Origin of the sequence: Mesorhizobium sp. M1C.F.Ca.ET.210.01.1.1 (assembly GCF_004791585.1) — a bacterium.
GTDB lineage: Bacteria > Pseudomonadota > Alphaproteobacteria > Rhizobiales > Rhizobiaceae > Mesorhizobium.
Genome location: NZ_SRUU01000009.1, coordinates 1 through 57,671, shown reverse-complemented (window position 1 = coordinate 57,671; position 57,671 = coordinate 1). Strand labels below are relative to the sequence as shown.

47 protein-coding genes and 1 pseudogene (1 of these 48 running past the window's edge) are annotated in these 57,671 nt (G+C 64.5%); 29 read left to right on the top strand and 19 right to left on the bottom strand.

What is annotated here, in order from left to right; translation table 11 throughout:
* The 3 genes from EN853_RS12340 to EN853_RS33910 all read right to left on the bottom strand — a co-directional run.
* Positions 1-195, bottom strand: partial view of a VOC family protein gene (locus tag EN853_RS12340; protein WP_127860156.1) — the 5' portion only. Its footprint begins 177 nt before the window's first position; the window shows 195 of its 372 coding nt (coding positions 1-195); its start codon is at positions 193-195; the stop codon falls past the left edge of the window.
* Between the two features lie 82 nt (positions 196-277).
* The gene (locus EN853_RS12335) at positions 278-4,069 is read right to left on the bottom strand and encodes a vitamin B12-dependent ribonucleotide reductase (RefSeq protein WP_127860157.1); all 3,792 of its coding nucleotides are present in this window, start codon (positions 4,067-4,069) and stop codon (positions 278-280) included.
* A gap of 17 nt (positions 4,070-4,086) precedes the next feature.
* Positions 4,087-4,227 carry a hypothetical protein gene (locus EN853_RS33910; RefSeq protein WP_167524453.1) on the bottom strand — a complete coding sequence of 47 codons (141 nt, stop codon included), beginning with the start codon at positions 4,225-4,227 and terminating at the stop codon, positions 4,087-4,089.
* Positions 4,228-4,870: 643 nt separating this feature from the next.
* Between EN853_RS33910 and EN853_RS12330 the strand changes: the two genes are divergently transcribed.
* The 8 genes from EN853_RS12330 to EN853_RS12295 all read left to right on the top strand — a co-directional run bounded on the left by EN853_RS12330 (position 4,871) and on the right by EN853_RS12295 (position 13,914).
* On the top strand, positions 4,871-6,409 hold the full coding sequence (locus tag EN853_RS12330) for an ABC transporter substrate-binding protein (protein WP_127860158.1): 1,539 nt from the start codon (positions 4,871-4,873) through the stop codon (positions 6,407-6,409).
* Between the two features lie 110 nt (positions 6,410-6,519).
* On the top strand, positions 6,520-7,461 hold the full coding sequence (locus EN853_RS12325) for an ABC transporter permease (protein ID WP_127860159.1): 942 nt from the start codon (positions 6,520-6,522) through the stop codon (positions 7,459-7,461).
* Entirely contained in the window at positions 7,461-8,324 is an 864-nt protein-coding gene (locus tag EN853_RS12320) for an ABC transporter permease (RefSeq protein WP_127860160.1), read from the top strand. Before EN853_RS12325 ends, EN853_RS12320 begins: the two co-directional genes overlap by 1 nt.
* Positions 8,324-9,544: an amidohydrolase/deacetylase family metallohydrolase gene (locus tag EN853_RS12315; RefSeq protein WP_127860161.1), complete on the top strand. Its 1,221-nt coding sequence runs from the start codon at positions 8,324-8,326 to the stop codon at positions 9,542-9,544. The genes EN853_RS12320 and EN853_RS12315 overlap by 1 nt, the downstream gene beginning before the upstream one ends.
* The gene (locus tag EN853_RS12310) at positions 9,541-10,560 is read left to right on the top strand and encodes an ABC transporter ATP-binding protein (protein ID WP_127860162.1); all 1,020 of its coding nucleotides are present in this window, start codon (positions 9,541-9,543) and stop codon (positions 10,558-10,560) included. Before EN853_RS12315 ends, EN853_RS12310 begins: the two co-directional genes overlap by 4 nt.
* Positions 10,557-11,582 carry an ABC transporter ATP-binding protein gene (locus tag EN853_RS12305; RefSeq protein ID WP_127860163.1) on the top strand — a complete coding sequence of 342 codons (1,026 nt, stop codon included), beginning with the start codon at positions 10,557-10,559 and terminating at the stop codon, positions 11,580-11,582. The genes EN853_RS12310 and EN853_RS12305 overlap by 4 nt, the downstream gene beginning before the upstream one ends.
* A 27-nt stretch (positions 11,583-11,609) precedes the next feature.
* Positions 11,610-12,431 carry an IclR family transcriptional regulator gene (locus tag EN853_RS12300; RefSeq protein WP_127860164.1) on the top strand — a complete coding sequence of 274 codons (822 nt, stop codon included), beginning with the start codon at positions 11,610-11,612 and terminating at the stop codon, positions 12,429-12,431.
* 109 nt (positions 12,432-12,540) lie between these two features.
* Positions 12,541-13,914: a glutamate--tRNA ligase gene (locus tag EN853_RS12295; RefSeq protein WP_127860165.1), complete on the top strand. Its 1,374-nt coding sequence runs from the start codon at positions 12,541-12,543 to the stop codon at positions 13,912-13,914.
* Here the strand turns inward: EN853_RS12295 and EN853_RS12290 are convergent.
* The 4 genes from EN853_RS12290 to EN853_RS12275 form a co-directional block, all read right to left on the bottom strand.
* Positions 13,832-15,037, bottom strand: a complete 1,206-nt coding sequence (locus EN853_RS12290; RefSeq protein WP_127860166.1) for a DUF2865 domain-containing protein — start codon at positions 15,035-15,037, stop codon at positions 13,832-13,834. The two genes, EN853_RS12295 and EN853_RS12290, sit on opposite strands and share 83 nt — an antisense overlap.
* A gap of 49 nt (positions 15,038-15,086) precedes the next feature.
* Positions 15,087-15,497 carry an MAPEG family protein gene (locus EN853_RS12285; protein ID WP_127860167.1) on the bottom strand — a complete coding sequence of 137 codons (411 nt, stop codon included), beginning with the start codon at positions 15,495-15,497 and terminating at the stop codon, positions 15,087-15,089.
* Positions 15,498-15,592: 95 nt separating this feature from the next.
* Positions 15,593-17,917: an NADP-dependent malic enzyme gene (locus EN853_RS12280; RefSeq protein WP_127860168.1), complete on the bottom strand. Its 2,325-nt coding sequence runs from the start codon at positions 17,915-17,917 to the stop codon at positions 15,593-15,595.
* Positions 17,918-18,078: 161 nt separating this feature from the next.
* Positions 18,079-18,858, bottom strand: coding sequence for an SDR family oxidoreductase (locus EN853_RS12275; protein ID WP_127860169.1), 780 nt, complete (start codon positions 18,856-18,858; stop codon positions 18,079-18,081).
* Positions 18,859-18,975: 117 nt separating this feature from the next.
* Between EN853_RS12275 and EN853_RS12270 the strand changes: the two genes are divergently transcribed.
* Together EN853_RS12270 and EN853_RS12265 are read left to right on the top strand one after the other, a co-directional pair.
* Positions 18,976-19,806, top strand: coding sequence for a UDP-2,3-diacylglucosamine diphosphatase (locus EN853_RS12270; protein ID WP_127860170.1), 831 nt, complete (start codon positions 18,976-18,978; stop codon positions 19,804-19,806).
* A gap of 132 nt (positions 19,807-19,938) precedes the next feature.
* The gene (locus EN853_RS12265; protein WP_127860171.1) at positions 19,939-21,153 is read left to right on the top strand and encodes an MFS transporter; all 1,215 of its coding nucleotides are present in this window, start codon (positions 19,939-19,941) and stop codon (positions 21,151-21,153) included.
* Here the strand turns inward: EN853_RS12265 and dgcA are convergent.
* Positions 21,124-22,107 carry an N-acetyl-D-Glu racemase DgcA gene (dgcA, locus tag EN853_RS12260; protein WP_127860172.1) on the bottom strand — a complete coding sequence of 328 codons (984 nt, stop codon included), beginning with the start codon at positions 22,105-22,107 and terminating at the stop codon, positions 21,124-21,126. The two genes, EN853_RS12265 and dgcA, sit on opposite strands and share 30 nt — an antisense overlap.
* Positions 22,108-22,184: 77 nt before the next feature.
* Between dgcA and EN853_RS12255 the strand changes: the two genes are divergently transcribed.
* The 4 genes from EN853_RS12255 to EN853_RS12240 all read left to right on the top strand — a co-directional run bounded on the left by EN853_RS12255 (position 22,185) and on the right by EN853_RS12240 (position 26,261).
* Entirely contained in the window at positions 22,185-23,372 is a 1,188-nt protein-coding gene (locus tag EN853_RS12255) for an ABC transporter permease (RefSeq protein ID WP_127860173.1), read from the top strand.
* A 1-nt stretch (position 23,373) separates the two neighbouring features.
* A complete protein-coding gene (locus EN853_RS12250; RefSeq protein ID WP_127860174.1) occupies positions 23,374-24,192 on the top strand; it encodes an ABC transporter ATP-binding protein in 819 nt (272 codons plus the stop codon).
* 14 nt (positions 24,193-24,206) lie between these two features.
* Positions 24,207-25,580 carry an MlaD family protein gene (locus EN853_RS12245; RefSeq protein WP_127860175.1) on the top strand — a complete coding sequence of 458 codons (1,374 nt, stop codon included), beginning with the start codon at positions 24,207-24,209 and terminating at the stop codon, positions 25,578-25,580.
* 81 nt (positions 25,581-25,661) lie between these two features.
* Complete coding sequence (locus EN853_RS12240) at positions 25,662-26,261, top strand: ABC-type transport auxiliary lipoprotein family protein (protein ID WP_127860176.1); 600 nt, start codon at positions 25,662-25,664, stop codon at positions 26,259-26,261.
* An 82-nt stretch (positions 26,262-26,343) separates the two neighbouring features.
* On the opposite strand, the gene EN853_RS12235 is transcribed toward EN853_RS12240, so the two are convergent.
* Entirely contained in the window at positions 26,344-32,451 is a 6,108-nt protein-coding gene (locus EN853_RS12235; protein ID WP_127860177.1) for a kinesin, read from the bottom strand.
* A 289-nt stretch (positions 32,452-32,740) separates the two neighbouring features.
* Here EN853_RS12235 and EN853_RS12230 point away from each other — a divergent pair, with 289 nt between their 5' ends.
* The 3 genes from EN853_RS12230 (at position 32,741) to EN853_RS12220 (ending at position 34,721) form a co-directional block, all read left to right on the top strand.
* The gene (locus EN853_RS12230; protein WP_127860178.1) at positions 32,741-33,109 is read left to right on the top strand and encodes an Hpt domain-containing protein; all 369 of its coding nucleotides are present in this window, start codon (positions 32,741-32,743) and stop codon (positions 33,107-33,109) included.
* A 163-nt stretch (positions 33,110-33,272) separates the two neighbouring features.
* Entirely contained in the window at positions 33,273-33,593 is a 321-nt protein-coding gene (locus EN853_RS12225) for a 2Fe-2S iron-sulfur cluster-binding protein (protein WP_126100524.1), read from the top strand.
* Positions 33,594-33,689: 96 nt separating this feature from the next.
* Positions 33,690-34,721: an NAD(P)/FAD-dependent oxidoreductase gene (locus EN853_RS12220; RefSeq protein ID WP_127860179.1), complete on the top strand. Its 1,032-nt coding sequence runs from the start codon at positions 33,690-33,692 to the stop codon at positions 34,719-34,721.
* Between the two features lie 5 nt (positions 34,722-34,726).
* On the opposite strand, the gene EN853_RS12215 is transcribed toward EN853_RS12220, so the two are convergent.
* Together EN853_RS12215 and EN853_RS12210 are read right to left on the bottom strand one after the other, a co-directional pair.
* The gene (locus EN853_RS12215; RefSeq protein WP_127860180.1) at positions 34,727-36,214 is read right to left on the bottom strand and encodes an MDR family MFS transporter; all 1,488 of its coding nucleotides are present in this window, start codon (positions 36,212-36,214) and stop codon (positions 34,727-34,729) included.
* A gap of 219 nt (positions 36,215-36,433) precedes the next feature.
* Positions 36,434-37,054 (bottom strand): DUF922 domain-containing protein, encoded by a 621-nt coding sequence (locus tag EN853_RS12210; protein ID WP_127860181.1) that lies wholly within the window; start codon positions 37,052-37,054, stop codon positions 36,434-36,436.
* Between the two features lie 84 nt (positions 37,055-37,138).
* On the opposite strand from EN853_RS12210, the gene folP reads away from it, so the two are divergent.
* The 3 genes from folP to folK are packed head-to-tail and all read left to right on the top strand — an operon-like array spanning position 37,139 to position 38,851.
* Positions 37,139-37,993, top strand: coding sequence for a dihydropteroate synthase (gene folP / locus EN853_RS12205; protein ID WP_127860182.1), 855 nt, complete (start codon positions 37,139-37,141; stop codon positions 37,991-37,993).
* 2 nt (positions 37,994-37,995) lie between these two features.
* Complete coding sequence (folB, locus tag EN853_RS12200; protein WP_126089067.1) at positions 37,996-38,355, top strand: dihydroneopterin aldolase; 360 nt, start codon at positions 37,996-37,998, stop codon at positions 38,353-38,355.
* Positions 38,339-38,851: a 2-amino-4-hydroxy-6-hydroxymethyldihydropteridine diphosphokinase gene (gene folK / locus EN853_RS12195; protein ID WP_127860183.1), complete on the top strand. Its 513-nt coding sequence runs from the start codon at positions 38,339-38,341 to the stop codon at positions 38,849-38,851. Before folB ends, folK begins: the two co-directional genes overlap by 17 nt.
* Positions 38,852-38,863: 12 nt before the next feature.
* On the opposite strand, the gene EN853_RS12190 is transcribed toward folK, so the two are convergent.
* Positions 38,864-39,412, bottom strand: a complete 549-nt coding sequence (locus tag EN853_RS12190) for a DUF924 family protein (protein WP_127860184.1) — start codon at positions 39,410-39,412, stop codon at positions 38,864-38,866.
* Between the two features lie 9 nt (positions 39,413-39,421).
* On the bottom strand, positions 39,422-41,257 hold the full coding sequence (locus EN853_RS12185; RefSeq protein WP_127860185.1) for a monovalent cation:proton antiporter-2 (CPA2) family protein: 1,836 nt from the start codon (positions 41,255-41,257) through the stop codon (positions 39,422-39,424).
* A 251-nt stretch (positions 41,258-41,508) separates the two neighbouring features.
* Between EN853_RS12185 and EN853_RS12180 the strand changes: the two genes are divergently transcribed.
* Positions 41,509-41,775, top strand: coding sequence for a hypothetical protein (locus EN853_RS12180; protein ID WP_127860186.1), 267 nt, complete (start codon positions 41,509-41,511; stop codon positions 41,773-41,775).
* A 72-nt stretch (positions 41,776-41,847) separates the two neighbouring features.
* On the opposite strand, the gene EN853_RS12175 is transcribed toward EN853_RS12180, so the two are convergent.
* From EN853_RS12175 to EN853_RS12160, 4 genes are all read right to left on the bottom strand, one after another.
* Entirely contained in the window at positions 41,848-42,402 is a 555-nt protein-coding gene (locus EN853_RS12175; protein WP_127860187.1) for a hypothetical protein, read from the bottom strand.
* 98 nt (positions 42,403-42,500) lie between these two features.
* Positions 42,501-43,595 carry a YcjF family protein gene (locus EN853_RS12170; protein ID WP_127860188.1) on the bottom strand — a complete coding sequence of 365 codons (1,095 nt, stop codon included), beginning with the start codon at positions 43,593-43,595 and terminating at the stop codon, positions 42,501-42,503.
* The gene (locus tag EN853_RS12165) at positions 43,592-45,061 is read right to left on the bottom strand and encodes a YcjX family protein (protein ID WP_127860189.1); all 1,470 of its coding nucleotides are present in this window, start codon (positions 45,059-45,061) and stop codon (positions 43,592-43,594) included. The genes EN853_RS12170 and EN853_RS12165 overlap by 4 nt, the downstream gene beginning before the upstream one ends.
* 63 nt (positions 45,062-45,124) lie before the next feature.
* Positions 45,125-45,628, bottom strand: coding sequence for a histidine phosphatase family protein (locus tag EN853_RS12160; RefSeq protein ID WP_127860190.1), 504 nt, complete (start codon positions 45,626-45,628; stop codon positions 45,125-45,127).
* A 254-nt stretch (positions 45,629-45,882) separates the two neighbouring features.
* Between EN853_RS12160 and dksA the strand changes: the two genes are divergently transcribed.
* A complete protein-coding gene (dksA, locus tag EN853_RS12155) occupies positions 45,883-46,299 on the top strand; it encodes an RNA polymerase-binding protein DksA (RefSeq protein WP_126093785.1) in 417 nt (138 codons plus the stop codon).
* Between the two features lie 85 nt (positions 46,300-46,384).
* Here dksA and EN853_RS12150 read toward each other — a convergent pair whose 3' ends face one another.
* On the bottom strand, positions 46,385-47,110 hold the full coding sequence (locus EN853_RS12150) for a flagellar biosynthetic protein FliO (RefSeq protein ID WP_127860191.1): 726 nt from the start codon (positions 47,108-47,110) through the stop codon (positions 46,385-46,387).
* Positions 47,111-47,322: 212 nt separating this feature from the next.
* Here EN853_RS12150 and EN853_RS12145 point away from each other — a divergent pair, with 212 nt between their 5' ends.
* A complete protein-coding gene (locus tag EN853_RS12145) occupies positions 47,323-49,905 on the top strand; it encodes an ATP-binding protein (protein WP_127860192.1) in 2,583 nt (860 codons plus the stop codon).
* Positions 49,906-49,981: 76 nt separating this feature from the next.
* Positions 49,982-50,689, top strand: a complete 708-nt coding sequence (locus tag EN853_RS12140) for a DeoD-type purine-nucleoside phosphorylase (RefSeq protein ID WP_127860193.1) — start codon at positions 49,982-49,984, stop codon at positions 50,687-50,689.
* A gap of 263 nt (positions 50,690-50,952) precedes the next feature.
* On the opposite strand, the gene EN853_RS12135 is transcribed toward EN853_RS12140, so the two are convergent.
* Positions 50,953-51,339, bottom strand: a complete 387-nt coding sequence (locus EN853_RS12135) for a hypothetical protein (protein ID WP_127860194.1) — start codon at positions 51,337-51,339, stop codon at positions 50,953-50,955.
* A 307-nt stretch (positions 51,340-51,646) separates the two neighbouring features.
* Between EN853_RS12135 and urtA the strand changes: the two genes are divergently transcribed.
* The 5 genes and pseudogenes from urtA (at position 51,647) to urtE (ending at position 57,428) form a co-directional block, all read left to right on the top strand.
* Entirely contained in the window at positions 51,647-52,957 is a 1,311-nt protein-coding gene (urtA, locus tag EN853_RS12130) for an urea ABC transporter substrate-binding protein (protein WP_127860195.1), read from the top strand.
* A 115-nt stretch (positions 52,958-53,072) separates the two neighbouring features.
* Entirely contained in the window at positions 53,073-54,689 is a 1,617-nt protein-coding gene (gene urtB / locus EN853_RS12125; protein WP_127860196.1) for an urea ABC transporter permease subunit UrtB, read from the top strand.
* Positions 54,686-55,744 (top strand): annotated as a pseudogene (urtC, locus tag EN853_RS12120) (urea ABC transporter permease subunit UrtC); the annotation flags it as partial. The gene urtB and the pseudogene urtC, both read left to right, overlap by 4 nt.
* 171 nt (positions 55,745-55,915) lie before the next feature.
* Complete coding sequence (urtD, locus tag EN853_RS12115; RefSeq protein ID WP_127860198.1) at positions 55,916-56,662, top strand: urea ABC transporter ATP-binding protein UrtD; 747 nt, start codon at positions 55,916-55,918, stop codon at positions 56,660-56,662.
* Positions 56,663-56,732: 70 nt separating this feature from the next.
* Complete coding sequence (gene urtE, locus EN853_RS12110) at positions 56,733-57,428, top strand: urea ABC transporter ATP-binding subunit UrtE (RefSeq protein ID WP_127860199.1); 696 nt, start codon at positions 56,733-56,735, stop codon at positions 57,426-57,428.
* Positions 57,429-57,671 lie beyond the last annotated feature (243 nt).

The window sequence follows — 57,671 nt, the reverse complement described above, 5'->3', positions numbered from 1 at the left end:
GACATGCAGATGGGTGAGCGGCGGCTTCTCGCCCGTGCTCTGAATCTCGAACAGGCAACCATTGCCGACATCGAAGGCCCAGAACACGCCCTCCTTGCCGAAGGAGAGGCTGTAGCCAAAAGGCGAGAAAGCCTTTTCGTAGAAGAACTTGCTCTTCTCGAGGTCGCTCACTTCAATGGTGATGTGGTCGATCATTTTCGGACTCGCCGGTGATCCAAACAAATCGGCCCGATCTTGCGACCGGGCCGATTTGTTGCGTTTTAGTGGCTCAGATTTCTCAGCTGCAGCCGCTGGTCGCACCACACGTATCACACTTCTCGCAGGTGCCGTTCCGCACCATGGTGAAGTTGTGGCACTCGGAGCATTCGTTGCCGGTGTAGCCCTGGAGCAGCGACTGCTGGCGGCGGGTGGCCGCGAGCTTCTTCGCTTCGGCCGCTTCGTTGGCTGCAGCGTCGGTGAAGAGCGCTTCGGCGCCGCCGGCGGCCTCGGCTTCCTGTTCCACCATCTCCTCGGCAAGTTCCCTGGCGCGTTCCTCATAGTCTCGCTTGTAGGCGATCGCCTCGTCGCTTGCCGGCTTCAGCGCCAGCACGTTGGAGCCGGCGAAGGCGGTGGGCGCGGCGCGGGCAGGGGTCGTCGTCGGGGCGGAGCCGCCAAGCCCCTTCGGTTCGCCGCCGATGCCCGACACCAGCTTCACCGGCGAGGCGCCGCGATAGAGGCCCTTGGAGAAGGGCGTCGCCTTGCCTTCGGTGATGCCGCGGCCAAGTGCCGTCTTGTCGAAGTCCGACTGGTCGACATGGGCGAGGTCGTGGCGGCCGAGATAGGAGACGGCCAACTCGCGGAACACGTAGTCGAGGATCGACGTCGCGTTCTTGATCGCGTCGTTGCCCTGCACCATGCCGGCGGGCTCGAACTTGGTGAAGGTGAAGGCCTCGACATATTCGTCGAGCGGCACGCCATATTGCAGGCCGAGCGAGATGGCGATGGCGAAGTTGTTCATCATCGCGCGGAAGGCGGCGCCTTCCTTGTGCATGTCGATGAAGATCTCGCCCAGGCGGCCGTCGTCGAACTCGCCGGTCCTGAGATACACCTTGTGGCCGCCGACGACGGCCTTCTGCGTGTAGCCCTTGCGGCGGTTAGGCAGCTTCTCGCGGTCGCGATAGAGACGCTCCACCACGCGCTCGACGATCTTCTCCGTCACCTGCACGGCGCGCTGGGCGGCGGGGGCGGCGATCAACTGCTCGACCGCTTCGTCCTCATCCTCGTCGTCATCGGCGAGCAGCGAGGCATTGAGCGGCTGCGACAGCTTCGAGCCGTCGCGATAGAGCGCGTTGGCCTTCAGCGCCAGCTTCCAGGACAGCATGTAGGCGTTCTTGGCGTCCTCGACCGTCGCCTCGTTCGGCATGTTGATGGTCTTGGAGATGGCGCCCGAGATGAAAGGCTGCGCCGCAGCCATCATCAGGATGTGGCTCTGGATCGACAGCGAGCGCTTGCCGATCTTGCCGCAGGGGCTGGCGCAGTCGAACACCGCGAGGTGCTCGGCTTTGAGGAACGGCGCGCCTTCCAGCGTCATCGCACCGCAGACATGGATGTTGGCGGCGTCGACGTCCTTCCTGGAGAAGCCAAGAGCCGGCAGCATCTCGAAGGAGAAGTCGCCGAGCTGCTCGTCGGTGAAGCCGAGCGTCTCCTTCACCCAGTCGGCGCCGAGCGTCCACTGGTTGAACACGAACTTGATGTCGAAGGCCGACTTCAGCGCCGCATTCAGCGCCGCGATCTTCTCGTCGGTGAAGCCCTTGGCCTTCAGCGATGACGGGTTGATGCCGGGTGCCTGGTTGAGGTTGCCGTGGCCGACCGCATAGGCCTCGATTTCGGCGATCTGGCTTTCGGAATAACCCAGCGTGCGCAGCGCTTCCGGCACGGCGCGGTTGATGATCTTGAAATAGCCGCCGCCGGCGAGCTTCTTGAACTTGACCAGCGCGAAGTCGGGCTCGATGCCGGTGGTGTCGCAATCCATGACCAGGCCGATCGTGCCGGTCGGCGCGATCACGGTCGCCTGCGCGTTGCGGTAGCCATGCTCCTCGCCAAGCTCGATGGCGCGGTCCCAGGCGGCGCGGGCATGCTCGGCCAGCGCCTGCTGCTTGAGGTCGGAAGCGACCAGCGGCACCGGATTGACGGCGAGCTTTTCGTAGCCGTCCTTGTCGCCGTAGGCGGCGCGGCGGTGGTTGCGCATGACGCGCAGCATGTTCTGGGCGTTGCGGTCATAGTCAGGGAAGGCGCCGAGCTCGGAGGCCATCTCGGCCGAGGTCGAATAGGCGACGCCGGTCATGATCGCGGTGAGCGCTGCGCAGATGGCGCGGCCCTCGTCGGAGTCATAAGGAATGCCCGAGGTCATCAGGAGGCCACCGATATTGGCGTAGCCGAGGCCGAGCGTGCGGTAGTCGTAGGAAAGCTTGGCGATCTCCTTCGACGGGAACTGCGCCATCATCACCGAGATTTCGAGCACGACGGTCCACAGCCGCACGGTGTGTTCGTAGGCGGCGATATCGATCGTGCCGTCTTCCTTGCGGTAGGGCAAAAGGTTGATCGAGGCCAGGTTGCAGGCCGTGTCGTCGAGGAACATGTATTCCGAGCACGGGTTGGAGGCCCGGATCGCACCGGCGGAAGCGCAGGTGTGCCAGTCGTTCATCGTCGTGTTGAAGTGCAGGCCGGGGTCGGCCGACGCCCAGGCGGCATAGCCGATCTTTTCCCACAGGTCGCGCGCCTTCAGCGTCTTCAGGACATTGCCGTCCTTGCGGGCGGTAAGCTGCCAGTCGCCATCGGCCTCGACGGCGCGCAGGAAGTTGTCCTTCAGCGACACCGAGTTGTTGGAGTTCTGGCCGGAGACGGTGAGATAGGCGTCCGAATCCCAGTCGGTGTCGTAGGTCTTGAACGACATCGAGGTGTAGCCTTGCTTGGCGAACTGGATGACCCGGTAGATATAATTCTCCGGAACCGAGTTCCGCTTGGCCAACTTGATCTCGCGCTTCAGCGCGGTGTTCAAAGCAGGGTCGAAGCAGTCGTCGTCATGGCCTTCGCAATTGACGCAGGCCTTCATGATCGCTTCGAGGTGCTTCTTGACGATCTTCGAGCCGGTCACCAGCGAGGCGACCTTCTGCTCCTCATTGACCTTCCAGTCGATGAATTGCTCGATATCGGGATGGTCGGCGTCGACGATGACCATCTTGGCGGCGCGGCGCGTCGTGCCGCCCGACTTGATGGCACCGGCGGCGCGGTCGCCGATCTTGAGGAAGCTCATCAGGCCCGACGAGCGGCCGCCGCCGGACAGCTTCTCGCCTTCGCCGCGCAGCATCGAGAAGTTCGAGCCGGTGCCGGAGCCGTATTTGAACAGGCGCGCCTCACGTACCCACAGGTCCATGATGCCGCCCTCGTTGACGAGGTCGTCCTGCACGCTCTGGATGAAGCAGGCATGCGGCTGCGGGTGCTCGTAGGCGGACTTCGACTTGGTCAGCTTGCCGGTGAAGGGGTCGACATAGAAGTGGCCCTGGCTCGGACCGTCGATGCCATAGGCCCAGTGCAGGCCGGTGTTGAACCACTGCGGCGAGTTCGGCGCGACGCGCTGGGTGGCGAGCATATAGGCGAGCTCGTCGCGGAAGGCGCGCGCGTCTTCCTCCGACTTGAAATAGCCGCCCTTCCAGCCCCAATAGGTCCAGGTGCCGGAGAGCCGGTCGAAGACCTGGCGGGCGTCGGTTTCCGAACCATAGCGCTCTGCCTCGGGGAGCTTGGCGAGTTCGGCCTCGTCGGCAACCGAGCGCCACAGGAAGGAGGGGACGTCGTTCTCCTCGACCTTCTTCAGGCGCGCCGGCACGCCGGCCTTGCGGAAATATTTCTGGGCCAGGATGTCGGCCGCGACCTGGCTGAACTGGGCCGGCACATCGATGTTGTCGAGGCGGAAAACCACCGAGCCATCGGGATTCTTGATCTCCGACAGGGCCTTGCGGAATTCGATCTCCGCATAGGCAGCCCTTTCTTGACCTGCTTGGTCTGGCTTGGTGAAGCGACGCTCGATGCGCATTGGTCCGATCCCTTTGTCTACATATAGCGCTTTTCCCAGGGATTTCTGCCCCGCATCGCGAAAAGCGCAGTCCGCCATTTGCCGACACCGCAGGTGACGCCGGCATTCTCCTCGTCGCGGGCGCCGCCATGCAGACAGCAAAACACCTTGCCGGACATTTGCCCGGGCTGCAGGCCGACCCCCGCGGGTCCCTAAACTGAAACTTTGGTCGATTCCCTCACTAGAGGGAGGTTCACACTATCTAGGGTCGAGCCTGCCTGCAAACACTAAATATAGTGTTAACAGATCATTTTTTCCAGGCCGACAATTCTCCCTTTCGCCCACCCAAGCCCCAACATTCCCAACGCTTCCGCCGGCCTCGTGAACAGGCGGAAATGTGGGCAAAACGCACAAAATCCGGGAAAAAAGACCGGCCTCTAAACTTTCCGGTCACGCCCGCAACAGGAGCGCATGACCTATAAAAAGCGACTCGTTTTGAACCGTCAAGGATTCGTTTTTGTAGGTTTTGTGACCCCAATATCTTGTGTGTCACATGTGTGGATAACGGGGACAGAAACGGGCGCGGCGAGGCTTGCTCCGGTCCGGTTCAAATCCGGCTTTTTGTCCCAATCGTCCGCCGGCGCGCTCCCGAAACCGGTCGAACCGCATCGGCACGCCTCTATCAGCCCAAGACTGGCGGACGCCTCGGCGCGATCCATTTCCAGAACCGAAAGACCTTGACGGCCGGAAGTTGCGATGCGCTTATTAGTCCGTAACTAAGATATAAATTCCATAAATATGGAATAACGGAAGGGAACCAAGATGAAGCGCTTCGTGAAAATTGCTGCTTCGCTGGCCGCGCTTGTGCTTTCGGCAACGGGCACAGCACTGGCCGAGCCGGCCAAAGGTGGCGTTGTCGATGTGGCCACGATCGGCGAGCCGCCCACACTCGATCCGATGGCGTCCACGGCCGATCTCGTCGGCATCGTCACCCAGCATATCTACGAAACGCTCTATACCTTCGATAAGGACTGGGGCATCACCCCGCTTCTCGCCGCCGACATGCCGCAAATCTCGCCGGACGGCCTCGCCTACACGATCAAGCTGAGAACCGGCGTAAAGTTCCACGACGGCAGCGACATGAATTCCGCCGACGTCGTCGCATCGCTGCAACGCTGGATGAAGGTCGCCACCCGCGGCAAGCAGGCCGCCGAGGTGATCGCCGCGGTCGACGCAGTCGACGACAACACAGTCAAGATAACCCTCAAGAAACGCTTCGCGCCGCTGCTGGCGCTGCTGTCGCTGAACAACGCGGCCGCCATCATCATTCCTTCCGAGAATGCCAAGCAGGATCCGCTCACCAGTTTCGTCGGCACCGGCCCCTATATGCTGAAGGACCGCAAGCCAGACCAGTTCATCCAGCTTGCCCGTTTCGACGGCTACAAATCGCGCGACGGCGAGTCCAACGGCTATGGCGGCGCCAGAAAGCAGTATCTCGACGAAATCCGTTTCGTGCCGGTTCCCGACGCCAACACCCGCGTGGAAGGGGCCGTCGCCGGCCAGTTCGCCTATGTCGACGCGCTTCCTGTCGAGTCGTTCGACAAGATCTCCAGCGGCAAGACCGCACCGGTCATCCTGAAGCCGTTCGGCTGGCCGGTCTTTGTGCTCAACACCAAGCAGGGCCCGAACAGCGACATCCGCATCCGCAAGGCCATCCAGGCAGCACTCGCGCCCAACGACATGCTGCTCGCGGCCTTCGGCTCCAAGGACTTCTTCGCAGCCGACGGCGCGCTCTATCCGGAAGGCTATGCCTGGCACAGCGATGCCGGCACGGAAGCGTACAAGCCGGACGGCGACACGGAGGCTGCCGCGGCCCTGGTGAAGGAAGCCGGCTATGACGGCAAACCGCTGCGCATCCTCACCAGCCGCCAGTACGAATTTCACTATAAGATGGCGCAGGTCGCCGCGGAGTATCTCAAGGCCGCCGGGTTCCAGGTTCAGCTCGACGTCGTCGAGTGGGCGACGCTGACCAAGAACCGCACCGATCCGGCGCTCTGGGATATCTACATTACCCACAGCCCGTTCCTGCCCGAGCCGTCGCTCACCGGCATCATGTCGGACTCCTCGCCCGGTTGGTGGGTCTCCGACCGCAAGCACAAGGTGCTCGATGCCTTCAATGCCGAATCCGATCCGGCCAAGCGCGTCCAGCTGTTCGCCGATGTCCAGAAGGCGGTCCTCGACGAGGTTCCGGCGGTCAAGATCGGCGACTTCAACGCCCTGGCCGCCCAGGCGCCGACGCTGAAGGGCGTGACGCCGGCGCCATGGCCCTATTTCTGGAACGCCTATCTCGAAGGCAAATAGGCTCCTCCCGCCTGTCCCGCGCGCGACCGGGGCAGGCAAACAGGGTGCCGGCCAATCAAGGTCGGCACCCGAGAACATTCGATAGATCACTGAAGACAGGCTGAACGCCGATGCTGCGCTCGATCCTCAACAGGCTTCTCGGCATGATCGTCGTGATGGCGCTGGTCGTCACCATCGTCTTCGTCATCGTGCGGGTAACGCCCGGCGATCCGGCCGCCGTGATGCTCGGTCCGGATGCTTCCGCGGCCGACATCGCCGCGCTGCGCTCCCGGCTCGGGCTCGACGGTTCGATCGCGGAGCAATTCGGCCGTTACGTCCTCGGCGTCGTCCAGGGCGATTTCGGCCAGTCGATCTTCCTCAACGAGCCGGTCACGACAGCACTCGCCCAGCGCGCCGAGCCCACCTTCTTCCTCACGGTGTTCTCGCTTCTGATCGCAACGGCGATCGCCTTGCCGGTCGGGATACTCGCTGCCTACAAGCGCGGATCGATCTTCGACCAGGCGACGACGACGGTGGCCATGTTCGCAGCCAGCGTGCCGAGTTTCTGGCTAGGCCTGCTGTTCATCCAGTTCTTCGCCGTCAGGCTCGGCTGGTTCGATACGTCCGGTTATGGCGGGCCAGACGCGTCCTTCGCGGTCAGGCTCAACCACCTCGTGCTGCCGGCGCTGGCGCTCGGCCTCGTCAGCTCGGCGCTGATCACCCGCTTCACCCGCGCCTCGATGCTCGACGTGCTCAACGACGATTACGTGCGCACCGCGCGCTCGAAAGGCATGAGCGAGTGGCGTGTGGTGCTGAAGCACGCCTTCAAGAATGCATTGATCCCGATCATCACGGTGATCGGGCTGACCGCCGCTCTGCTCATATCCGGAGCGGTGGTCACCGAAACGGTGTTCGGCCTGCCCGGCGTCGGCAGCCTGGTGGTGTCGGCGGTGCTGCGGCGCGACTATCCGGTCATCCAGGGCGCGCTGCTGGTCATTGCCGGCCTCTACGTGCTGGTCAATTTCGCCATCGACATGCTCTACCTCGTCGTCGACCCCAGGGTTCGCTACTGATGGCCGCGATCTCCGTCCCGCTTCATTCCGAACCCAACATCCTGTCGCGGCTGATCGGCCGACCGACATCGGCGATCGGCCTGATCGTGCTGGTGATCATCGTGGCGGCCGCCATCCTGGCGCCCGTCATAGCACCCTATGCGCCGTCGAAACTTTCGATCGCCAGCCGGCTGCATGCGCCGAGCCTCGCCCATCTGTTCGGCACCGACGATCTCGGCCGGGACGTGTTCACCCGCATGCTCTATGCCGCGCGCACCTCGCTCAGCGTCGGCTTCTCGGTGGTCGTCCTGTCGTCGATCATCGGCACCATCCTGGGGCTGACGGCAGGTTACTTCAAACGCCTCGACACGCCAGTGTCGCGGCTGATCGATGCCATGATGGCGTTCCCGGATATCCTGCTGGCGATCGCGCTGGTCGCAGCCCTGGGCGCGACGGCGGTCAATGTCGTGGTGGCGCTCGGCATCGTCTATGCGCCAAGGATCGCCCGCGTCGTGCGCGCCTCGACACTGGTGATCCGCGAGCTTCCCTATGTCGAGGCGGCGCGGGCGCTCGGCGTGCCGACACCGGTCATCCTGATCCGCCACGTGCTGCGCAACGTGACGTCGCCGCTCCTGGTGCAGGGCACCTTCATCTTCGCCAATGCCATCCTGGCGGAGGCCGGCCTGTCTTTCCTCGGCGTCGGCATTTCACCCGACATTCCGACCTGGGGCACCATGATCGCCACCGGCCGCCAATACATGGACCAGGCGGGCTGGGTGATGATGTTTCCCGGCGCCGCAATCGTCGTCACGGTGCTGTCGCTGCAACTGCTCGGCGATGGGCTGCGCGACCTTCTCGATCCACGTCTCGCCAAGGATATCTGATGTTTGCCAACCGCTTTCCCAAGGCCGCGAGGCCGCTGCTGATCAAGGGCGCCAGACCTGTCGGGTTCGGCGACGGCGTCGGCCAGCCGATCGACGTGATGATCGACGAGCAGGGCCGGATCGCCGAGACCTCGTCGGCGATTGCCGGAGGCGACGGCGTCGAGCTTGTCGATGCCAAAGGCGCGTTTCTCTCGCCGGGCTGGACCGATCTGCATGTCCATGTCTGGTATGGCGGCACCGACATTTCGCTGCGTCCGGAGCAATGCGGCGCCGCGCGCGGCGTCACCACCATGGTCGATGCCGGCTCGGCGGGCGAGGCGAATTTCCATGGCTTTCGCGAGTTCATCGTTGAGCCTGCCAGGGAGAACGTCTACGCCTTCCTGAATATCGGCTCGATCGGCCTGGTTGCCTGCAACAGGGTGAGCGAGTTGATCGACATGCGCTCGATCGACTTCGATAGGACCATCGCCACGGTCGAGGCCAATCGTGACGTCATCATCGGGCTGAAAGTCCGCGCCAGCCATGTCATCACCGGCGCCTGGGACCTGACGCCGGTGCGGCTCGCCAAGAAGCTCAGCCGTATACTGAAGCTGCCGATCATGGTCCATGTCGGCGAGCCGCCGCCACTCTATGACGACGTGCTCGGCCTCTTGAGCGAAGGCGACATCGTCACCCACTGCTTCAACGGCAAGGCCGGCGGCTCGATCATCGAGGACGACGATCTTTACCGGCTTGCCGAGCAGGCGGCGGCGCGCGGCATCGTGCTCGATGTCGGCCACGGCGGCGCGTCCTTCTCCTTCGACGTCGCCAAGGCCGCGCTGGAGCGTGGCCTGCCGCCAGCGACGATCTCAACAGATCTCCATAACCGTTCGCTGGACGGCGCGGTCTGGGACATGGCCACGACCATGTCGAAGCTCCTGTCGCTTGGCATGAAATTCGAGGACGTGGTGGCGGCCTCGACCACGGCTCCCCGGCGCGCCATCCGCCTGCCGACCGAGAAACTGCTGGAGAAAGGCAAGCCGGCGGAATTCACGCTGTTCGACATCGTCGACGCCGATCTCACGGTTCGCGATTCGCAAGACGCGCTCGGCACGCTGCATCGGCTTTTCGAACCGCGCCATGCCATCCTCGGCGCCCAGGCCGTGGCCGCGCATCGCCATGTGCCGGCGGAAGGCGAGGGCGGTACCCATGCCTGTCCGCATTGCGGGTGGAAGTCATGACAGAGCGGTTGGCCAGCGACGTCATCCTCTCGGTCCGTGATCTCAAGAGCTGGTTCGTGACGCGCCGGGTGACGGCGAAGGCGGTCGATGGCGTGACCTTCGATCTGAAGCGCGGCAGAACACTCGCCGTGGTCGGCGAATCCGGCTCCGGCAAATCGGTCACCAGCCTTTCCATCATGGGGCTTTTATCACGGCCGGGCGGCATCGCCGGCGGCAGCATCCTGTTTCGCGACCGGCAGGAACGCGTCCACAATCTCGCGGGCTTCAGCCAGCGGCAGTTTCGCAAGTTGCGCGGCAGCGAGATCGCGATGATCTTCCAGGAACCGATGACCAGCCTCAATCCGCTGTTCACGGTCGGCGACCAGATCGGCGAGATGATCGCCCTGCATGAGCCGGTCGATCGCCGTGAGGCGCGCAACCGCGCTTTAGCCATGTTGAAACATGTCGAAATCCCCGACGCGCAATCGCGCCTGGACGACTATCCGCATCAGATGTCCGGCGGCATGCGGCAGCGGGTCATGATCGCCATGGCGCTATCCTGCAGCCCCTCGCTTTTGATCGCCGACGAGCCGACAACCGCGCTTGACGTCACCATCCAGGCGCAAATTCTCGATCTCTTGCGCCGACTCCAGGCCGAGATGGGCATGTCGATCCTGTTCATTACGCACAATCTCGGCGTTGTGGCCGAAATCGCCCATGAGGTCGTCGTCATGTATGGCGGTCGCGTCGTCGAGCAGGCGCCGGTCAACGACCTCTTCGCGCATCAGCGTCACCCCTACACCAAGGGCTTGCTGGCCTGCACGCCGAACGCCGCCCGCGATATCGACGCAGCCGGACAGCGCCGCGCGCTGCATTCGATCCCCGGCAGCGTGCCGCCGATCACCAGTCTGCCGCCCGGCTGCGCCTTCGAGCCGCGCTGCGATTTCGCCATCGCGCCTTGTCGGGCCGCACCGCCGCCGCTTGTGCCTGCCGGCCCGCATGGCGCGTCCCGCTGCATCCGGAGCGCCGAGCTATGAGCCCGGCCGCTAAATCCGTCGATGCGAAGCCGCTGCTCAGCGTTCAGGGCCTGACCAAGCATTTCCCGGCCAGAGGCGGTCGCATCGTCCACGCTGTCGAGGATGTCAGCTTCGATATCCAGCGCGGCTCGACGGTTGGTCTCGTCGGCGAGTCCGGATCCGGCAAGACCACGGCCGGCCGCGCCTTGCTGCGGCTGGTGGAGCCGACCGGAGGCAAGGCGCTCTTCGACGGCGTCGACCTGTTTTCGCTGTCACAGCGCGAGATGCGCGGCTACCGGCAAAAGCTGCAGATCGTCTTCCAGGATCCGTTTTCGAGCCTCAATCCGCGCATGCGGATCGGTGGCATCATTGGCGAAGCGCTGAACGCGGCCGGTTATCCACGCGGCAGGCGACGCACCGAGCGCATCGGCGAATTGCTGACGATGGTCGGCCTGTCGCCGGAGCATGCCGGCCGCTACCCGCATGAATTCTCAGGCGGCCAGCGCCAGCGCATCGGCATTGCGCGCGCGCTCGCCGTAGAGCCGCAATTCATCGTCGCCGACGAGCCGGTGTCGGCACTCGACGTTTCCGTGCAGGCTCAGGTGCTCAACCTCTTCGGCGACTTGCAAAGCAAGCTCCGACTCACCCTTCTGTTCATCGCCCACGACCTGTCGGTGGTCGAATATCTGTGCGACGAGGTGGTGGTCATGTATCTCGGCCGCGTCATGGAACGCGGCCCGAGCCGGCTTGTCTATGCCGCGCCGCGCCACCCCTACACCAGGGCACTGCTGGCCACGGCGCCGGTGCCGGATCCGACGCGCCGCCGCATGCACACGCCCCTGCAAGGCGATATTCCGAGCCCGATCGCGCCGCCGTCAGGCTGCGTCTTCCGCACTCGCTGTCCCGAGGCCATCGCCGCCTGCGCGCAAGTCGTTCCACCGGTCGAGCATGTTGGCGGCGGGCACCATGTGGCGTGCATCCGGCACAATGAGAAGCTGCCTGACGCAAATCAGGTTGACCACCGCCAGGATGCTGCCCTCTAGATCATTGCGATCAAGTGTTGAGACCACATGACTGCCAACGCAACAGAGCAAGACGTCAACCGCGCCGAGGCTTCGCTCGAGCCGCGCCGGTCGCGTACCAGCGGCATAGACCGCGTGCTGCAGATCCTGGACTGCCTGCAACGGCGGGGACGCCCTGCGACCGCCTATGAGATCGCGCGCGATATCGGTGCGCCGCTGTCGACCGTCTACGTCATCGTCGACGACATGGTCGAAAAGCAGCTCCTGGATCGCAAGGACGGCGGGCTGCTGTGGCTGGGGCCCAGACTGTACCAGTATGGGCTGACCTATGCGCGGACCCTCGACCTCCTCAATGTCGCGACCCAGGAAATGCATGAACTCGCGCAAGGGTCGAAGGAAACCGTCCAGATATGCGGTCGCGACGGCGACTGTATGGTCGTCTTCGCCATGGAAGAAGGCAAGGACCATTTCCAGGTCACATCGCGCGTCGGCACGCGCACGCCGCTGAACTGGACGGCGTCCGGCCGGTTGCTGGTAGGTCATCTGCCGGAGGACGAGCGTCTCGCGATTTTCGCTCGCTCGGCGACCGCTTCGCCGACGGGGCGTGCCGAAACGGACAAGCACGTGCTAGCTCGAGCATCGGCGGCGGCGCTGGAGCAGGGCCTCGCCATCCAGGCCGGCGAGTCGGATTTTTCGGTCGCCTGCATCGCAGCCCCGATCCGCGATGGTCTTGGAGCCTGTCGGGCGACGATTTCGATCGTCGTGCCGGATGTGAAGCTCAGGCAAAAAGATCCGGATTTGACGTCGCTGGTCAGGCAAAGCGCCAGGCGCATCGAGGAGCGGCTGGGCTGGCGTCGCGTGGGACCGTGACACTCGCAACCAGCCCGCGGGCTTTTCATTTTAGCTGGCTTGCACTATCTGTTGCTCTTGCGCGGGGGCGTGTCTTGCCAAGCCTAAAAGCATTCGCTACGCCCCGCCCATGACAGTTACCGTCCGTTTCGCCCCATCGCCGACCGGCCGCATCCATATCGGCAATGCGCGCACCGCTCTGTTCAACTGGCTGTTCGCCGTGAACAACAAGGGCCGCTATATTCAGCGCTTCGACGACACCGATATCGGCCGCTCGAAGCAGGAATACGCCGATTCCATCCTTTACGACCTGCATTGGCTGGGCATTTTCCCGGACGCCACCGAATACCAGTCGCGACGCGTCGAGATTTATGATGCCGCGGTGGAGCGGCTGAAGGCGGCGCGCGTGCTCTATGCCTGCTACGAAACGCCGGAGGAACTCGACCTGCGCCGCAAGGTGCGCCGCACGCGCGGCCTGCCGCCGGTCTATGGCCGCGAGGCATTGACGCTGACGCCGGAGCAGGTGGCCGAATACGAATCCGACGGGCGCCGGCCGCACTGGCGTTTCCTGCTGCCGAATTTCACCAGCGACCCGTTGCAGCCGGAACGCACCGAGGTGCACTGGAACGACCTGGTGCGCGGCGAGGAGACCGTCGATCTCGCTTCGCTGTCGGACCCCGTCCTGGTGCGCGAGGACGGCACCTATCTCTACACGCTGCCATCCGTGGTCGACGACATCGAGATGGGTGTCACCCACGTGATCCGCGGCGACGACCATGTCACCAATACCGGCGTGCAGATCGCGCTGTTCCAGGCGCTCGGCGCCGAACCGCCCGTCTTCGGGCACCATAACCTGCTTACCACCATCTCCGGCGAGGGACTGTCGAAGCGCACCGGCGCGCTGTCGATCGAGAGCCTGCGCGAGGACGGCGTCGAACCGATGGCGGTCGCTTCGCTGGCGGTGCTCGTCGGCACGTCGGAGAATGTCGCGGTCGCCCACGACCTTACCGAACTCGCCGGGCATTTCGACCCGGCAGCGACGTCCAAGTCTGCCGCCAAGTTCGATCCGGACGAGCTCTTCGTGCTCAACCGGGCGCTGATACATCACATGCCGTTCGAGGAGGCGCGCGACCGGCTGATCGTGCTCGGCATTTCCGGCGACAGGGCCGAGCCGTTCTGGCTGGCGGTGCGCGGCAATCTGGACCGCTTGTCGGACGCGGTCGCATGGTGGCGAATTCTGAGCGACGGCCCGCAGGAGCCGGCGGAGTTTTCCGGCGAGGATCGCGACTTCCTCCACCAGGCGTTCGACCTGTTGCCCGAGGAGCCGTGGAATGGCACGGTCTGGAAGGATTGGACCGGCAAGATCAAGGAAGCGACCGGACGCAAGGGCAAGCCGCTGTTCATGCCGCTGAGGCTTGCGCTTACTGGGCGCTCTTCCGGGCCGGAGCTTGCAGATCTATTGCCGCTGATGGGTCGGGAAGGAACGCTGGCCCGACGACCCTGACCTTGCGCTGTTCCGGCGGCAATGCCGAAACCGGCGACACTGGCGTCTTGGCGGTCAGGCGCTTGATCGCCTCGCGATCGAGCCCGCCCTCGGCATTGGCCAGCGTTTCTGGGTCGGCTCCGGGATCGGGCTTGCTGGCCGGCACCGGAATGAAGGGCGTTGCTTCGCTTTCCGGCTGCGATTGTTCCGGACTGGGCGGATTGCCGGCAATGATCGAGAAATTGCCGCCCTGGGCGTTGCAGCCGCATTGCGGCGGCCGCGAGTAGTTGGCCTGTTTGTAGAGATAGGCGGTCGGCAACTCGCTGTAGGGTTGGCCGGTCACCGAGGAGGTCATATTGCCGGCATCGTCATCCATGCCCTGCTTGTAGAAGACCTGCATCTCGGTGCCGGGGCAGCTCGATTCGCAATTCTTCTGGTCGCGCTCGAAATCGCCGTAGGAGGCGGCGTTCGACATCGGGAAAAAATAGCCGTCGCAGGTCCGCACGCAGATCGTGTGGAACTCGCCGTTCGGCAGGTCCATGCCGTCCGGCTGGTTGATCATGCCACGGATGTTGCGCACGCTGGGGTCGTCCGATGGAATATCGGGTGCCTCAGGCGTATCGAGCGTCTCGGTCTCCTGATCGCCTCGGCCGAAAAGCTGTTCGAACAGATTGCCGCCATTGTTGTTGCGGGCGGCCTCCTGGATCGGCGCGCGACGCGGCTCGACCTCGTCGTCGCGGCAGCCATTGGCGTCGAGCGCCGCAAGGATGCGGCTGCGGTCGCGCCGCGTGCCGCCGCCGGCCAGCCGCTCGCGCTTGGCCTGCAAGGTGTCGAGATTGGCGTTCATGCGCTCTATCGAGGCATTGATCGCCGCGCACTGGCTGACATTGCGTGAGAACAGCGTGAAGCCGCAATTGGCATCGCTGGCGCGGCCGCGCGCCTTCGCCAGTTGTTCACGCTGGCGCGCGATTGCGTCGTCATATTTGCGGATCAGGCCCGGCCCGCCACCACCGCGCGACGCAGAGAGCTCGGCTTCGAGCTGGCGGCACGTGCGGGAAGCCGCCTGCGGCTCGGTCGCGCCGACAGCCGACGCCCCCAGCGCTGCAAGCAGCGCCGCGAGGTGCGTCAGCTTCAACCCCTTCATCCGCCTGGTATCCCGATTGCCCGTGGTCGGAAGGCTACCGCGTTCGTGGTTAACTGTTCCCTAGGAAAGGCCAAACCGATGCTAGCAAAAGCATAACGATTCCAACAAACGCAACGTTCCAAACGAGCGAGCGGAGCAGTGGTATGCCAAATGCATAGAGTGGAAGATAGACCAGCCTGGCCGAAAAATAGAGTCCGGCGCCCCACTTGCTGAGCACGGTCTCGTGGCCAGTCGCGTGGACAAGAAAAACCGCCGCCACGAACACCGGAAATGTCTCGACGAAGTTTCGCAGCGCCCTTTCCAGGCGCCCTGCCAGCCCAGTGAGCTGAGGGAGTTCGGCGTCTCGGGCGCTGGCCGTCCAGCGGTAACCTCGCTGGAAGCTCGCCGAATGCGAGGCGAGGACAATGTGAATGAAACAGAGCACGCAACTTGCGGCGAGCATGGCTAGTTCGAAGCTCATTCTACCCTCGCACCCGCGCCAATGGTCGTTTCGCGCCTGGCTGCCAACTTGCAATCAGGCACCACCGGTATTCACAGCCGGAATCGCAGTCGTCCTCAACCCAAATCGACGAGCGCCTGCGCCTTGTGCGCCGCCTCGACCACGGCCAGCGCCGTCATGTTGACGACGCCGCGCGAGGTCACCGAAGGCGTCAGGATATGAGCGGGCTTGTCGGTGCCGAGCAGGATCGGTCCGACATGCAGCGCATCCATCATGGCGCCCAACGCCGTCAGCGTGATGTTGGCCGAATCTAGGTTCGGGAATACCAGCAGATTGGCTTCGCCCTTCAGCCGCGAATGCGGATAGACGCGCTGGCGCAGATGTTCCGACAGCGCTGTATCGGCATGCATCTCGCCGTCGCATTGCAGGTCGGGCGCGATGCGCGCCAGGATCGCCGCGGCTTGCCGCATCTTGAACGCGCTCGGCGCGTCGCGCGAACCGAAATCCGAAAACGACAGCAGGGCGGCCTTGGGTTCTATGCCGAAACGCCTGATCTCCTCGGCTGCCAGGACGGTCATCTCGGCGATCTCCTCGGCCGTCGGGTCGATGGAGACATAGGTGTCGGTGAGGAAAATGATGCCACGCTGCGAAATCAGCATCGAGAGCGTTGACAGGTCGCGGTCCTTGACGCCGGCGCGCGGCCCGATGATCAGCGTGACATTGCGCAGATGCCGCTCGAAGCGGCCTTCCAGCCCGCAAATCATCGCATCCGCATCGCCGCGCTTCAGCGCAAGCGCCGCGATCACCGTATTGTTTGTGCGCACCATGGTGCGGGCGGCTTCCGTCGTTGTGCCGCGCCGGCCGGCAAGCTCGATCAGCAGGTCGACATAGTGGCGGTAGCGCGGATCGTCTTCCGGATTGATCAGGCCGAAATCGACGCCGGGCCGGATGCGCAGGCCGTAGCGTTTGAGCCGCACTTCCACGACATGTGGGCGGCCGATCAGGATCGGCTCGGCTATGCCTTCCTCAAGCACCACTTGTGCCGCGCGCAGCACGCGTTCGTCCTCGCCATCGGCATAGATGACGCGCTTGGCGCTCGAGGCCTTGGCCGAGGAGAACACCGGCTTCATGACCAGGCCGGAGCGGAAGACAAAGCGGTTGAGCTTGTCGATGTAAGCGGCGAAATCGGCGATCGGCCGTGTCGCCACGCCGGTGTCGCAGGCTGCCTTGGCCACCGCCGGCGCGATGCGCAGGATGAGGCGCGGGTCGAAGGGCGAGGGGATCAGGAAGTCCGGGCCGAACACCGGCGTCTCGCCGGAATAGGCGCGCGCCGCGACATCCGAAGGCTCCTCGCGGGCAAGGGCCGCGATCGCCCGCACGGCAGCCATCTTCATCTCCTCGTTGATGGCGCTGGCGCCGCAGTCCAGCGCGCCTCGGAAGATGTAAGGAAAACACAGCACATTATTGACTTGATTGGGAAAATCGGAACGGCCGGTGCAGATCATGGCGTCGGGACGGGCCGCCCTTGCCACTTCCGGCATGATCTCCGGCGTCGGGTTGGCGAGCGCCAGGATCAGCGGTTTCGGCGCCATGTGCTGCAGCAATTCCGGCTTGAGAACGCCTGCCGCGGAGAGGCCGAGGAAGACATCGGCGCCGGGGATGACATCGGCCAGCGTGCGCGCTTCCGTGTCCTTAACGTAAGGGTCTTTCCAGCGATCCATTTCTTCGGTGCGGCCCTTCCAGGCGACGCCGAAACGGTCGGTGACCCAGATGTTTTCCACCTTGGCGCCGAGCGAGACCAGCAGGTTGAGGCAGGCGAGTGCCGCAGCACCCGCGCCGGAGGTGACGATCTTGATGTCTGAAATCGTCTTGCCGGCGAATTCCAGCCCATTGAGGACCGCCGCGGCGACGATGATCGCGGTGCCATGCTGGTCGTCATGGAAGACCGGGATGCTCATGCGGGCCTTGAGCCGCTCCTCGACTTCGAAGCATTCCGGCGCCTTGATGTCCTCGAGGTTGATGCCGCCGAAGGTCGGCTCGAGTGCGGCCACCGTCTCGACCATGCGCTCGATCTCGGGCGCGTCGATCTCGATGTCGAAGACGTCGATGCCGGCGAACTTCTTGAACAGCACCGCCTTGCCTTCCATCACCGGCTTGGAGGCGAGCGGGCCGATATTGCCGAGCCCGAGCACCGCGGAGCCATTGGAGACGACGCCGACGAGATTGGCGCGCGCCGTGTAGTCGGCGGCGGTCGCCGGATCGTCACGGATCTCCAGGCAGGGCGCGGCGACGCCGGGCGAATAGGCAAGCGCGAGATCCCGCTGGTTGCCGAGCGGCTTGGTCGCCTGGATCTCAAGCTTTCCAGGGGTCGGGTGCTTGTGAAAGAAGAGCGCGGCCTCGTCGAGGTCCGACCTGGCCGTCTTCTTGCTCTCGCCGTCCATTGCGGCCCCTCCTGCGCTTCCTGGTTTCGAGCCTTTTAGCATGCGGCGACGATTCTTCGCGACGCCAAATCTCAGCTTCGGCGTTCACATTGCCGAAGCGCAAATAATCAAACTATTTCAGCCTATTGTGCCGAGATTCTCGGGCGCTCTACTCAGGCCGGTCAGAACGCGCTGACATAGAGGCCGCCGTCGACCGGAATGTTCTGGCCGGTGAGGTAGCCGGCGTGGACCGAGCACAGGAAGGCGCAGATCTGGCCGAATTCCTCCGGCGTGCCGAGACGCTTTGCCGGCACGTCGGCGCTGATACGGGCTTTGCGCGCGGCCGCGGCTGCCGGCTCTTCCTGCGTGCCGGCTTCATGCGGGCCGCGCAGCCGGTCGGTATCGAGCTTGCCGGGCAGGAGGCTGTTTATGGTCACGTTGCGGTCGACCACCGTGCGCGCCACGCCGGCAAGGAACGAGGTCAGGCCGGCGCGGGCGCCGGACGACAGGTCGAGGCCGGGGATCGGGACATAGACCGACAGCGAGGTGATGTTGACGATGCGGCCGAAGCCGCGCTTGGCCATGCCGTCGATCACCGCCTGGATCAGCTCGATCGGCGTCACCATGTTCTGTGTCACGCCTTCGAGGATCTTTACGCGGTCGAGCTCGCGGAAGTCGCGAAGCGGCGGGCCGCCATTGTTGTTGACCAGGATGTCCGGGTCGGGGCAGGCGGCAAGCATTACCTTCTGCACTTCCGGTTTCGAGACGTCACCGGCGATCTCGATCACCTTGACGCCGAATCTCTCGCGGATTTCCTGCGCGGTCTTTGCCAACAGCTCCGCGTTGCGGCCATTGACGACGAGGTCGACGCCGGCTTCGGCCAGCGCGATCGCGCAACCGCGCCCCAATCCCTTGCTCGAGGCGCAGACGATGGCCTTCTTGCCGCGAATGCCGAGATCCATGGTGATTTCTCCTTTTTCGAGGGCGGCAAGCTAGCGCCTGGGCTGGACCAACCGCAACCGTCATACGGTTGTTGCATGAATCGAGGCATAGGCACGCGAAAGAAAGGTGGAATCGCGATGTCCGGTCCAGAGCCCCGCACTTTTCGCACCATGTTCATTTCCGACGTGCATCTCGGCTCGAAGGCGGCCAAGGCCGATTTCCTGATCGATTTCCTGCGCCACCACGACGCCGATACCATCTATCTGGTCGGCGACATCGTCGACGGCTGGCGCCTGCGGCGCAACTGGCATTGGCCGCAGAGCCACAACGACGTGGTGCAGAAACTTCTGCGCAAGGCGCGCAAGGGCGCCTCGATCACCTATATCGCCGGCAACCACGATGAATTCGCCCGCCAGTTCCAGGGCGTGCATTTCGGCGGCATCGTCGTTGCCGACCGCGCCATCCACGAGACGGCCGACGGCAGGCGGTTGCTCGTCATCCATGGCGACCAGTTCGACACGGTCGTTCACAATCAGCGCTGGCTCGCCTATCTCGGCGACCACGCCTATGACGCGGCGATGCTCATCAACCGCGTCGTGACCAAGCTGCGCCATCTGCTCGGGCTGCCGTACTGGTCGTTTTCGTCCTGGGCGAAGGTCAAGGTCAAGAAGGCGGTGAACTTCATCGGTTCGTTCCAGACGGTGCTCTCCGAGGAAGCGCGGCGCTCGCATGTCGACGGCGTCATCTGCGGCCACATCCATCACGCCGCGATCGAGACCTATGGCGACGTCCAATATATTAACACCGGCGACTGGGTCGAGAGCTGCACGGCCGTGGTCGAGCACTGCGACGGCCGCATGGAGATCCTGACCTGGGCGCATGTGCTGCCCGAGGTTTCGGCCAGCAAGGATACGCTCGTGCCCGTCGATATCGTCGATCTCAAGGGCAGGGCGGTCAAGGCCGCCTGAGCACCTTTCGCTCTTTGTCTTTCAACAGCTTTAGCCGGATCGATTGGTCCAGGCAGTTCCGCCGCGCCCTGCCGCATGTTAGGGATCGAGACGCGTTGCGGGCCACAGAATGCAGCGTAATTGGATCGATTCATGTCGCTGCCGCCGCTTTCGCCTGAGCAACTCGTCAAGCCACGCCATTTCGAACTGCGCATGAGCCTGATCTTTGCGACATTGTTCGTGCCGCAAGGCACGCATCTGCCCTATTTCCCGCTCTGGCTGGAGGCGAAAGGCTTCCATGCCGAACAGATCGCCGTCATCCTGGCCGCGCCGATGTTCCTGCGCGTCGTGACGACGCCGATGCTCACAGCGCTTGCCGACCGGGCGAAGGATCGCGCCAACGTCTATGTCGCGCTGGTCGCGGCGACGATGATCGTTTCGGCCGGCTATTTCCTGCCGGCCACCTATGCGGGCGTGCTGGCCGTCTCGCTGCTGCTCTCGATCCCGTGGACGCCGCATTCGCCGATGGCCGATTCGTTGGCTTTGTCGGGCGTGCGCCGCTTTGGCTCGAACTACACCGCCATGCGCAAATGGGGTTCGATCTCCTATTTCTGCGCCAATATCGCGGGTGGCGTCATCCTGGCGGTCACGGGCCCCCAAGCCGTTCCGGTGATCATCTTCGTGGCCCTCGGCGCAGCCCTTGTCGCGGCGCTGTGGGCGCCTCGCATGGGCCGGCCCCGCAGGGCGTCGCCGCTGTCGGCGACCGACATCCAGCATTCGGCCCCGAGCCTCTTCAACGCTTATTTCCTCTATTTCACGCTTGGCGTCGGCATCATCACCGCCAGCCACGCCTTCCTCTACGGCTTCGTCTCGATCTACTGGAGGTCGATCGGCATCAGCGATTCCGTCGTTGGCCTGCTGTGGGCCTGGGGCGTGGTCGCCGAGGTCTGCATGTTTCTGTTTTTCAACCGCATTTTCGCCTCTGTCTCCATAGCCAGGGTGATGGTGATCGCCGGCATCGGCTCGATCGTGCGCTGGATCGCCTTTCCGCTGATCTGGCCGCTCGGGCTTGGCGTCGCCGGGTTCTTCGGCGTCCAGACGCTGCATGCGGTGTCGGTGGCGATGGTGCTGATCGGCCTGCAGAAGATGATCGGCGAAACGGTTGCCGAAGAGCGCACGGGCGCTGCGCAAGGCATTGCCTTTTTCTTCAACGGTTTCTTCATGGCCGCGGTGACGCTGGCCTCCGGGCCGCTCTACGACCGCCTTGGCGTCGATGGGTTTTTGGCCATGATCCCGATCGCGATCGTCGGCCTGGCGTTGATCGGTCTTGCCGCGCGCTCAGCCCCACAGCGCCCTGTCAGGGGGTGAGACCAGCGATCCCTGGTAGATGAGACCGGGATCACGGTCGCGTGCCAGGAGCAGCGGCCCGTCGAGGTCGACGAAATCGGCATTTTGGGCAAGCAGCACCGCCGGCGCCATGGCGAGCGACGTGCCGACCATGCAGCCCACCATGATCCCGAAACCCAGTTCGCGGGCACGATCGCGAAGGGCGAGCGCTTCGGTCAGGCCGCCGGACTTGTCGAGCTTGATGTTGACGGCGTCGTAGAGGCCGACCAGCGCATCGAGGTTCTTCGCCTCGTGCACGCTTTCGTCGGCGCAGATTGGCACGGGATGCGCGATTGCGCGCAGGATGCCGTCGCGGCCGGCGGGCAGCGGCTGCTCGATGAGCGCGATGCCTTGGTGTGCGGCGAATACGAGATTGGCCTCGATGGTCTCGTCCGTCCAACCCTCGTTGGCGTCGAGGATGATGCGGCTTTGCGGAGCGGCTTGCGTTACGGCGCGAATCCTTGCCATGTCGTTGTCGCCGCCGATTTTGACCTTGAGCAGCGGCCGCGAAGCGTTGGCGCGGGCCTGGGCGGCCATTGCTTCAGGGTCGGCGAGCGACAGCGTGTAGGCGGTTTCCAGCGCCTTCGGCGAAACAGCGCAGATCGCGTCCGCCGCCGGCCTGCCGCTGAGTTTTGCCTCGAGGTCCCACAAGGCGCAGTCGACGGCATTGCGGGCCGCGCCGGCCGGCATCGCGGCCTGCAGGGCGGCGCGGTCGATTCCGTCCGCGATCGGCTCGCGCATGGCTTCGATCGCTGCGTGCACGCCTTCCATGGTCTCGCCATAGCGCTTGTAGGGAACGCATTCGCCGCGGCCGACATGGCCATTCTCCGCGATCGTCACGGTGATGACATCGGCCTCGGTCTTCGATCCGCGCGAGATGGTGAAGGTGCCAGCGATCGGGAAGCGCTCCGCCTCGACCGAAATGACACGCGCCATATTTTTCTTCTCCGGTTGTGCGACACCGGTCTGCCTGCAAATCGACACGCCAGCCCCGTCACGCTAAACAGGACGCCATGTTGACCATCCGCAAACGCGACGCAAGCCGCGCGCCCGCCGGCGAGGCCAATCACCAGCCGCGTATCGCCGTGAGCGAGGAAGGCGGCGTGCTCGGCTGCGCCTTCTCGGGTGCCTGGACAACGCGGACGGTCGCATCGGTCGATGCCGAAATGCGCAAGATCGAGAAGCGCAACACCGCGAAAAGGCTGGTGCTTGATCTCTCCCGGATCGAGAAGATGGACACGGCCGGCGCCTGGCTGATCGATCGGCTGGCCAGCGCTTTCGAGAAGAAAGGCGTCGAGGTCCATGTGCAGGGGCAGAGCGAGATCGCCTCGATCCTGCTCGGCGCGGTTGGCGACGCGGTGCGGCGCGAGCCCGAATCGGGACCGGCCGGGCCGCCCAACATCATCCTGCGCGCGCTGGAGCTGGTCGGCCGCCGCGTCTACGAGATGCGCGACGATTTTCTGGCCTCGATGAATATCCTTGGCGCCACTATCCGCGGCGCGCAGATGAAGCTCGGCCGCGGCCATGCCGTCAACCCGGCCGCGATCTTCAACCAGATCGACCGCATGGGCGTCGGCGCCATTCCTGTCGTGGTGCTGATGTCGGCCATTGTCGGCGCCATCGTCGCCCAGCAGGGCGCTTATCAGCTCAGCTATTTCGGCGCCGATATCTTCGTCGTCGACCTGGTCGGCGTGCTGATCCTGCGCGAGCTCGGCGTGCTGATGACGGCGATCATGCTTGCCGGCCGCTCAGGCAGCGCCATCACCGCCGAGATCGGCTCGATGAAGATGCGCGAGGAGGTCGACGCGCTGAAGGTGATCGGGCTGAACCCGATCGGCGTCCTGGTGTTTCCACGGCTCGTCGCCCTGGTGATCGCGCTTCCGTGCTTGACGATCATCGCCAATTTCGCCGCCCTTGGCGGCGGCATCATCGCGGCCTGGCTCTATTCCGACATTCCGCCGGCCGCCTTCATCGACAGGCTGCGTGTCGCCATCGACCTCAGCACCATCTTTGCCGGGCTGATCAAGGCGCCGTTCATGGCGATGATCATCGGCACCATCGCGTCGGTCGAGGGCATGAAGGTCGGCGGCAGCGCCGAATCGCTCGGCCGGCATGTGACAGCCTCGGTGGTGAAGTCGATCTTCGTCGTGATCATCCTCGACGGGCTTTTCGCCATGTTCTACGCAGCGATCGAGTTCTGAGATGGCAGGCGCGAGCGGCAACGGGGTCAAGACGGCGGAGGACGCGAACGAGAGCGAGATCGTGCTTTCGGTCAAGGACGTCACCGTTGCCATCGAAGACAAGTTGATCCTCGACAAGCTTTCGCTCGACATCAAGCGCGGCGAGATTCTCGGCTTTGTCGGCGCCTCGGGCGCCGGCAAGTCTGTCCTGTTGCGCACCATCCTCGGGCTGATGCCCAAGCAATCGGGAACGATCAGGCTGTTCGGCGTCGACGTCGACAAGGCAAGCGATGCCGAGCGCCTGCGCATCGATATGCGGCTTGGCGTCCTGTTCCAGCACGGCGCGCTGTTTTCGGCGCTGACGGTGCAGGAAAACGTGCAGGTGCCGATGCGCGAATATCTCGACCTGCCGAAGAAGCTGATGGACGAGCTCGCCATGCTGAAAGTCGAACTGGTCGGGCTGCCGCCGGATGCGGCTCAGAAATTCCCCTCCGAGCTTTCGGGCGGCATGATCAAGCGCGCGGCGCTGGCGCGCGCGCTGGCGCTCGATCCGGACATCGTCTTCCTCGACGAACCGACCTCGGGCCTCGATCCGATCAGTGCGGCCGAATTCGACGAATTGGTCGTCAAGCTGCGCGATACGATGGATTTGACGGTCTACATGGTTACGCACGACCTCGATACGCTCTTCACCGCCTGCGACCATGTCGCGGTGCTCGGCAAGAAGAGGGTGCTGGTCGAGGGCACGATCGACGACATGCTGAAAAGCGAGGAGCCGTGGGTCAAATCCTATTTCCGCGGAAAACGCGCCCGGCAACTTGATCTTGCGGCGCGCGCATAGCCATAAGTGAGGCAATGGAAACCAGAGCCAACTACGTCATTGTCGGCATCTTCACGCTGGCTGCGATCCTCGCGGCCTTCGCCTTCGTCTATTGGACGGCCGCAATCGGCGAACGTGGCGAGACGACGCTGCTGCGCGTGCGCATCCCGGGTTCGGCTTCGGGCCTCGGCCGCGGCAGCTTCGTGCTCTTCAACGGCGTCAAGGTGGGCGACGTCAAGCGGGTCTATATCGACGTCGACAATCCGACCGTCGCCATCGCCGACACCGAGATCGACCGCATGACGCCGATCACCAAGTCGACGCAGGCCGATATCGGGCTCGCCGGCCTCACCGGCCAGGCCAATATCGAGCTCAGGGGCGCCGATCCCAAGGAAGCGAAGCTGCTCGACGAGGCGGAGAAAGAAGGCAGGGTCCCGGAGATCGTTGCCAATCCGTCGGCCGTGACCAACCTGTTGCAGACGGCGCAGAACATCTTCACACGCGCCGACAAGGTGCTCTCCGATCTTGAAGGCTTCACGAAGGACGTTCGCGGACCGCTGACGCAGACCGTCAAGAACGTCGAGACTTTTTCCGACGCGCTGGCCAAGAATTCGGACGGCATCGACAAGTTCCTGTCGGCCGTCAGCTCGCTGTCGGAGCAATTGCAGAATGTGTCGGGCCGGTTGGACAGCACGTTGAAGGCGGCCGAGGGCCTGCTCAACTCGGTCGACAAAGACCAGATCAAGAGCATCGTCGCCAACGTCGACACGGTCACCGCCAATCTGAAGGAGACCAGCGGGCAACTGGATGGCGTGCTGAAGAACGTCGATACGGCGGTGGGGTCGGTCAACGACTTCGCCAAGCAGACGCAAGGGACGCTCGCCAAGGTTGACAAGGTGCTCGACGGCATCGATCCCGCGGATGTGCGCACGGCACTCGCCAACATCCAGAAGGCAAGCGACAGCGCCAACAAGGCGGCCTCCGACATCGCCAAGGTCACCGACAAGATCGCCAACCGTTCCGACGACATCAATGACACCATCAAGGATGCCCGCCAGCTAGCGCAGCGCCTCAACGACGCCTCGGTGCGCGTCGACGGCATCCTCGCCAAGGTCGACAAGCTGCTCGGGTCCGGCGAGGCCAACGGCGTGATGGCGGATGCCAGGGCGACGCTGAAATCCTTCAAGCAGGTCGCCGATACGCTTAACGCGCGCCTCGGCACCATCACCGACAATCTGGCGCGCTTCTCAGGTTCGGGGCTGCAGGACGTGAAAGCGCTGGTGCAGGACAGCCGGCGCTCGATCAATCGCATCGAGGAAGCGGTCACCGATCTCAGCCGCAATCCGCAGCGCATCCTGACGGGCGGCGAGGGCGAGGTCCGTCAGTTCGATGGCAGGGCGCGGCGTTGACTTCGGCTGCGGCGAACGCCAAGAACATGGATTGCAGCTGCAAGTTGATCGTCAGATCCGGGGACATAACGGGGATCGCGCGTGAAATCGGGTAGAGGGTTGAAGTCGGTCGCTGCGGCGGCGCTCGTGTTCGCGCTCGCCGGCTGCGCGGCACTGGGAGGCAAGCCGGCGCCGCTCGATACGTTCGAGCTTTCCGCTCCGTCGCTCGACATGCGAGGGCACAGCCGCCGTCAGATCCTGATCGCCCAGCCTTCGGCGCTGAAGGCGCTGGACAGCCAGAACATCGTCATCAGGCCGTCCGACCAGTCGATCCAGTTCCTCAAGGGCGCGCAATGGGCGGACCGCCTGCCGCTGATCGTGCAGGCGAGGCTCGCCGAGACCTTCCAGCGCTCCGGCAGCTTCGCCGGCGTCGGCAAGCCGGGCGAGGGACTGGCGATCGACTACCAGATCATCGTCGAGGTGCGGTCCTTCGAAGTCCGGGTCAATGGCGACGAGCATGCCGATGTCGACCTGTTCGTGCGCATCCTCAACGACCGCAACGGCGAGGTGCGCGCCTCCAAGAGCTTCACGGCGAGCGCGCCGGTCTCGGGCAGCGGCAACGCCGCCTATGTCGGCGCGCTGGACAATGCCTTCGGCCAGGCGGCGAAGGACATCGTCCGCTGGACGGATTCGGTGATCTGATCGCGCACTTTGAGCAGGCAACCGGGGACATGAAAAAAGGCGGGCTTTCGGCCCGCCTTTTTTTGTTCGATCCCGACCGGCTCTAGTGCAGGCGGCCGCTGGCGTGGGCCAGCATGGTGTAGACCTTGCCGGTGTCGGACGTCAGATAGGTCTGCGCCATGATGTTGTCGCGGTCGTTGCGCGAGACATCCTTGAGCAGTTTTTCGAAATCGTCGCAGTAGCGGTCGACGGCGGCGCGGAACTCGGCCTCGGCCTGGTACTTGCGGCGGATCTCGTCGAAGGTCTGCTGGCCCTTCAGCGTGTAGAGCCGGCGCGTGAATACGTCGCGTTCGCCGCGGCGATAGCGGTTCCACAGCTCGATCGAGGCGTCATGGTCGATGGCGCGCGCGATGTCGACGGACAGCGAGTTGAGCGATTCCATGACGTGCAGCGGCGTGCGCTGGGCAGGCGCCGCGCGTGGCGCCTCGGCCGGCGCCGCCGGCTCCAGGTCTTCCTCACGCGAGGCATTGGTCAGGAGATCGCGCACCCAGCCGCCCTGCGGCGTGCGGCCGTTCGGATCGCGGCGCGGCGCCTCGGCGGGGCGCTCGATATCGAGCGTGCCGCGCAGCGTCGTCTCGCCGAGCGGCACCTGTGGCGCGCGACGCTCAGCTTGAGGCTGCGGCACCGGCGGACGGCGCAGCGGCTGCTCAACGGGGCGGGCAGGCGCCTGCGCCGCTGGGCGCAATGCGCGCGGCTCACCGGTTTCGCTGCTGCCGCTGCGGCCGGATTTCGCAACGATATCCGACAGTTCCTTGAGCGCGTTGATCTGCTCGGAGACGGCGCGGCGGATGGCCGAGGTCGATTCCTTGGCTTCCTCCGGCATCTCGATGACGCCCTTCTTGAGCTCGGCGCGGGTGAGGTCGAGCTCGCTCTTGATCGAGCTCGCGGTGCGCCGCATCTCCTCGGTCGCGTCGGCGAAGCGCCGCGTCGCCGAATCGACGACATCGGCGATGGCCGTGCGGATCTTCTCCGCCGATTCCATGGTGCGCCCTTCGGCGGTCTGCATCGTCTGACTGACCAGATTCTCGAACGAGCGCATCACCTTCTCGAGGTCTTCCGACTTCTTGACCAGCCCGACGGCGAGGTCTTCGAGCGAGGATTGACGCTCCAGCGTGTGCTCGAGATTGCTCTGCGCGGAACTAAGCAGATTGGAAGCGCTCGACAACAGGCGGCTGTGCTCGTCGAACTTGGTCGCGATCGATGCGACTTCGCGCAACGTCGCCGACGACAGATCGGTGAGCCGCGTCGTGTTGGAATCGACGAGACGCGCCGAGCTGGCGAAGGTCTGCGCGGCCTTTTCCGTGGTCGAGGCGAAGCTCTGCGTGCTGCCGGTCAGGCGCTCCTCGATCTGGCCGAGGTTGACGGCAGCCTGGTCGATAAGCTGGCCGAGCTGCGCGCTGGAGTTGCCCATGCGGCCGATGAGGTCGGCAACGCTGTCGGCCAGCGTCGAGCGCGCGCCTTCGACGGCCGAAAGCGTCTCGGCGGTGCGGTTGGCGAGCGCGTTGACGAGGGCCGCGTTTTCGCTGCGCAGCTTCTCGGTCGCTCGTTCGGTGACCTCTTCCATGCTCTTTTGCAGCTCGGAACCACCCTGGGCGAAGCGCTCGACCAGGGGACGCGCCGTCTCGTCGAGGATCTTCGACATTTCGGCGGAGCGCGCCGCAAGCATGGTGTTGAGCTCGCGGGTGTTGGCGCCGATGGTCTTCGCCGCCTCGTTGGTGCTCTGGCCGATATGCTGGCCGACCGCGGTGAAGGTTTCGGCGATGACGTTGGCGCGCGAGATGAGCTGCGCCTCGGCGCCGGAGACCTGCTCGCTGAGCTTCTGGCCCATCGTTTCGGCGCTGTTGGCAATGCGGTTCTCCACGCTCGCCATCTGCTCCTCGACACGGGCCGCGGCCGCGGCGGCACTGGAAGCCAGCCGTTCGTCGGCACCGGCAAGCGCCTGCTCGATCTCGCGGGCGTGGACGGCGAGTTCCTGGCCGGTCTGCCGGGCACGATCAGCGACGCGCTGCTCAGTTGCCGCGAAGGCGCCGACAATGGCGTCGGTATGTTCGCCGATGGTCGAACTGCTGCTGGCGATGCGCGACACCAGGCGGTTGTCGGCATCGTCGAAGATGCGGGCGATCTCGGAGGCCCTCGACGACAGCGCTTCCGAGCCTTCCGCGATGCGCGAGATCAGGTGCTGGTCGGCGGCGTCGAAGATGCGGCCGAGATCGGAGGCGCGTGCGGCCAGCGCCTCGGCCGACTCCGTGATGCGCATGCTCAGCCGCTCGTCTGCGCCCTCGAAGTTGCGCAGGATGTCGCCGGCGCGCGCCGCCAGCGACTGCGCCGTTTCGACCGCGCGAGCGACCAGCTTCTGGTCGGCGCTGTCGAAGGTGCCGGCGATCTCGCCGGCGCGGGTGGCCAGCTTGTCGGCGGTTTCCTCGGCACGGGCCAGGAGCGCGTTGGACGCATCGTCGGCGCGGGCCATCAGCATGCTGGAGGTGTCCTGAGCGCGCTCGTGCAGGCGGCGGTCGGCCGCCTCGAAGGCGTTGGCGATGTCTTCGGCCCTGGCAAGCAACGCGGCCGACGTCTGCTCGGCGCGTTCGGCGATCTTGCGGTCGGCGTCGCTGAAGGCGGCGCCGGCCTGTTCGTGCAGGGCGCTGGTGACTTCCATCACCTTGTCGCGCAGCGCGCCGGCGACGAAGACGGCGGTCTTTTCAAGAACGCCACGGACATTGTCGACGCCGGTCGAGAGCGCACGCTCCATGGTGCCGGCGCGCTCTTCGATGATGCCGGTCTGGCGGCTGAACGCCTGCTCGATCTTCTCGACATCGGCGGCGATCGCCGCCGAGATGTCGCTGCTTTTGGCGGCGATCTGATCGATGTGTCCGGACACCGAGCGATCGACGTCCTTGCGCGCTTCGGCGAGCTTGGCCAGGTCGTCCTCGAGGGCGCGAGCCAGCGTGTCGCGGCCTTCGGACAGCTTGCCGACATGACCGGCGACGATGTCGTCGATCTCCGAGCGGCTTTCGGCCAGCTTCTGCAGATCGCCTTCAAGAGCGCGCGTGAGGATATCGCGGCCCTCGGCGAGCTTCTCGACTTGGCCGGCAACCAGGCCGTCGATCGAGGACCGGCTCTCGGCGAGCTTGGCGAGGTCTGCTTCCAGCGCGCGCCTGAGGATGTCGCGGCCCTCGGCGAGCTTCTCGACCTGGCCCGCGACCAGACCGTCGATAGAGGAGCGGCTCTCGGCCAGCTTGGCCAGATCGTCCTCCAAGGCCTTGGTCAGCGTCGTACGGTCTTGCGAGAGCCTTTCGGCGTGCGTCTGCATGAGGCCGCTGGCATTGGCCATGTCGGCATCGAGGGCGCGCGAAAGCTCGGCGCGGTGGCCGGCGATCTTCTGCGAATGATCGACGATGGCGCCCTGGATAGTGTTGAGGTCCGCTTCGAGCGCGCGCTTGAGGATGTCGCGCCCTTCGGCGAGCTTCTCGACCTGACCGGCGACCAGGCCGTCGATCGAGGATCGGCTCTCGGCGAGCTTGGCCAGATCGTCTTCGAGCGACTTCGACAGCACCGAGCGATCCTGGACAAGGCGGTTCTGGTGATCGGAGATCGCGCCGCTGACCGTCTGCAGGTCGGCCTCCAGGGCTTTCGACAGCTGCGCGCGGTCTTCCAACACCTTGTCGGAGTGTCCTGCGATGGTACCCTTGATCGTGTTGAGGTCCGCCTCCAGGGCACGCTTGAGGATATCGCGGCCTTCGGCGAGCTTCTCGACCTGGCCGGCGACCAGGCCGTCGATAGAGGCGCGGCTTTCGGCGAGCTTGGCGAGGTCGGCCTCCAGCGTCTGCGACAGCAGGCTGCGGTCGTCCGCAAGCTTGCCCGCATGGCTGTCGATCATGCCACGAATACCACTGAGGTCGTCCTCGAGAGCGCGGCTGAGTTCACCCCGATCCTCGGCGAGCTTCTTCGAGTGGGTCTCGATCAGGTTCCTGATGCCGAGGATGTCGGTCTCGAGCGCCTTGGCGAGCACCGCGCGGCCTTCGGCGATCTTCTCGACCTGGCCGGCGACGAGGCCGTCGATCGAGGCGCGGCTGTCCGACAGCTTGCCGAGATCGGCCTCGAGCGCGCGCGCCAGAATGTTGCGGCCCTCTGCCAGTTTTCCGACGTGGCCAGCGACCATTTCATCAATCATTGTGCGAGCTTGCACGAGTCTGCCGGAGTCTTCGTTCAACGCCTGCGACAAGCGGCTGCGACCCTCTTCGAGCTGCTCGAGATGGCTGCCCAGCGAAGCATCGATGGCGGCGCGCGACTCGTTGACCTTGCGCAGGTCCTCTTCCAGCGCGCGTGCGATCAGGCCGCGGCCCTCCGCCAGCTTCTGCACCTGGTTGGTTACGGCGGCGTCGATCTCGGCACGGCCTTCAGCAAACTTCGTCAAATCCTCCTGCATGGCGGCAGCCATGCGGTCGCGGCTTTCGGAGAGCATTCGGCTGTGGTTCTCGACGGCTTCCTCGATGCCGAAACGAGCATCGGACAGCCGCTGGATGTCGGCGTCGAAGGAACGCGACACGACGTGGCGCGCAGCCTCCATGCGCCCTGCGAAATCGGTGGCGCGGGCTTCGAGCATGGAGGAGGTCGACGAGACGATGTCGGCCATGTCGGCGCCGATCTGGGTCCTGCCCTGGTCGATCATCGCCGACAGCGTGTCCTTGCTTTCGGCGAAGGTGTGGGCGATCTCGCGGGCACGCTCGACGAGCGTCTCATTGATCTGGCGTGCGCGGGCTTCCAGCGCGGCGTTGAGCTTCTGGGTGCCGGTGTCGAGCGCCTCGGCGCGGGTCTGGAACTCGCTGATCAGCGCCTGGCCGCGTTCGGCCAGCGTCCGCTCGATGCCGCTGAGGCTCGATTCGAACTCGGAGCTCAGCGTGCGTGCAGCGCCGCCGAGCAGCGAGACCATGCCGGCGGTGCGGTCGTCGAGCAGGTCGGTCAGCGAGCGGGTGAGGCCGTCGGTGGTGTCGGTCAGCTTGGCGATACGGGTGTCGAGCAGGCTGGCGAAGGCCTCGCCTGAAGTCGACAGGCGGTCGGTGATCGTATCGAGCCGGGTTTCCACCGAATCGAAGATCGACATCGAGCTTTCGTTGATGCGATCGATCAGCGTGTCGCCGGAATTGTTGATCGTCATCGACAGCTTGGTCGAGGCGTTGAGGATCGAGTCGCGAATGATGTCGCTGGCCGAGCCGATCTCGTCGCGCAGAGTCTCATGCGCCCCGGCGATCGAGGCGCGCACGCGCTCGGCATGGGTGACGACAGCTTCGCGCTCGCTGCCAAGCCCGTCGACCAGCGAACGGATGCGGGCCTCATTTTCGGAATAGGAGCGTTCGATCTGGCTGACTTCGCTGTGGACGAGCGTCTCGAGCTCGACAGCGCGCGCCAAGGTGCGCTCGATGCCTTCGCCCATGGCCGCCACCTCGCGGCGAACGGCCTGGCCGATCATCATGACGCGGTCCTGGGCGAGGTTTTCCGGCTCGGCAAGGCGGAAGGCCACTTCGGTCATCGATTGCGCGGCAATGCGCATTTCCTGCGCGCGCCGGATCATGGCGGCAAAGGCCCAGAACAGAATGACCGGGATGATCGCCGCGACCGCCAGCCCGATCAGCTCGGGACGGGCGAAGAACTGGTCGAAGGTGCGGATCTTCCAGATGCTCGGGCCAAAGAGAAGATTGGCAAGGCCGCCGGCGCCGGCGATCCAGGCAAGCGAAATGAACGCGATCACCCAGTAGACGGTGCTCGATGCGCGCCGGTTTAGGCCGTGCAGAAGCGTCCGGTAGTCCTTCTGGCGATCATCGTTGGCCGGTGTGAAGCCAGGGGCCGGTGTGAAGCCTGGGGCAGGCGTGAAGCCGGCCGGCTGCGAGGCGCGCGATTCGACCGGGCGCAGTTCCGCCGGCTTCGGCTGAGGCGCCGCCTTCGCGGCCTGAGGCTCATTTGCCGGCTCGATCCGCTGGCTGCGGCCTTCACGCGCCAATTCATCCGCGGCGGCCGAAATCTGGGCCTCGAGATCCTCCATCGACGCCGCCATGTCGAGGCCGCCTTCGTCGCCGTTAAGGTCGAGGTCAAGCGCCTTTTCCAGTTCCGCGGCTACGTCGCTCTCGAGGGATTTGGTCGTCGTCGGTTTCTTAGCCATGCCTTCGCTACCCTGTACTAGCTGCCGCGGGACTTATGATTTTGGCCTGATTCTGGCTTGTCTGGTCCCAGACAGGAGGCTGAAAATGGACGTTCGTATCGTAATGACACACGGGGGTAAAGAAAACATGCATTCCGGGTGATACGTAAAACTTTAAATATAGGGTTAACGGAAGCGTGATTTGGCCGCCTCTGTGACAACATTTTTCCCTGGCAGTCGTTAACCCGATGGCGACCGGGATCGCCTATTTTTTTGGGCGCTCGCCGCCTTTTTAGGAGTTGCAGTGCGTATGCGTGGTGAAAGTGGAATCGCGTTTTCCATGCCCGGCGGCGACGCGTCGGGAACGGCAGGGTCGCGACCTGTGGATCTCGCCCATCTGGCGCGGCAGACGATGGACGATCGCGCGCTCGAACAGGAGGTGCTGGCGCTGTTCGTGCAGCAGGCGCTTTCGGTGCGCGAGAAGATCCTCGACGCCGATGCCAGGGAACGGGTGGTCCTGGCACACGGCCTGAAAGGCTCGGCGCGCGGCATCGGCGCTTTTGCCGTCGCCGAATGCGCGGCAGCCATCGAAAAGCAGCCCGAGGACGCCCGCACCCTGAAAAAACTTGGCGTATTGATCGAGGAAGTACGGGACTTTATCGCCGCCATCAGCCGCTAAGCGTCGTGCTTCAGAAGATTCGAGCGATGCGCTTCCATCCGGCCGCCGCGCCCCAGCGTCGGCGAACGGCACCTTCTGAAAAACGTCATTTGGTGGCGCTTTCCCGCCGCAGTTGACTTGTCCGGTGGAGTGATTATCTCCGCTGCGACTCCTCAGGTGACCAATGACCAAGCTGACTTACATTGCCAATGACGGCACGCAATTCGACGTGGAGGCCGAAAACGGCTCGACCGTCATGGAAAACGCGATCCGCAACGCGGTGCCCGGCATCGAGGCGGAATGCGGCGGCGCCTGCGCCTGCGCGACCTGCCATGTCTATGTCGACGAGGCTTGGACAGCCGAAGTCGGCGAGCCGGAGGCGATGGAGGAGGATATGCTGGACTTCGCCTACGACGTCCGGCCGAACTCGCGCCTGTCCTGCCAGATCAAGGTGCGCGACGCGCTCGACGGACTCGTCGTCCGCGTGCCCGAGCGCCAGGGCTGAACCAACCCCCCATTCTCCAATTTTGCGCCTGGCTGCTTGGCAGCGGGCCATAGGTCATGCACTGTCCCCACCATTTCCCAAAATGGGGCGGAGATGATGACCGACACGATCAAGACGGACGTACTCATTGTCGGGGCAGGGCCTGTCGGCCTGTTCGCCGTGTTCGAACTCGGCCTCTTCGACATGAAGTGCCATCTCATCGACATTCTCGACCGTCCCGGCGGACAGTGCGCCGAGCTCTATCCGGAAAAACCGATCTACGACATTCCCGGCTGGCCGATGATCACGGCCCAGGGACTGGTCGACAAGCTGATGGAGCAGATCCATCCGTTCAAGCCGGAGTTCACCTTCAACCGTATGGTTTCCAGCCTGGAGAAGCTCGAGGACGGCGGTTTCCGCGTCACCACGGATGAGAACGAGGTCTTCGAGGCCAAGGTGGTGGTGGTCGCCGCCGGCGGCGGTTCGTTCCAGCCCAAACGCCCGCCCATCCCTGGCATCGAGGACTATGAGGGCAAGAGCGTCTTTTATTCGGTCCGGCGCATGGAGGAATTCCGCGGACACGACCTCGTCATCGTCGGCGGCGGCGATTCGGCGCTCGACTGGACACTCAACCTGCAGCCGATCGCCAAGAGCGTGACGCTCGTCCACCGCCGCCCGGAGTTCCGGGCAGCACCCGACAGTGTCAACAAGATGTATGCCATGCAGGAAATGAAAGAGCTGAGATTCCTGGTCGGTCAGGTGAGCGGCCTCGCCGGGGCAGATGGCCAGTTGTCATCCGCGACGATCAAGGGCGGCCCGGACGGCGACGTCGAGGTGCCCTGCACCCGCATGCTGCCGTTCTTCGGTCTCACCATGAAACTCGGGCCTATCGCCGAATGGGGGCTGAACCTGCACGAGAACCTGATCCCGGTGGACACCGAGAAGTTTCAGACGTCGGTCCCCGGCATCTTCGCCATCGGCGACATCAACTGGTACCCGGGCAAGCTCAAGCTGATCCTGTCAGGCTTCCACGAGGTCGCCCTGATGGCGCAGGCGGCAAAACGCATCGTCAGCCCCGGCGAGCGCATCGTCTTCCAGTACACGACATCGTCGACCAGCCTGCAGAAGAAGCTGGGCGTCCACGATTGACGGCATCATTCGGCGAGCACGGGCGCCGCGTCCTCCTCCACGCCGCGCAGCGGCTTTTCCGGCATCAGCGCCAGCGCGATCAATGCCAGGACAAGCGTGATGCCGGCGGCGAGGAAGATCATCACGAACGGCATCGCCGATGTCAGCTCGATACGCGTTTGCGACCCCTCTGCGGAGAGCGGCAGGCCGTAGCCAAGCGCGACGGCGCCGAGTATGGCAACGCCAAGCGCGCCGCCAAGCGAACGCAGGAATGTCAGCACGCCGGTCGCGACGCCAAGATGGGCGCGATCGACCGCGTTCTGGACAGAGACGGTGCTGACCGGGAAGGTCGTGCCGCTGCCGACGCCAACCAGGGTCGTCAGGATCTCGACCTCGATCAGCGAGGCGTGTCCAGCAATGGCGCTGAGCACGCCGATGCAGACGATCGCCAGGATGAGGCCGACCATGGCGATGCGCTTGTAATGGACGAAGTGTGGGATCATGCGGCCGCTGAAAGTAGCGCCGGCGACGGTGCCGAGCAGGAGGCCCAGCATCGCCGTCCCGGATTCGCTGACCGAAAGGCCGACGACCGACTGCAGATAGACCGGCAGGTAAACCGACGCGCCGATGTTTGCAGCCTGCAGCAGGAACATCGACAGCGTCCCGGCGAGCACGATGGGATTGCTCAGCACCTCCAGAGAGATCAGCGGCTCGGCAGCCCTGAGCAGCCTTACGGCGAACAAAGTCCAGAAAACGGCCGAGCAGGCCACCAGCTCAAGGATCTCCGATGAGAACCATGGATAGGTGCTGCCGCCCCAGTTGAGGGCAAGAAGCAGCAGCGCCGTGGCGATCACCAGGAGCATTGCCCCCAGCCCGTCGATGCGGTGATGTTTGGCCGCGATCGGCAGCTTCTTCAGCGGGTTGTTGATGATCGCCATCGCCAGCAAGCCGATCGGCAGGTTGATCCAGAAGATCAACGACCAGTGCAGGTGCTCGGCGAAGACACCGCCAAGCAGCGGGCCGGCGATGCTGGCGACCGCCCAGGTGCCGGCGATCCAGGCGGCGTAGCGAGCCCGCTCGCGCGGCGGCACGAGATCGCCGATGACGGTTTGCGCCAGCGCGAACAGGCCGCCGCCGCCAGCGCCCTGGATCGCCCGGCCGATGACCAGCACCAGCATGTTGGGGGCGAGGGCGCTGACCAGCGATCCCAGAAGAAAGATCAGAATGGCGGCGTAGATGACCGGCCGGCGGCCATAGACATCCGAAATCTTGCCGTAGAGCGGCGCCATCGCGGTGGCCGTCAGCAAATAGCCGGTCACGATCCAGGGCAGGTATTCGGCATGGCCGAGCGCACGCGCGATGGTCGGCAAAGCAGGCGCGACAATGGTCTGGTCAAGCGCCGCCAAAAGCATCGACAAGAGCACGCCGCCGATGATGGCGTTCTTCTCGCTCTCGCTGATCGAAGGCGTGGCCGTTGTCGCCCTCGTCGAGCGATTGTCGACGGTCTGGTCCATGCGTCGTTCTTTCAAGGTCTGGTGCGCGCCGGCGCGAAGCAGCCAGTCCGGGGCGTCTTTCGCCTGTCGCTCGTGTCTCGTGTTTGCAAGGTCCGCCAGACGGCGAACCCGCTATATGTCGTTCGATATAGGCCGTTTTCGACCGCCGCTCGAAAGTTTTTCGAATCTGGCACCATGGTTCGACAGGATTGGCTTTCACCGGCACCGCCGCTCCGATGGTCAAGCCGGCGGCAACCGGCCGCTTTGGATGCGCTGCATGCGGTAGCGCAGAAGCCGGATGATCCGGCTCTCGAAGTTGACGCCTTCGACACGGTCGAACTGGACCTGGGCGCGATCATGCTTGGCGAGGACGGCGGCCGAAATCTCGGCGGCTTTGGCCTTCGCGGCTTCGCAGGTCTTTTGCGGATACGTCGCCCTCAGCGCGTCCTCGAGTTCGCGCGCATGGTTCTTGGCGATTTCGACATGGCGCTCCTCGTGGCGCTTGATGTCGGCCGACAGTGTGTCCCAGAACAGCCTGACCTCCGGATCGGCCTTGCGCGGACGCCGCCATTCCGGGAGGATCACCTTGACCTTCACCGTCACCTGCGCGTTGGCGATCCGACAGGAACTGGCTGTCTGCGCGTAGCTGACGCGGGTGGTGAAAGCCATCTGCGTGGCGCCCGGGTGCCTGGAGCCGGTGCTCTTCACTTCAGGCCCGTTCTTCGTCAGCTGCTTTTCGATGTCGTCCAGCGTGCGGCCGCCGACGCTGAAATAGCTGTAGGTCTTCACCAGATTCGCTGCGCTGGCCGGCATGGCGGCGAGCGTGAGCATCAGGACGCAGGGCAGGGAGCGGTTCATCATGTTGCCTCTTCACGCACCTTGCTTTACGGGCCTTGCCAGCGCAACGAAATTGATTTCGTGCGGATCACACATGGTTGATGGACAATGACGACAAGGCGATGGCAACTCGCGCATGGACGCCATCTCGACCTCGGCCCGAAAGCGGTCGTCGTCGGCATCCTCAACGTCACGCCCGACAGTTTTTCCGACGGCGGGCTGTTCATCGCGGCGGATAAGGCGATAGCGCAGGCGCGGCGCATGGTCAAAGAGGGGGCGGCCGTCATCGATGTCGGCGGGGAATCGACGCGTCCGGGCTTTGCCCCGATAAGCGCCGAGGAAGAGCAGGCGCGGGTGCTGCCGGTCATCGAGGCGCTCGCAGGATCGGGCGGGGCGCTGATTTCGGTCGATACCTATCGCGAGGATACCGCGCGGCGCGCCGTCGCTGCCGGAGCGCACATCGTCAACGATGTCTGGGGTCTGCAGCGCGAACCCGGCATCGCGCGCGTCGCGGCCGAGACCGGCGCGGGACTGATCATCATGCATACCGGACGCGAACGGGAGAAGCTGCCGGATGTGATCGAAGACCAATTCCTGTTCCTGCGCAAATCGCTGGAGATCGCGCGCGCCGGCGGTGTTGCCGACGGCCAGATCGTGCTCGACCCCGGCTTCGGCTTCGCCAAGGAAACGACGGAGGAAAACCTCGATCTGATGGCACGGTTCTCCGAACTTCAGGCGCTCGGCTTTCCGCTGATGGCGGGGACATCGCGAAAGCGCTTCATCGGCGGCGTCACCGGGCGCGAGCCGGCCGAGCGCGCGGCCGGCACCGCGGCCACCAGCGTCATCCTGCGGCTCAAGGGAGCCGACCTTTTTCGCGTCCACGATGTCGCAATCAACGTGGATGCGCTGGCGGTAGCCGATGCTATGCTGGCACGCGAAAACGACCTTCCGCCCGGACGCTGACTATGTATGTCATCCGCATGAAGAACTGCGCCTTCTTTGCCCGGCACGGCGTGCTGGACGAAGAGGAGACGCTTGGCCAGCGCTTCTATGTCGATGCCGAGCTGACCGTCGAGCCCAGCCGCCCGCTGGAGGAGGACTCCATCGAGGACACCGTCAACTACGGCATTGCCTTCGCGGTCATCGAGAAGATCATCACCGGACACCGGCGCTTCCTGATCGAGGCGCTGGCGCTCGAAGTGGCGAAGGCGCTTGCCGCGCGATTTCCGCAGATCAGGAAGGCCGAGATCACGGTGCGCAAGCCGAACGCACCGGTGCCGGGCGTGCTCGATCATGTCGAGGTGACCGTTGTCTGGCCTCAATAGCGCCGTCTATCTCAGTCTCGGCGGCAATCTCGGCGATCCGGCGAAGTCCATGGCCGCGGCGCTGCGCATACTGGACGGCGACGACAGGACGCGCGTCACCGCCGTCTCCTCGCTCTACCGCACGCCGCCCTGGGGCAAGCTCGACCAGCCGGATTTTCTCAATGCCGCGGCGGCGATCGAGACGGCGCTCTCGCCGCGCGCCCTGCTCGACCTTTGCCTCGATGTCGAAAGGCGATTGAAGCGGGTGCGCGAGGAGCGCTGGGGTCCGCGCCTGATCGACATCGACATACTGGTTTTCGGCGACCGGGTGATACACGAAACCGGGCTCGAGGTGCCGCATCCACGCATGCTGGAGCGGGCTTTCGTGCTGGCGCCGCTGGTCGAGATCGCGCCCGATCTCGCCGTTGGCGGCAGGAGCGTGTCGGAACGGCTCGGCGCCGTCGACACGTCCGGCATCGAGCGGCTGCCGTCGGGCCGGGAGTGGTGGCTCAACTAGATCCGAAGCCAATCAGCCGGAGAAGCCGCCGCCGTCGAGGAATGCCTTTTCCTCGGGCGTCGTCTCGCGGCCGAGCATCCTATTGCGATGTGGAAAGCGGCCGAAGCGCTGGATGATCTCAAGGTGCTCTTCGGCATATTTCAGGTATTCGGGCGCTTTGGCGGCGGTGAGTTCCACCGAACGCTTCTGGTCGGCAAGCAGTTCCGAATGCTCGAAGGGCAGATAGAGGAATACACGCACCACCTCTTCCAGTTGCAGATCCTGGCCGGCGGCGATCGCCTTGTCGGCGAAATGCCTGGCCAGCGGATCGGTCGCGTACATGTGCCCGGTGCCGCGGAAGCAGTTGCGCGGAAACTGGTCGAGCAGGATCATCAGCGCCAGCGATCCCTCGGCATGCGCGTTCCAGCCATCGCATTCACGCCTGGCGGCGGCATAGTGCAGCTCGAGGAACCGGTTGCGCAAATCCGTGTCGAAGGGGTCGCTCTTCTCGAACCAGGCGTCCTCGCCGGCATCGCGCCAGAACTTGGTGACGGAAAGCGCTTGCGGGTCGAGTTCTGCCATGTGTTGCCCTCAGTTCTGAGATTCTGCCTTGTTCAGCACGCCGGCCGTCTCTTCGTTCAGCGCCCGGCCGGCGCGGCGCGGCTGCGTCAGCGGCGTTGGGATCGGCGTGCCGATATTGCCTTTCAGGAAGCGCTGCCCGGCGCGCACGCCTTCGGCCAATTGTGTTTCGAAACGCGCCTCATCGCGGCGGCGGACATCCTCGATGACCTCGGCGACCTCTTCCGGATCGGCGCCCAGCGCTTCCAGCGCCGAGCCGCCGAAGACCAGCGCCGATTCGAAGGTCTCGCGCAGCTGGTAATCCACACCGGCGCGAACGAGCTGCAGCGCGGTGCCGCGGTCGAAGGCGCGTGCCAGGATGGTGACCAGCGGGAATTCGGCCTTGATCAGCTGCGTGATGCGCACGGCGGCCTCCGGCTTGTCGACGCAGATCAACACGGCACGCGCCCGGCCGGCGCCGGCCGCATGCAGGATGTCGAGCCGCGTGCCGTCGCCGTAATAGACCTTGAAGCCGAAATCGGCCGCGGCCTGGATCATCTCGACTTCGTTGTCGATGATCGAGACGTCGAGGCCGCGCAAAAGCAGCGGCTGGCTGGCGATCTGGCCGAAGCGGCCGAAGCCGATGATCAGCACACTGCCGGTGAGGCCGTCGGCGATGTCGACCCCTTCAAGCGACTGCTCGTCGCGCGGCGTGAGATAGCGCAGCGCCAAGATCGCCAGCGGCGTCAGCACCATGGAGATGATGATGATGGCGGTCAGCGTCGCGTTGGCCTGGCCGTCGATGATGCCGACCGCGGCCGCAGAAGAATAGAGCACGAAGGCAAATTCGCCGCCCTGCGCCATGAAGACGGCGCGCTCGAGCGCTTCGCGATGGCCTGCCTTCAGCATGCGCGCGACGATATAGATGCCAAGCGCCTTCATGATCATGTAGGCGACGACATAGATGGCGACGAGGCGCCAGTTCTGGGCGACGAGGCCGAGGTCGAGCGACATGCCGACGGCCAGGAAGAACAGGCCAAGCAGAATGCCTCGGAACGGCTCGATGTCGGCTTCGAGCTGATGGCGGAACGTCGATTCGGAAAGCAGCACGCCGGCGAGGAAAGCGCCCATCGCCATCGACAGGCCGGAAAGCTGCATGGCCAAAGCCGACCCAAGCACCACCAGCAAGGCAGCGGCCGTCATCACCTCTCGGGCGCGGGCATCGGCCAGGATGCGGAAGAGCGGGTTGAGCAGATAGCGGCCGGCCACGACGAGGCCGACGATGGCGGCGATGCCGATGCCGATCTCGGTCAGCCGCTCGGACAGGCTGGTCTCCGCGCCGCCCGGCGCCAGGAACGCAACCAGCGCCAGGAGCGGCACGATCGTCAGGTCCTCGAGCAGAAGGATCGAGACGATGCGCTGGCCCTTGGGCGTGGCGATCTCGCCGCGTTCCTCGAGCAATTGCATGACGATCGCCGTCGACGTCAGCACGAAGCCGGCGCCGGCGACGAAGGATTGCGCGATCGGAAAACCCCCGGCCAGTCCGACGAGGGTCAAGAGAACCGCGCAGACGCCGACCTGCAGCGCGCCAAGCCCGAAAATCTCGCGGCGCAGGCCCCAGAGCCGCGACGGCTGCATTTCCAGGCCGATGATGAACAGGAACATGACGACGCCGAGCTCGGCGACGTGAAGGATGGCTTCCGATTCGGAAAAGACACGAAGGCCGAACGGTCCGATGACCACGCCGGCCGCCAGGTAGCCGAGAATGGAGCCCAGGCCCATGCGCTTGAAGATCGGCACGGCGACCACGCCGGCGGCGAGCAGCGCCACCACCTGTACGAGATCGCTGCTCGATGCTTCAGCCGCCATGCCTGTCGTCCCGTTGTCTCCAAGCACTCCTTGCATGCGGCGGGAGTGCGGGGCAAGGGCAGGAGGGCAGGGGCCGTCGGCAGGAAACAAACGCGGCGCCTTTGCGGCAAACTCCTGTTGCAGCTTCGTTACACAAGTTTACGCGAGCCGGTCGTTGCGTGACGCCACAATCAGAGGTTAAGGCACGGTCGGCTTCGGCCATTGGGAGGCGGCGGCGATGGGCCACCGCCTTTTTTGAGGAGATAACTGACATGAAGAAGTTTTTGCTCGTCGCCGTTGGTGTTGCGGCGCTGGCCGTTTCGGCCTGTTCGAAGGGACCGCAGTGCACACAGGAGATGGCCACCAAGAAGGCGCAGGACATGACTGCCGCGCTTCAGGAAGCAATCACCAAGGATCCGAGCAAGGCGGCCGATCTGACGGCCAAGGTGCAGGCCGTGACGACCAAGTATCAGAACGCCACCACGCTGGACGAAGCCTGCAAGGCCTATGACGAAGTGACCGCCGCCATCAAGGGCTGAGCGAAGACACACACGAAGAAAGGCGGCAGCCGTTGGCGGCCGCCTTTTCTATGCCCGGCTGAGCGCGTTTGCTCAGTTTTTCGCGATGGAGCCGACCTCGACCGTGTCGACCCGCTTCAGGCTCATGCCGATCACTGGCACCAGTTGCTTGTTGACCCGCACGGCGACCGTCACGGTCATCGAATCGTCGTCCGGGACACGGGCCTGCATGACGCCGTTCAGCTGATTGCGGTTGATGGTGAAGACGACTTTCTGGGGATCGACGACATTGCCGCCGACAATGTCCATCCCGTTGCCGGACGACCCGCCCATGAAAGTGCCCTTGTAGCCATCGCGGCCCCGGCGTTCGACGGTCGCCGACATCTTCTGCGTGAACACGCCGACCCGGCAGTCGCCGTCGAGCGTCATGCCGATTTTGTCATCGGGCGTGGACCCGTTGAAATTGCAGGTGAATTTCGTGCCCTTGTATTTGCCGGCGATGATTTCGCCAGGGCCGATCCACTTGCCTTCCACCGAACGGAAAAACTGCTTGTCCGGCTCTGCCGCGAAGGCCTTTTCGACCAGGCCGAGCGGCGCGGCAGCCGCAACCGTCACGGGCAGAACGCAGGACAAGATCACGCTTTTCATGGACGACACCCGGCACAACAAAGTCTGTTCTTGGGACAAAACGACCATGAACAAGATTGGTTAATGCTTCGTCACCGGCGGCCGTTTGGGCATTTACCTTATTGCTCGATCTTACTGCTCGCTTGGCCATCCTTGCGGGTCGCGAACGAGGTCAGCGCCGAGAGGAAATCGCCAAGGCCCGGGCGCTTGGCCGCGATGAACGGCAGCGGGCGCGTCGTTTCCATCGCCGCGATGCCGATGCGCGCCGTCATCATGCCGTTGACCACGCCTTCGCCGAGCTTTGCCGAGAGTTTCGCAGCCAGGCCGTGGCCGACGATCTGCTGTACGAAACTGTCGCCGACAGCGATCGAGCCGGTCACCGCCAGGTGAGCGAGCACACCGCGCGCCAGCCGGAAGAAGCCAAGCGTGCCGGGACGGCCGCCATAGAGCTCCGACAGGCGCCGGATCAGCCTGCCTGCCTCGAACACGACGTAGGCGACGTCGACGAGCGCGCGGGGGCTGACCGCCGTCACCAGGGAGACGCGCTTCGCCGCTTCGAGGATCATCGTCTTGGCGCGGGCATCGAGCGGCGACAAAATCTCGGTCTCCGCAAGTCGCACCAGATTGCCGCCATCGATGATTTCGCCGCGCAGCTCGGCAAGCGAGCGGCGGCCGGCCGCGGTCTCCGGTTTTGCCGCGACAAAGGCTGAAAGCTCGTCGACCAGGGCCCGCGCGGCCTTGGGGTCGTCGCGCGCGACCGCATCCAGGGCCTGTCGCTGCAGCTTTTCGACTTCGGCGAGACGCGCGATGGCGAGGAACTCGCGGACGAGGATGACGAGCAGCGATAGAAGCGCGATCGCCGCCATGCCGGCCGCCAGCCAGCCCAGCCATTCGGCGCGCGCAAAGAGGTCGCGGATGAGCTGGTCCGTCCACAGGCCGACCGCAAGCGAGACAAGCACGCCGAAGGCGCCGAAAAACAGGCGCGCGAGCAGCGAGCGTTTCCTGGGCGCGGTCGCCGGCGGCGGAGCGGCCTGCTCGATATCCGGCTCGTCGAAGACGTCGATCTCCGAAGGGATGACGACCGCGACACCGGATCGAGCGGCGTGCGGTTTGCGTGCAGGCCGTTCGTCGGTGCGATGCTTCTGCGGCGTTTCCTGCCTTGGCGCTGCCTCGGGTTCGATGCGGAAGGCCGCCGGTTTGCGGGGCGCGGTCATGCCAGATGATCTCCGATCAGGAACTGCACGGCGCGGTCGAGCCGGATATGCGGCAGTGAAAGCGTGACGCCCTCGGCCGTGCGCTCGAGCTTGGGCGGACGGAACCGCACGAAGCGTATCGCCGGTTCAGTGTCTTCCAGCCGCGGCCCGGGCAGATCGAACACCGCATCAACTTTTTCCGGCAAGTCACCGGGGAATATGGCAGTTTCGGTTTTGCCGTCGAATGTCTCGCCGTTGATCTTCTCGTCCGTCAAGGGCGTGCCGATGATGACCGGCAATGTCTCGCGGCCTTGTTTCACGGTGCCCTCACGGGTCGAGCGCACCGCCGCCATGGCGACCACATCGACATCGGCGCCGCTGAAATTCGCCCGCGCGACGGCCCGGTCCGCGAGGCGGCGCACGATCGCCTGCAGCCGGTCATGGCTTTCATGATGCAGTTGGTCGGCCTTGGTCGCCGCCACCAGGATGCGGTCGATGCGCCTGGAAAACAGGTCGGTGACGAAATTGCCCCTGCCGGGCCGGAAACAGGAGAGGATTTCGGTGACGGCCCGCTCCAGATCAGCCATGGCGGCCGGGCCGGCGTTGAGCGCCTGCATGGCGTCGATCAGCACGATTTGGCGGTCGAGGCGGGTTATATGCTGCCGAAAGAACGGCTTTACGACATGCGTCTTGTAGGCCTCGTAGCGCCGCTCCATCATCGCCTGCAGCGATCCGGCGCGGCGCCGTTCGGAGAGCCTCGTCAGCGGCGCGAAGGTGAGCGCCGGCGAGCCTTCGAGATCGCCCGGCATCAGGAATCGACCAGGTGGCAGCGTCGACAGCGCGCGTTCGTCGAGCTTGCAGGCCTTGAGGTAGGCCGCGAAGCTCTCGGCGAGGCGGCGCGCCGTCATCTCGTCGGCGTCGGCGTCCGGATCGACGGCGCAGGCCATCTCGCGCCAGGCCTGCGACAGGTCGGAGCGCACGGGCAGGGCCGCAAGGTCGACCGCCTCGCTGGAGAAATCGGCGAAGGATTTGCCGAGCAGCGGCAGGTCGAGCAGCCATTCGCCGGGATAGTCGACGATGTCGACCGAAAGCTTTCCCGCCGAAAACAGCCGGTTCCAGCCGGAGGCCGACTCGTATTCGATGGTGAGCCTCAGTTCAGAAATGGCACGCGTCGAATCCGGCCAGACGCGGTCGTTGACCAGGGCGGCGACGTGGTCCTCGTACTGAAAGCGCGGGACGGCGTCGTCCGGCTGCTCCTCGAGGAAGGCGCGGGCGATGCGGCCCGATTTTTGCGCCTCGAACAGCGGCAGGCGCCCGCCATGGATCAGATTGTGCACGAGAGCGGAAATGAACACCGTCTTACCGGCGCGGGAGAGACCGGTGACGCCCAGTCGCAACGTTGGAGAGAAGAGCCCGGCGGCACGGCCCGACAGCGTGTCGAGCGCAATCCTTGCCTCGTCGGTGAAAGTGGTCAGCGATGATGCCAAATCTGCCTCTGGGTCGCCCGTCAGGGCCCGATATAGGTCTTGGCCAACGCGTTTGAAATGGTGTCAGAGATCGGCAGGGGTGATAAAGGCTTCGAGATAGCCATTGCCCTGGCCTGCTTCGCCGAGATTGCCGGGAAAACGCACGACGGCCAGACCGGAGGTGGGAAAGCCGTGGTTGAGCATGCCGCGCGCGGTCTCGTCGCCGTCGCCCGACACCGCCATGGCGAGATCCTCGGTCATCGGGTTGTGGCCGATCACCAGCAATGACCCGGTTCCGCCATTCCTGCGGATGATATCGAGGTAGCCGGCTGCATCCTCACTATAGAGCGTGTCGAAGAACACCACCCGGCCGGTGTCGGTGCGGCCGGCAAGGCATTCCAGCGTCTGCCGCGCCCGCTTGGCGTTGGAGCAAAGCGTGACATCCGGCACGTAGTTGCGGGCTCGCATGGCATCGCCCATCGCCTCGGCATCGGCCATGCCCGATTCGTCGAGCGGACGGTCGAAGTCGCGCACGCCGGGCAGCGCCCAGCCGGCCTTGGCATGCCGCAACAGATAGAGTCTGCTCAACCGGCTCCCCCTTTGTGCTGAATGCAATGAGCGTTTTGGCGATTAGTCACCAGAACGGGGTCGTGCACAATGGTGTACGACGTGCAACCGCGCCGATTCGCTGATGAATTCGACCCCGGCCGTTGAGAAGAGGCTGTTGCGAATGTCTGCCGCCGCGAGACTAACAATTGCGTGAAACAGTTACCGTTTGCGCTTGTGCAGGGCCTTGTCCGCGAATATATAGGCGCCAAATTTGGGGTTGTTGGGTGAGTCGAATGAACGATATCGCTACCGCCGATTACGTACCCTCCGAAGACGAGCCGTTCATGAACGAACGGCAGAAATCTTACTTCCGCATGAAGCTTATCACATGGAAGAACGACATCCTTCGCGAAGCGCGTGAAACCCTCGAAATCCTTCAGCAAGAAAACGCCAACCATCCCGATCTGGCCGACCGCGCCTCTTCCGAAACCGACCGAGCCATCGAACTGCGCGCCCGCGATCGCCAGCGCAAGCTGATCTCGAAGATCGACTCCGCGCTGCAGCGCATCGACGAGGGCACTTACGGCTATTGCGAGGAAACAGGCGAACCGATCGCGCTGAAGCGGCTTGATGCCCGCCCCATCGCGACGCTGTCGATCGAGGCGCAGGAGCGCCACGAGCGCCGCGAGAAGGTCTACCGTGACGATTGATGCGAATCGCATGAATAGAAAAATGGCCGGGTTCCCCGGCCATTTCCTTTTCTGAAGATGGTTTTGAGCCGGTCAAGGCCTCCGGTCAGCGCTTGTGGCTGGCAAGCTCGCCGAGAAGCTTGGTCATCTCGTCATCGAGCGAGGGCCTCGTTGCCGGCTTGTTCGCCGGTTTGGGGTGCGACTCGTCCAGCGATGCCTCGAGTTCGTTCATCAGCGTATCATCGATCGAGTCGTTGGAGGGCGGCGGCGGAGCATGCCGGACGCCGCCGTTCGCCGTCCCATAGGCAGGCAGAGGCATGACTTTCGCGCTCGACGGGCTCGGCGCCACCGGTTTTGGCGCAGGGGCCGCCGCGCGCGGGCGCGATGCGTGCTCGGCGGCTTGAGCAGGCGCCGGCGCCGGTGCCGGCGACTGCCTCGCCGATGCCGGTGCCGGCGCGGGCTGCGGGGCGCGCGGGCGCGGTGGGGCAGCCTGCTGCTGGCCGCCGTCGCCGGTCAGCGCCGGGCGGCGGGGTGCCGCTAGCCTGATGTCGCGTTCGACGACGACATCCGTCGGGCCTCCGATAAGGATCAGGTGCTCGATATCGTCGCGGCGCACCAGCACCAGCCGACGGTGGCTATCGACGGCGGTGGCGTCCATGACGGCGAGCCGCGTCTTGCGGTTTCGGCCGCCGGCAACGAAGGTGCCGAAAGTCAGGTTGCGGACCACCTTGATGACGAGGAGGACGACCACCAGCAGGATGAGGGCCGCAAACGTCCACAGGATTGCAGCGACATAACCCGGACCCGCCACGCTATCCAGCCACTGCAGCATCGGTGCACCCAATCGCCTTCTTGAGGTGACGCGACACTAGACCGTTGGGACTAGCGACCGCAAGTTCGCTTCACGCATCGTGAACAGTTTGAAACATGAATCGTTGATTTTATCGGACATTTGCCGCCGGGGCCTTTTCCGCTACAGGAGAATGTGATTCAACCGGGCCGTTCGCGGGTGTCGGGGGCATCGGAATCACGAGCAGGGGGCACATGGCCAAGGAAACGCGCGGCGATTTCTATCCGGTACCGATCGTCGACCAAAACACGCGTCCGGGCGCCGTCGCCAGGCTCATCATCTTCATCGTCGTCTTGACCGGCGCCGCGATCGTCTTCGGACTGTTCCGCGAACGCCTCGGCGATCCGTTCCTGCTTGGCATGCTGGGTGTGCTTGCCATGATCGGCGTCGGCTTCCTGTTCGCCACCGCGATCGGCTTCGTGCAGATCGCCCCGCGCTCGACCGGCGACGAGCTGTCGAAAGCCTTCGTCGATTCAATGTCGCAAGGTCTCCTGGTCACCGACACCAAGGGGCGCGTGATCTACGCCAACCGCGCCTATGCCGACATGACAGGTGCCGCATCGGCGGCTGAGCTCAAGACGGTCGAGGGGCTGCTTTCGGATGTTCCCGAGGCCTCGACGACCATCTACCGGCTGGCGTCCGGCCTGCGCGACGGCCAGGCCGGTGACGGTGAATTCCGGCTGGCGCAGTCGATCAAGCCTGGGGCCGAGCCTGGCGCGCGCTGGTACCGCGCCCGAGCCCGCGCCTTCAACGTTCCCGGCCAGCGGCTGCCGATGCTTGCCTGGCAGATCGCCGACATTTCGCAGGAGCGGGCGGAGCAGGAGCGTTTCTTCCTCGACCTGCAAAAGGCGATAGACCATCTCGACCACGCTCCGGCCGGCTTCTTCTCAGCCGACCAGGAAGGGCGCGTCACCTATATCAACGCCACCCTTGCCGAATGGCTGGGCATCGACCTTGCCAGCTTCACTCCGGGCGCGGTGACGCTGCCTGAGATCGTTGCCGGCGACGGCATGGCCCTTGTCCGCTCGGTCAAGGCGGATCCCGGCACCACGCGCAATGCCGTCATCGACCTCGATCTCACCACGATGAGCGGCCAGGCGCTGCCGGTGCGCTTCATGCACCGCGTTTCGGCAAGCCGCGAAGGCGTGAACGGGCCGACCCGCACCATCGTGCTCAACCGCACCCAAGGCGAGGATGCTTCCGCCGACCTCCGCGCCTCGGAAGTCCGCTTCACCCGGTTCTTCAACTCGACTCCGATGGCTATTGCCGGCGTCGACGCCAGCGGTCGCATCCTGCGCACCAACGCGCCGTTCCTGTCGCTGTTTTCGTCCGTCGTCGATCGTGACGCGGTCGACCGGCGCGTGCGCTTCGAGACCGTGTTGCATGAGCGCGACCGGCCGGCCTTCGCCGCCGCCTTCGAAAAGGCGCGGCAGCGGCAGGCCAATATCGAGGCGATCGACTCGCTGCTGCCCGGCAATGAGGAGCGCCATATCCGCTTCTACGTCAACGCTGTCGCCGATGGCGGCGGCGGCGAGGGCGTGGAGGAGTCGGCCATCGTCTACGCGGTCGAGACCACCGAGCAGAAGGCGCTCGAGGGCCAGATGGCGCAGAGCCAGAAAATGCAGGCGGTCGGCCAGCTTGCCGGCGGCATCGCACACGACTTCAACAACGTGCTCACCGCCATCATCATGGCGTCGGACCTTCTGCTCACCAACCACCGTCCGTCGGACCCGTCTTTCCCCGACATCATGAACATCAAGCAGAACGCCAATCGCGCGGCGTCGCTGGTTCGGCAATTGCTCGCCTTCTCGCGCAAGCAGACGCTGCGGCCGGAAGTGCTCAACCTGACCGACGTGCTCGCCGATCTCAGGATGCTGCTTGCCCGGCTGGTCGGCAACGATATCAGGCTGAAGATCGACCATGGCCGCGACCTGTGGCCGGTCAAGGTCGACATCGGCCAGTTCGAGCAGGTGGTGGTCAATCTGGCTGTCAACGCGCGCGACGCGATGCCCACCGGCGGCGATCTGACGGTGCGCACCCGCAACGTCACCACCGAAGAGTGCAGATCCTTCTCCTATCGCGAGCTTGCACCGGCCGACTATGTGCTCGTCGAGGTCGAGGACACCGGCAGCGGCATTGCGCCGGACGTGCTGAAGAAGATCTTCGAACCCTTCTTCACCACCAAGGAGGTCGGCAAGGGCACGGGCCTCGGTCTCTCCATGGTCTACGGCATCATCAAGCAGACCGGCGGCTTCATCTACTGCGATTCCGAGGTCGGCAAGGGGACGGTGTTCCGCATCTTCCTGCCGCGCCATGTCGCGGAGGCGAAGAAGGCGAGCGAGCCAGCCGACACCGCGGCGGTCGCTGCAGCGCCCGCCAAGTGGGCCGATACCGCGAAGGACCTTTCCGGTTCGGCGACGGTGCTACTGGTCGAGGATGAAGATGCCGTTCGCATGGGTGGCGTCAGGGCGCTGACCTCGCGCGGCTACACCGTGCACGAGGCGTCTTCCGGCGTCGAGGCGCTGGAGGTCTTCGAGGCCCTCGGCGGCAAGGTCGACATCGTTGTCTCCGACGTGGTGATGCCGGAAATGGACGGCCCGACACTGCTCGGCGAGCTCCGCAAGCGGCAGCCGGACATCAAGTTCGTCTTCGTTTCCGGCTACGCCGAGGACGCCTTTGCCAAGAACCTGCCGGCCGACGCGCATTTCGGTTTCCTGCCCAAGCCATTCTCGCTCAAGCAGCTGGCGACGATCGTCAAGGACGTGCTGGAATCCTAAAACAGCAATCGCTTGCACATTGCAGCGAGCCTGCCATGATGGAGCGGGGTATGTTTGCACATGACCGGGAGGTAGCGTGACGCCGCACATCGAGGCGGGCAGGGGGGACTACGCCGAAACGGTGCTGTTGCCGGGCGATCCCGAGCGCGCTCAATGGATGGCGGAGACTTTTCTCGAGGCGCCGCGCTGCGTCAATCGCCGCCGGGGCGCCCTCGGCTTCACCGGCCGGTTTCGCGGCAAGCCGGTCAGCATCCATGCAACCGGCATCGGCGTCTCGTCTTTCCTGATCTACGCCCACGAGCTGCTGGATTATCACGGCGTGAAGACCCTGATCCGCACCGGCACATGCGGCGCGCTGTCCGAGCACGTTCCGCTGCGCGGCGTGGTCATCTCCAGCGCCGTACGTGCCGAGGGCGCAATCAGCGGGCAAGTCTTCGGGCTGTACCAGCCGGCAGGGCCGGATGAAGCGCTCCATGCGCTGGCGCTGCAGCGGGCGGCCGCTCTCGGCATCGCCTGCAGCGCGGGGCTGACGATCTGCAGCGACGTGTTCTATCACCCCGACGGCCGCGCCCGGTTCGATGAGCCCAGGGCGCTCGGCGCGCTGGCGGTCGACATGGAAACCAGCGCGCTCTACCGCATCTCGGCGCAGTTCGGCGCGCGCGCCCTGTCGCTGCTGACGGTGGTCGACCACGTCGCCACCGGCGAGCTGACCGACTACTCCGAGCGCCAGGCGCTGTTCACCGACATGACGCGGCTGGCGCTGGAAGTCGCGGCCGGCAGCTAGATTTCCTGCGTCAACTCCTTGCGTATCGCCCCACGTCTCCAGAGGAGACCGGAGCGGCAGCGTTGCCCCAGCTGTTGCGCACATAGGTGAGGACGTCGGCGACCCCCTGATGGGCCTGCCGACATTGTTGGTTGGGCCTGTTTTGCTGATCGGCACGACCAAATCGGCTATCAAGTGGTCGTCCTGGTCAGAGCCCGATTTTCGGGCTTCCAGGCACCGGCCATTAGAGCGCACCGCCCGATTCGAAAGCCCGCGGCTGCTGCTCAGCGCTTCGTGCAGGTCGAGGCGGTGAAGGCGCCGTCCTGCTGCTTCATGATGATGTCGAAGGACGGCGCGCCCGGGTCGTCCAGCGTCGCCTGAGTCAGCGAGATCGAGTTGCCGCCGCTGGTATAGCCGCCGAGCGGCCCAAGCCAGCTGATCTCGCCATTGGCGTCCATCTGGTAGTTGTAGGTTCCCGAGGTGCCGAAGGTCACCGGGCCGCTATAAACATTGCCCTTGATGGTGATGTCGCCGAGGTTGAGAAACGCACCGAGCAGGTAGACCTCGCAATGATAGGTCCCGTCGGGCAGCTTGCCGTCGGTGAAGCCGGCGCGGGCGCCGCCGGCGGCGGAGACGAGAAGCAGGAAGCTCAGGATGATGCGTAAGGCCATGACGTCGCTCGTTTGCGCGGCGACCTTGCCCCATTTTGCCACCGTCTCGCAACCGCTGGCGGATTGCCGCATGCAGAGTCGAGCTTAAAGTTTGGGCATTTTTACCATTTGGGCAAAATCTAGGCAGGGCTGCGTAAAGTTTTCTCAGTCCCCATGCATTCCGGATACTCGATCCCGTTCGACGGCTATCCGATAACCGATTGTAACTATTTAGCTATCGCTCCCCGCATCGCCACGCTTCTGCGTTTGGCACGTCGCTTGCAATGCTCTGTCGCGATGCAAAACAACCAGCTTGGGAGCGTGGAACATGAGGGGTAATTTCTCGACAATAACAAAAATGTTTTCGGCCGGGGTGATCGCTGCCGGCCTTTCGATGTCGGCTCCTGCCAGGGCCGCCGACGACACGATCAAGGTCGGCATCCTCCATTCGCTGTCGGGGACCATGGCGATTTCGGAGACGACGCTGAAAGACGTCATGCTGATGCTGATCGAGGAGCAGAACGCCAAGGGCGGCCTGCTCGGCAAGAAGCTCGAGGCGGTGGTCGTCGATCCGGCGTCCAACTGGCCGCTGTTCGCCGAAAAGGCGCGTGAGCTGATTTCCAAGGACAAGGTCGCGGCGGTGTTCGGCTGCTGGACCTCGGTGTCGCGCAAGTCGGTGCTGCCGGTGTTCTCGGAACTCGACAACATCCTTTTCTACCCCGTCCAGTATGAGGGCGAGGAGAGCGAGCGCAACGTCTTCTACACCGGCGCGGCGCCGAACCAGCAGGCCATTCCGGCCGTCGACTACCTGATGAGCGCCGATGGCGGCTCGGTGAAGCGCTGGGTGCTCGAAGGCACCGACTACGTCTATCCGCGCACGACCAACAAGATCCTCGAAGCCTACCTCAAATCGAAGGGCGTGCCGGCCGAGGACATCATGGTCAACTACACGCCGTTCGGCTTCTCCGACTGGCAGACCGAGGTCTCGGCGATCAAGAAGTTCGGCTCGGCCGGCAAGAAGACGGCGGTCGTGTCGACCGTCAACGGCGACGCCAACGTGCCGTTCTACAAGGAACTCGGCAACCAGGGCATCAAGGCCGAGGATATCCCGGTCATGGCCTTCTCGGTCGGCGAGGAAGAACTGGCCGGTCTCGATACGGGTCCGCTGGTCGGCCATCTCGCCGCCTGGAACTATTTCGAGAGCGTCGACACGCCCGAGAACAAGAAGTTCATCGACGACTGGCACAAGTTCATCAAGAACGACAAGCGCACCACCAACGACCCGATGGAAGCCCACTATATCGGCTTCAACATGTGGGTGAAGGCGGTCGAGAAGGCCGGCACCACCGATCCGGACAAGGTCATCGACGCCATGGTCGGCGTGTCGGTGCCGAACCTGACCGGTGGCTATTCCACCATGATGCCGAACCATCACATCACCAAGCCGGTGCTGATCGGCGAGATCCAGGCCGATGGCCAGTTCGAGACCGTGTCGCAGACGCCCGGCCTGGTGATGGGCGACGAATGGTCCGACTACCTGCCCGACTCCAAGAACCTGATCTCCGATTGGCGCGCGCCTCTGTCCTGCGGCAACTTCAACGTCGCCACCGGCAAGTGCGGCGGCAAGGGCACCAACTGATCCTCCCAGGTCTGTCGGATCGCGGCGTGGCCCCGCGATCCGAGACCGCGGCCCGGGCGGGCCCACGGTCCGCCCGGGCGAAATGCTCAAATCCCTTGGGAGCCGCTTGAAGACGATGACCTTGTTGCGTGCAATCGGCATGATGCTGCTGCTGACGATGGCAAGCCTGCTGCCGTCGAAGGCAGCCGAAGCCGACCTCCGCGCGACCATCGCCAAATTCGCGGCTGCCACGAATTTTTCGGGCACCGAGGCCGTCGCGCGCGAGCTTGCCGCGAGCGGCGATCCGGCCGTCGAACGCCCGCTCTCCGCGCTCGCCGAGGGCAATCTCTATATCCGCAAGGCCGATTCCCAGGTCTTCGTCGGCAACGACGCTGGAGACGGCATCGAATTGCTCGATCCGCTGAGTGGCGAGAAGGCCGCAGACGCCGCCAAGGCCGACCTCACCAAGATCAAGGTCAACAACAGCCTGCGCCGCACGATCCGCGATGCGCTGGGCACGCTGACGTTGCGGGCCAAGGACGCGAGCGTGCGCCTTGCCGCTGCCGCGACTATGTTCAAGACGCCCGACGCGGCGAATATCGAGCCGCTTGACGCTGCCATCGCCGCCGAGACCGAACCGGCCGTCAAAGCCCTGTTCGAACAGGCGCGCGCGGCGTCGGTCCTGGTTTCCGACAAGCCCGAAGCCGACAAGCTCGCGGCCATCTCTGTCATCGCCGCGCGCGGCGACCGCGATGCACTTTCGCTGCTCACCTCGGTTGAGGCGAACGCCCAGGGCGCGGCCAAGGACGCGGCGACCGCCGCGATCGGCCACATCAATTCGACGCTGGCGCTGTGGGATGCCGGGCAGAACATCTGGTATGGCATTTCGCTGGGGTCAGTGCTGCTGCTTGCCGCGATCGGGCTTGCCATCACCTTCGGCGTTATGGGCGTCATCAACATGGCGCATGGCGAGATGGTGATGCTCGGCGCCTACACCACCTTCGTCGTCCAGCAGGTGATCCGCACGTCGTTCCCCGGCCTGTTCGACTGGTCGCTGGTCATCGCGCTGCCGCTTGCCTTCCTTGTCTCAGCACTTGTCGGCCTTGCCATCGAGCGCGGCATCATCCGTTTCCTCTATGGCCGTCCCCTGGAGACGCTTCTAGCCACCTGGGGCGTCTCGCTGATCTTGCAGCAGGCCGTGCGCACCATCTTCGGGCCGACCAACCAGGAGGTCGGCAACCCGACCTGGATGTCGGGCTCGTTCGATGTCGGCCAACTGGCCATCACCTGGAACCGGCTGTGGATCCTTGTGTTCGCGCTCATGGTTTTCGCGGTGCTGCTCTATGTCATGAAGCGCACGCCCTGGGGGCTGCAGATGCGAGCAGTCACCGCAAACCGCCGCATGGCCGCTTCCATGGGTATCAGGACGCCATGGGTCGACGCGCTGACCTTCGCGCTCGGCTCCGGCATTGCCGGCATTGCCGGCGTCGCGCTCAGCCAGATCGACAATGTCTCGCCCAATCTCGGCCGCGGCTACATCATCGACAGCTTCATGGTCGTCGTCTTCGGCGGCGTCGGCAACCTGTGGGGCACGCTGGTCGGCGCCTTCTCGCTCGGCATCGTCAACAAGTTCCTCGAGCCCTATGCCGGCGCCGTACTGGGCAAGATCGTCGTGTTGGTGCTGATCATCCTGTTCATCCAGAAGCGCCCGCGCGGCCTGTTCGCGCTGAAGGGCAGGGCGGTGGAAGCATGATCACGCAGCGCCTCTTCGGCGCAGATCGCCGCATCGGCCTCGCCATCCTCGTCCTGCTGGCGGCCGCCGTCGTCGTGCCGCTGCTCAATCTCGCGGTTCCACCGACGAGCGCCTTCCATATTCCGCCCTATATCGTGGCGCTGGTCGGCAAGTATCTCTGCTATGCGCTGCTGGCGCTCGCGCTCGATCTGGTCTGGGGCTATTGCGGCATCCTCTCGCTCGGCCATGGCGCCTTCTTCGCGCTCGGCGGCTATGCGATGGGCATGTATCTGATGCGCCAGATCGGCTCGCGCGGCGTCTATGGCAACCCGATCCTGCCGGACTTCATGGTGTTCCTGAACTATAAGGAACTGCCCTGGTTCTGGCACGGCTTTGACCATTTTTGGTTTGCAGCTTTGATGGTGCTGGCGGTGCCCGGCCTGCTCGCCTTCGTCTTCGGCTGGTTCGCCTTCCGCAGCCGCGTTACCGGCGTCTATCTGTCGATCATCACCCAGGCGATGACCTATGCGCTGCTCTTAGCCTTCTTCCGCAACGACATGGGTTTTGGCGGCAACAACGGCCTGACCGATTTCAAGGACATACTCGGCTTCAACGTGCAGGCCGACGCGACGCGCTCGGCTCTGTTTACGGCGAGCGCCGTGACGCTGGCGCTCGCCGTCTTCGTCACCGGGGCGATCGTGCAATCCAAATACGGCAAGCTGCTGATGGCGGTGCGCGACGCCGAAAGCCGCACCCGCTTCCTTGGCTGGCGGGCGGAGAACGTCAAGCTGTTCGCCTTCACCGTCTCTGCAATCATGGCCGGCATCGCCGGCGCGCTTTACGTGCCGCAGGTCGGCATCATCAATCCCGGCGAGTTCGATCCGGCCAATTCGATCGAAGTGGTGATCTGGACCGCCGTCGGCGGGCGCGGCACCCTCGTCGGTCCGATCATCGGCGCGCTCCTCGTCAACGCCGGAAAATCCTGGTTCACCGGGGTGCTGCCGGAATTCTGGCTGTTCGCGCTGGGCGGGCTGTTCGTTGCGGTAACGCTCTTCCTGCCCAAGGGCGTCGTCGGCATGTGGGATTCGTGGCGCGGCAAGGCCAGGGCGCTGCGCGCGGCCTCGCTCGCCGCGGAAGCCGGCGCCGATCGGGAGGCGCCACAGCCCAAGATCGTGCGCTCGGCGGCGAGGACCCCGGGGGCGTGGTCCGCTTCCGGCGTCGAGCCGCAGCCGGCGGAGTGAGCGATCATGAGCAAGTCGAACACTATCCTCTATCTCGACGGCGTCTCGGTTTCCTTCGACGGCTTTCGCGCCATCAACAATCTGTCGCTCGTGCTCGACAAGGGTGAAATGCGGGCGATCATCGGCCCCAACGGCGCCGGCAAGACGACGATGATGGATATCGTCACCGGCAAGACAAGGCCGGACGAGGGCGAGGTCTTCTTCGACGGCCAAGTGGATCTGACCCGCCATGACGAGGCCGAGATCGCCATGATGGGCATCGGCCGCAAGTTCCAGAAGCCGACCGTCTTCGAGAGCCACAGCGTCGAGGACAACCTGATGCTGGCGCTGAAGGGGCCGCGCTCGATCTTCCCGGCGCTCTTCCACCGCCGCTCGGCGGCCGAGGCACGGCGCATCGACGACATTCTCGGCATCATCCGTCTCGGCGACAAGCGCGGCGAGCTCGCCGCCAATCTCAGCCACGGCCAGAAACAGTGGCTGGAGATCGGCATGCTCTTGGCGCAGGACCCGAAGCTGCTGCTCGTCGACGAGCCGGTCGCCGGCATGACAGACGCCGAAACCGAGGAAACCGCGCGCCTGCTCAAGGATATCGCCCGCGACCATTCGGTAGTCGTTGTCGAGCACGACATGCATTTCGTGCGCGAGCTCGGCGTCAAGGTCACCTGCCTGCATGAGGGTTCGGTGCTGTCGGAAGGCACGCTCGATTTCGTCTCGGCCGACGAGCGCGTCGTCGAAGTCTATCTGGGGCGATGAGCATGGTCTGGCGCGTTCCCTTCTACCGTTTCGATTTCGCTTTCCTGAAGCGCTGGAGAAGGGGCTGACCATGCTCGAGGTCTCCAATGCCACGCTGCATTACGGTGCCGCCCAGGCGCTGCGCGGCGTTTCGCTGAAGGTCGGCGCCGGCAAGATCACCTGCGTGCTCGGCCGCAACGGCGTCGGCAAGACCAGTTTGATGAGATCGATCGTCGGCCATCACCGGCTGACGAGCGGAAGCGTTGCCTTCGAGGGGAAGGCGCTCGACCGGAGCGCGGCGTATGACCGCGCCCGGTCGGGCATCGCATTCGTGCCGCAGGGCAGGGAGATCTTTCCCCTGCTCACGGTGCGCGAAAACCTGGAATCGGGCTTCGCGCCGCTGAGGCGCGGCGACCGAAACATACCTGCTCACGTTTTCGAGCTGTTTCCGGTGCTGAAGCAGATGCTGGGTCGTCGCGGCGGCGACCTGTCCGGCGGCCAGCAGCAGCAGCTCGCCATCGGCCGGGCGCTGGTGATGCGGCCGAAGCTGCTCGTGCTCGACGAGCCGACCGAAGGTATCCAGCCCTCGATCATCAAGGATATCGGCCGCGCTATCCGCTATCTGCGCGACCAGGCGGGGATCGCCGTGCTTCTGGTCGAGCAATATCTCGACTTCTGCCGGGAACTTGCCGACGAGGTCAACATCATGGACCGGGGCCAGATCGTGCACACCGGTCCGGCCGAGGATCTCGACCGCGCGGATGTGCGGAAGTTCCTGACGGTGTAGGCCAGCTGTGGCTCCGCCAGGCCGCGAATTGCGAGCCTTGATGATTTAATTGAGCCGCTCTTAGCGTCGTCATCCCTGGGCGAAGCAAGGAACGCAGCGACGCGGCGCAGACCCAAGGATCCTGTGTGTTGGTTCCGGTGTATGGTTGAAGTGGGAAGGAGACCGAGTGGATCCTGGTCGTCCTTTCGGACAGGCCGTGGCATGGCCCGGTCCCTTCCCACCGGTAAAACCATCAACCTGAAC

Coding starts and splice junctions, on each gene's coding strand:
- EN853_RS12150 (WP_127860191.1), bottom strand. CDS start 47,110: ATGCTGCAGTGGCTGGATAGCGTGGCGGGTCCGGGTTATGTCGCTGCA.
- EN853_RS12335 (WP_127860157.1), bottom strand. CDS start 4,069: ATGCGCATCGAGCGTCGCTTCACCAAGCCAGACCAAGCAGGTCAAGAA.
- EN853_RS12245 (WP_127860175.1), top strand. CDS start 24,207: ATGGAAACCAGAGCCAACTACGTCATTGTCGGCATCTTCACGCTGGCT.
- EN853_RS12270 (WP_127860170.1), top strand. CDS start 18,976: ATGTCCGGTCCAGAGCCCCGCACTTTTCGCACCATGTTCATTTCCGAC.
- urtA (WP_127860195.1), top strand. CDS start 51,647: ATGAGGGGTAATTTCTCGACAATAACAAAAATGTTTTCGGCCGGGGTG.
- urtE (WP_127860199.1), top strand. CDS start 56,733: ATGCTCGAGGTCTCCAATGCCACGCTGCATTACGGTGCCGCCCAGGCG.
- EN853_RS12170 (WP_127860188.1), bottom strand. CDS start 43,595: ATGACCGCGCCCCGCAAACCGGCGGCCTTCCGCATCGAACCCGAGGCA.
- EN853_RS12215 (WP_127860180.1), bottom strand. CDS start 36,214: ATGGACCAGACCGTCGACAATCGCTCGACGAGGGCGACAACGGCCACG.
- EN853_RS12175 (WP_127860187.1), bottom strand. CDS start 42,402: ATGAAAAGCGTGATCTTGTCCTGCGTTCTGCCCGTGACGGTTGCGGCT.
- urtB (WP_127860196.1), top strand. CDS start 53,073: ATGACCTTGTTGCGTGCAATCGGCATGATGCTGCTGCTGACGATGGCA.
- EN853_RS12310 (WP_127860162.1), top strand. CDS start 9,541: ATGACAGAGCGGTTGGCCAGCGACGTCATCCTCTCGGTCCGTGATCTC.
- EN853_RS12330 (WP_127860158.1), top strand. CDS start 4,871: ATGAAGCGCTTCGTGAAAATTGCTGCTTCGCTGGCCGCGCTTGTGCTT.
- EN853_RS12290 (WP_127860166.1), bottom strand. CDS start 15,037: ATGAAGGGGTTGAAGCTGACGCACCTCGCGGCGCTGCTTGCAGCGCTG.
- EN853_RS12265 (WP_127860171.1), top strand. CDS start 19,939: ATGTCGCTGCCGCCGCTTTCGCCTGAGCAACTCGTCAAGCCACGCCAT.
- urtD (WP_127860198.1), top strand. CDS start 55,916: ATGAGCAAGTCGAACACTATCCTCTATCTCGACGGCGTCTCGGTTTCC.
- EN853_RS12225 (WP_126100524.1), top strand. CDS start 33,273: ATGACCAAGCTGACTTACATTGCCAATGACGGCACGCAATTCGACGTG.
- EN853_RS12230 (WP_127860178.1), top strand. CDS start 32,741: ATGCGTGGTGAAAGTGGAATCGCGTTTTCCATGCCCGGCGGCGACGCG.
- EN853_RS12185 (WP_127860185.1), bottom strand. CDS start 41,257: ATGGCGGCTGAAGCATCGAGCAGCGATCTCGTACAGGTGGTGGCGCTG.
- EN853_RS33910 (WP_167524453.1), bottom strand. CDS start 4,227: ATGTCCGGCAAGGTGTTTTGCTGTCTGCATGGCGGCGCCCGCGACGAG.
- EN853_RS12300 (WP_127860164.1), top strand. CDS start 11,610: ATGACTGCCAACGCAACAGAGCAAGACGTCAACCGCGCCGAGGCTTCG.
- EN853_RS12305 (WP_127860163.1), top strand. CDS start 10,557: ATGAGCCCGGCCGCTAAATCCGTCGATGCGAAGCCGCTGCTCAGCGTT.
- EN853_RS12255 (WP_127860173.1), top strand. CDS start 22,185: ATGTTGACCATCCGCAAACGCGACGCAAGCCGCGCGCCCGCCGGCGAG.
- EN853_RS12280 (WP_127860168.1), bottom strand. CDS start 17,917: ATGGACGGCGAGAGCAAGAAGACGGCCAGGTCGGACCTCGACGAGGCC.
- EN853_RS12190 (WP_127860184.1), bottom strand. CDS start 39,412: ATGGCAGAACTCGACCCGCAAGCGCTTTCCGTCACCAAGTTCTGGCGC.
- EN853_RS12135 (WP_127860194.1), bottom strand. CDS start 51,339: ATGGCCTTACGCATCATCCTGAGCTTCCTGCTTCTCGTCTCCGCCGCC.
- EN853_RS12235 (WP_127860177.1), bottom strand. CDS start 32,451: ATGGCTAAGAAACCGACGACGACCAAATCCCTCGAGAGCGACGTAGCC.
- EN853_RS12210 (WP_127860181.1), bottom strand. CDS start 37,054: ATGATGAACCGCTCCCTGCCCTGCGTCCTGATGCTCACGCTCGCCGCC.
- EN853_RS12250 (WP_127860174.1), top strand. CDS start 23,374: ATGGCAGGCGCGAGCGGCAACGGGGTCAAGACGGCGGAGGACGCGAAC.
- folP (WP_127860182.1), top strand. CDS start 37,139: ATGACGACAAGGCGATGGCAACTCGCGCATGGACGCCATCTCGACCTC.
- dksA (WP_126093785.1), top strand. CDS start 45,883: ATGAACGATATCGCTACCGCCGATTACGTACCCTCCGAAGACGAGCCG.
- EN853_RS12180 (WP_127860186.1), top strand. CDS start 41,509: ATGAAGAAGTTTTTGCTCGTCGCCGTTGGTGTTGCGGCGCTGGCCGTT.
- EN853_RS12295 (WP_127860165.1), top strand. CDS start 12,541: ATGACAGTTACCGTCCGTTTCGCCCCATCGCCGACCGGCCGCATCCAT.
- folB (WP_126089067.1), top strand. CDS start 37,996: ATGTATGTCATCCGCATGAAGAACTGCGCCTTCTTTGCCCGGCACGGC.
- EN853_RS12325 (WP_127860159.1), top strand. CDS start 6,520: ATGCTGCGCTCGATCCTCAACAGGCTTCTCGGCATGATCGTCGTGATG.
- EN853_RS12145 (WP_127860192.1), top strand. CDS start 47,323: ATGGCCAAGGAAACGCGCGGCGATTTCTATCCGGTACCGATCGTCGAC.
- EN853_RS12220 (WP_127860179.1), top strand. CDS start 33,690: ATGACCGACACGATCAAGACGGACGTACTCATTGTCGGGGCAGGGCCT.
- EN853_RS12320 (WP_127860160.1), top strand. CDS start 7,461: ATGGCCGCGATCTCCGTCCCGCTTCATTCCGAACCCAACATCCTGTCG.
- EN853_RS12285 (WP_127860167.1), bottom strand. CDS start 15,497: ATGAGCTTCGAACTAGCCATGCTCGCCGCAAGTTGCGTGCTCTGTTTC.
- EN853_RS12315 (WP_127860161.1), top strand. CDS start 8,324: ATGTTTGCCAACCGCTTTCCCAAGGCCGCGAGGCCGCTGCTGATCAAG.
- dgcA (WP_127860172.1), bottom strand. CDS start 22,107: ATGGCGCGTGTCATTTCGGTCGAGGCGGAGCGCTTCCCGATCGCTGGC.
- EN853_RS12275 (WP_127860169.1), bottom strand. CDS start 18,858: ATGGATCTCGGCATTCGCGGCAAGAAGGCCATCGTCTGCGCCTCGAGC.